The organism is Burkholderia sp. AU45388, from assembly GCF_030481585.1.
In the GTDB taxonomy this organism is placed as follows: Bacteria; Pseudomonadota; Gammaproteobacteria; order Burkholderiales; family Burkholderiaceae; genus Burkholderia; species Burkholderia sola.
This window is the reverse complement of the sequence record NZ_JAUJPV010000019.1, coordinates 57492-114105: the sequence shown is the minus strand read 5'-3', so window position 1 is coordinate 114105 and position 56614 is coordinate 57492. Positions and strand designations below refer to the sequence as shown.

Below are 56614 nucleotides of genomic sequence, written 5' to 3'. Positions count from 1 at the left end.
GCACCGCGCTCAGGTGCCGATGGCCGGCCGCGGTGAACGCGTCGCAGATCGCGCGAAACCACGCGCGATCGACGACAGCCAGCACGCGGCGCCCGTCGGGCAGCGGGGCCGGATCGAGCGCGATATGGCAGCCGAGCGGATCCTGGATCAGCTGATCCTCGACGATGTTGGGCAGCGCCTGGCGCAGCTTCGGCCCCTTCAGCGGCGGCACGGTCGCGGCCAGCAGCAGCACGTCGCGCGCGGCGACGATCAGCACCGTGGCGTTCGCGCGCGGCAGCAGCGCGAGCGCGGCGCGGCCCGCGCGCTGCACCTGGCCGGCCTTGTCGACGAGCGCGAACGGCAGCTCGGGCCACTGCCATTCCTGCAACGGCACGGCAGGCTCGCGCGGCGGCAAAGAAACAATCAACGTGCTCACAAGAGCTCCTCTCCCGATTGGCGTCGTTATAGCTGGTCGCGGATGCGCACGACCCGTGTCGAGTGCGTGGTCGGATCACGATACACGAGCGAGGTGCGATCGACCTCCGCGCGTTCGTGCTGGATCCGGCCGTGCACGATGAAATAGCTCGAATTGACGTCGACGAGGCTCGAGTCGATCGTCACGTTCGGCGGCGCGCCGGCGCCGCGCAGCGCGAGCTGCACGTCGCCGACGTTGCGGAAAAACACCGTCTCGCGGCGCGCCACGAGCGCCTGCGCGGACGACACGCTCATTCCCGGTATCAGCGCGGCGATCACTTCGGCCGGCGCGGTGTTCATGTTCACGGGCGTCGTGGTCGGCAGCACGGTGACGAACGGGCGCAGCCGCGCGACCATCTCGGGCGTCACGCCGTCGACGTCGAGCAGGCTGTCGACGCGCGTCATCATCAGCGGCGCGGGCCCGCGGTCGCCGCCGGCCATCCCCGGATCGTCGGTGAAGCCGCTGCCCTGCAGGTCGCCGCTCGTCACCGGCGCGGTCGCGGCATTCGCGGCGGTCCCGCCGCCGCCGGGCAGGTTCGGCATCTGGAACCGCGTGGCCGAATGCAGCAGCCCCGCGCGCACCTGCAGCGCGATACGCTTCGCGAACGCGCTGTCGTAGCCGAGCGTCGTCAGCAGGCGCTGGAACACCTGCATCTGCGTGACGTTCAGCTGCAGCACGCCGGGCGCCGGCGACGACACGAGGTTGCGCAGGTTGAACTTCGCCTGCGCATCCTCGATCGAGCCGGACAGATAGGTGTCTTCGGCGTCGGTGTCGTTCGGCGCGCCAATCCGGCCGAGGAAATCCGACAGCTTCGTCTTCGCGATCGGCACGCCCCAGATCCCGCCGAGATACGTGATGCCGGGCGCCGTGTCGCCTTCCGAGCGCAGGATCATCCGCGTCCAGTCGAGCGCGCCGCGCGCGACCCACTGCGCCTGCGCGATCACGCGCTGGTTCTCGATGCGGCGGATCTGCACTTGCTGGCGCCACAACATCCCCGAGACCAGGATCGCCGACAGCGCGACCACGAGCAACGCGGTGATGATCGCGGCGCCGCGCTGGCGGCGGGCACGCATTCGACGGACAGGGCGCGCACGCATCGTCATTCCCCGACGAGGAAGATGCGCGTGACCGGCACGCGCAGCGACGTGGCGCCGATGCTGACCTGCAGCCCGGTCACCGCGCGCGCCGGCGGCGCGTTGCCGATCTGCGGCACCTTGAGCGCGTCGTTGTTCTGCGCGAGCGCTTCGTCGGCCGTCTGCAGGTTGGTGGTCCAGCCCACGCGCGGCACGTACAGCTTCGCGTCGATCGCGCCGACGCCGCCCATCAGCGCGACCCAGCTCCAGCCTTCGACGCTGCTGTCCTTCAGCAGCGTGCGCAGCCGGTTCGTGTCGTCGATCGGCGGCGACGCATAGCGCACGACGCGCCCGCCGGCGATCCGGTAGCGGACCACCTGCAGCCGCGGCGCGACGCCCGGCACGTCGAGCTCGCGCACGATCTGCAGCGTGTTGCCGGCGACGCCGATCGCCGGCTGGCCGGCCTCGTCGTCGGTCGCGGCGAGCCGCGCGTCGATGCGCATCTGGTCGAACATCTGCGCGAACACCCGCTCGTCTTCCATCGCGGCCGCGACCTTGTCGCGACCGCGCATGATCTGGTCGAGCCCGCGCCACGCGAGGATCGCGACCACCGCGAGAATCGCGATCGCGATCATCAGCTCGATCAGCGTGAAGCCGCGGGCGGGGCGGGCCACGGGGGCGGACGGGCGGCGCATCGGCGCGTCAGAGCGGACGGTTGGTTTCATTCGCGACCACCGTCACCATCTGCGCGAGCACGCCGGCACGGCCGGGCATGCTCACCGAAACCCGCACGCGCCGGAACACCGGGTTCGGCGTGGTGCTCACGCGCTGCGTGCAGACGAGCTGCACGTTGCCTTGCGAGCAGTCGAAACTCTGTTCGCCGACTTCCGGCCACGCATGCGTGAGCCGCAACTGCGCGAGCGCGTTGTCGGCGCTCCAGCCGGCCAGCAGGCGGCGATGCAGGTCGGACGCATTGGTCGCCATCGTGCCGACCGCGCGAATCGACGCGGCGAGCGCGACCGCGATGATCGCGAGCGCGACCAGCACCTCGATCATCGTGAAGCCGCGGGAGGAGGAAACGGGGAAGGGCAGGCGACGACGCATCGTCATTGCACCTCGTAGCGGCCGTTGCCGGTGCCGACGATCGTCGCGCTGCCGGCGGCCGAATGCAGCGTCACGCGCACCGGCGTGTCGATGCTCTCGGTGCCGAACACGACGCGATTCGCGCGCGTGTCCGAGCCCGGGTAATCGATGTCCGCGCCGGTGACGCCGCCGTCCCAGTCGCGCGGGCGCAGCAGGTCGTCGCGCAGCGTGCGCCAGCCGTCGGGCGAGCTCACGTCGAACTGGAAACCGTGCGCGGTCGGCTGCCACGCGATCGGCCGCGCGCGCACCTGCGCTTCGTCGCCGGCCGTCTCGAACAGCAGCGCGAGGCGCTGCGCTTCCTCGCGCAGGTCGGTGCGCGGATTGCGCGTCAACGACAGCGATGCGAGCGACACGAGCAGCCCCGCGATCACGAGCACGACCAGCATTTCGAGCAGCGTGAAGCCGCGCGCGCGACGCCGCGCCGCGCGGGGCTTCACCAAGCCGCCATCGGCACGTGCCGGTACGGACGGCACCGCACCGCGACGCACACGGCAATCGCGGCCGCAGCGGGAGGTCGTGCGAATGGCGAGCATGAAGAACGGAAATGAAACGTCGGGTCGATCAGCGCCGGCCTATTGCCACGAGCCGATGTCGGAGTCGTTGCTTTCGCCGCCTTCCTTGCCGTCGGCGCCGTAACTGAACACGTCGATCTCGCCGTGCACGCCCGGGTTCAGGTACTTGTACCCGTTGCCCCACGGATCGTTCGGCAGGCGCTCGAGATAGCCGCCGTCCTTCCAGTTGTTCGGGATCGGATCGTTGGTCGGCTTCTGGATCAGCGCGTTCAGGCCCTGCTCCTGGGTCGGATAGCGGCCGTTGTCCAGGCGGTACAGCTTGAGCGCCTGCATGATCGTGCCGATGTCCTGCTTCGCGGCGATGCGGCGCGCCTCGTCGGGGCGGCTCATGATCTTCGGCACGATCAGCGCCGCCAGGATCCCGAGGATCGCGACCACCACCATGATCTCGATCAGCGTGAAACCGCGCTGACGACGCACGGCCGCGTTGCGGCGAGTGATCCACGTTTGCATGACTGACTACCTCTTTCCAAAAAATGTCGTCGATTGAGTGACGCACCCGGCGCACCGGACGATTGCCTGACAGCAACCTTCCGGACCGGCGGGCGCGGAGCACGCATTGTAAGGCGCGCATCGCCGAGGGCTTTCACCCAACGCAAATTTCATATACATCCGTACAATAGCGCGCATGAACGCGCTCTCGATCCGGATCCTTTCCCTCGCCCTCTTCGCGGGTTTGTGCGCGACGGCCACCTACTGGGTCGTCACGCTGTCGGCCCGCGAAGCGCCGCTGCCCGCCGCCGCCGCGCGGCCGCCGATCCGCACCGAGGACGCCGCCGCGCTCTTCGGCGGCCAGCTCGACAAGAATCCCGTGCAGGACATCCACCTGTTCGGCATTCTCGCGCTCGACCACGGCGGCGCCGCGATCGTCAGCGTCGGCGGCGAACCGCCGCGCGCCGTGTCGCTCGGCGCGGACGTCACGTCCGGCGCGAAGCTCGCCGAAGTCCGCCCGCGCTCGATCATCATCGACCGCAACGGCGCCCGCGCCGAAATCCAGCTCCCGGCGAACACGCCGTCCCCCGCGATCTACATGCGCTGAACGGTAGCGGCCCGGCAGTCGGAACCGGGCCGCATCGTCACTGCACCATGTTGTTCAGCTCGATGATCGGCAGCATCACGGCCAGCACGATCACGAGCACGATGCCGCCCATCGCGAGAATCAGCAGCGGCTCCAGCAGGCTCGTCAGGAACATCGTGCGGCGCTCGAGTTCGCGCGCTTCGCCTTCTGCCGCGCGATCCAGCATCGTCGTCACGTCGCCCGTCGCCTCGCCCGAGCGAATCAGGTGCACGAGCACCGGCGGAAACGTCTTCACGTTGTTCAGCGCGCGCGACAGCGCGGAGCCTTCGCGCACGCGCACGATCGCGTCGTCGATGTTCGCGCGCATCGCGCGGTTCGACAGCGTCTCGCCGGCCGCCTGCAACGCGCGCAGGATCGGCACGCCGGCCGCGGTGAGAATGCCGAGCGTGCTCGCGAAGCGCACCGTGTTGTAGCCACGCACGAGCTTGCCCGCGAGCGGCGCGGTCAGCACCCAGCGATCGAACGCGAGCCTCGGCCCGGCACGCGACAGCGTCGCCTTCACGAACCACACGACGAGCGCGACCGCGATCAGGATCGCCCACCACCAGTGCCGCACGAATTCCGACAGCGCCATCATCACGACCGTGAGGATCGGCAGCTGCTGCTTCGTGCTCGCGAACACGTTGACGACCTGCGGCACGACGTAGCTCAGCAGGAACGTGACGATGCCAAACGCGATCAGCGTGACGATGCCCGGATACGTGAACGCGAGCAGGATCTTCTGCTTGAGCGCATTGCTCTGCTCGATGTAGTCGGCCAGGCGCGACAGCACGATGCCGAGCTTGCCGGTGTGCTCGCCCGCGGCAACGAGCGCGCGGTAGATCTCCGGAAAATCGCGCGGATGCTGGCCGAGCGCATTCGCGAGCGAATGACCGCCGAGCACTTCCGCGCGGATCGCGGCCATCAGTTCGCGGATGTAGTCGCGCTCGGCTTGCTCGGTCAGCACGCCGAGCGCCTCGTCGAGCGGCAGCCCCGCGATCAGCAGGCTCGCGAGCTGGCGCGTGAGAATCGCCTGTTCGCGCTGCGACAGCTTGCGGCCGAACGCGAGCCGCTGCGAACGCGCGCCGCGCGTCGCGCTGGCGGCCGGCTCGACGACGAGCGGCGTGAGCCCCTGCGTGCGCAGCTGGCCGCGCGCGGCGCGCGCGCTGTCGGCATCGATCACGCCTTTCTGCGCGCGCCCCGCCGAATCGATTGCTTCGAAACGGAATGCCGGCATCGCGCTATGCGCCTCCCGTCACGCGCAGCACTTCCTCGAGCGACGTCGCGCCGGACGCGAGCCAGCGCTCGGCGTCGTCGCGCAGCGTGCGCATGCCTTCCGCGCGGCCGGCGGCGAGAATTTCAGCATCGGCCGCGTTGCGGTGAATCAGCGAGCGGATCGAATCGTCGATCACCAGCAGCTCGTACACACCGCGCCGGCCCGCATAACCGGAATGTCCGCACTTCGCGCAACCGACCGGATGCCATACGGTGCGGCCGTCCTCGTGCCGCTCTTCCTTGCAGACGGGGCAGAGCTGGCGCACGAGGCGCTGCGCGAGCACGCCGAGCAGCGACGACGCGAGCAGGTACGGCTCGACGCCCATGTCGGTCAGGCGCGTGACGGCGGACGCGGCATCGTTCGTGTGCAGCGTCGCGAGCACCAGGTGGCCCGTCAGCGACGCCTGCACCGCGATCTGCGCGGTTTCGAGATCGCGGATTTCGCCGATCATGATCACGTCCGGGTCCTGGCGCAGGATCGAGCGCAGCGCGCGGGCGAAGGTCATCCCGATCCGCTCGTTCACCTGCGTCTGGCCGATGCCGGACAGGTCGTACTCGATCGGGTCCTCGACGGTCATGATGTTGGTCGTCGCGGTTTCGAGTCGCGACATCGACGCGTACAGCGTGGTCGTCTTGCCCGAACCGGTCGGGCCGGTGACGAGCACGATGCCGTGCGGGCGGCCGATCAGCTTGTCGAACTGGACGAGCGTGTCGCGCCCCATGCCGAGCGCTTCGAGGTTCAGCCGCTGCGCGTCCTTTTCCAGCAGACGCAGCACCGCGCGCTCGCCATGCCCGGTCGGCAGCGTCGACACGCGCACGTCGACCGGCCGGCCGCCGACGCGCAGCGTGATGCGGCCGTCCTGCGGCAGGCGCTTCTCGGCAATGTCGAGCTGCGCCATGATCTTGATCCGCGAGATCAGCGCGCCGTGCAGCGCCTTCTTCGGGCGCACGACGTCGCGCAGCGTGCCGTCGACGCGAAAGCGCACCACCGACGCGTTCTCGAACGGCTCGATGTGGATGTCCGACGCCTGTTCGCGCGCCGCTTGCGTGAGCAGCGCGTTGATCATCCGGATGATCGGCGCGTCGTCTTCCGATTCGAGCAGATCCTCGACTTCGGGGATGTCCTGCATCAGCCGCGACAGGTCGACTTCGCCTTCGACCTCGCCGACCACCTGCGCGGCGCTGCCGTCCTGGCGCGCATAGGCCTGGTTGATCGCCTGCGCGAGCTCGTCGGCCGGCACGCGATGCACGGAAATCGAGCCGAAGTTGCGCGCGATCTCCGCGAGCGCGGCGTCGCTCGTGCGTTCGCTGATCCACACCTCGAGCGTGTCGTCGAGCTGGTGCGCGATCAGCACCTGGCCGCTCTTCGCGAAGCCGTACGGCAGCAGGCGCGCGGCGAGCGGCGACGGCGGCTGGCGCTCGCCCGGCGCGCCGTCGTGGGCGGAAGACGCGAGCACGTCGCTCACTGCGACGCTCCCGGTGCGGCGGTCAGCGGCTGTTGCGGCACCGCCTGCTGGGGCACGCCTTGCGGCTGCGCGGGCGTCGCCTCGGGCAGCGGCTGCGCCGGCACCGGCGCGACCTGGCGCTGCAACTGCTGGCGACGCATCTTGTCGAGATCGAACAGGTTGCCCGCGGCCGTGCCACCCTGGCTCGGACCGATCGGCATCGGCGGGACGACCGGATCGTCCTTGTCGCGCATCACGTTGTTGTCGGACTTGTACGCGCCCGTCACGCCCTGGATATAGTCGTAGCGGTTCGCCGTGACTTCCTGCGCGGTGCTGTGATCGGAAATGATCACCGGGCGCAGGAACACCATCAGGTTCGTCTTCTGCCGCTGCTTCGATTCCGAACGGAACAACTGCCCGATCCACGGGATGTCGCCCAGCAGCGGCACCTTGCTGTTCGAGACCTGGTAGTTGTCCTGCATCAGGCCGCCGAGCACGATGATCTCGCCGTTGTCGGCCAGGATCGTCGACTGGATCGAGCGTTTCGTGAAGGTCGGGCCGGTCTGCGCGTTGGTGGTGCCGCTGACGACCGCCGAGTCCTCGGTATAGAGCTGCAGCTTCAGAATCCCGCCGTCGGTGATCTGCGGCTTCACGTGCAGCGTCAGGCCGACGTCGCGACGGTCGTACGTGTTGAACGCATTGCTCGTCGTGCCGCTCGTCAGGTTCGAGTACGAACCGGTCGCGATCGGCACGTTCTGGCCGACGACGATCTTCGCTTCCTCGTTGTCGAGCGTGATCAGGTTCGGCGTCGACAGCACGTTCGCGTCGCTCACGCCCGAGAAATACTGCAGCAGTGCGCCGAGGCCCTGCACGCCGAACATGTTGTGCAGCCAGCCGATGTTGAGCCCCTGGTTCAACCCCGAAAGATTGGCGGCGAGGCCGGCGCCGGTACTGCCCGCGCTACCGGTCGTGAGGTTGATGATGCTGTTGCCCGCGACGTTGCCGGCCGCCGCGGCCAGGTTCGTGCCGCCGAGGAACTGGCCGCTCGCGACCTGCCACTGGATACCGAGTTGCCCCTGCGTCGTCGAGTTCAGTTCGACGATCAGCGCTTCGATATAGACCTGCGCGCGCCGTGCGTCGAGCTGGTCGATCACCGAGCGCAGGTTCCGGTAGACCGGATCGGACGCGGTGATGATCAGCGAGTTGGTGGCCGAGTCGGCCTGGATCATCCCGCCCGGCTGGTTGTCGTCGCCGCTCTTGTCCTTGTCGCCGCCGAGCAGGCCGCCGCTGCCGATTCCGCCGCTGGACGAAGAACCGCCGCCGTAGGACGAGGACGACGAACCGCCGAGGCCGCCCGACGGCAGCGGCGGGGTGCCCGACGTGCCGGTCGAGAAGTTGCCGCTCGCCGACGAGCCGCCGTTCTGGTTGAAGCTGTTCGCATCGTTGGACGACGCCGACGAGCCGCTGTCGTTGCCGCCCTTGCCGAGCATCCCGCGCAGCGTCTTCGCGAGCTTCACCGCATCGGCATTGCGCAGCGGCACGACGTGCATGTTGCCGGGCACCGCGCTCGGCGCATCGAGCTGCAGCGCGAGGCGTTTCGCGGCCGCGAGGCGCGAGCCGTTCGATGCGCGCAGCAGCAGCGAGTTGGTGCGCGGGTCGGCCGTGACCGATACCTTCAGCGTTGCGTCGCTGTTGCCGATCGCACCCGGGTCGAGCATCTTCTGCATCTGCGCGGCGAGGTCGATCGCGTTCGCATTGCGCAGCGGCACGACCTGCACCTGCGCACCCGCGGCGCTGTCGACGCCCGCGATGATCTGCGCGATGCGGCGCACGTTGTCCGCATAGTCGGTCACGACGATCGTGTTGTTCGCCGGGTAGGCCGTCACCGTGTTGTTCGGCGAGATCAGCGGCCGCAGCACGGGCAGCAGGTTGTTCGCCGATTCGTTGTGTAGCTCGAACACCTGCGTGATCACCTGGTCGCCGCGCGCCTGCGGCACATTGCCGACGTAGGTCGGCACGCCCTGCAGCTTCGCGTCGGCTTCCGGCACGACCTTCAGCACGCCGTGATCCTGCACGAGCGCGAAGCCCTGCATGCGCAGCGCCGACTGCAGCGTCTTCAACGCCTGGTCTTCCGGCACCGGCCGTTCGGCCACGAGATTGAGCTGCCCCTTCACGCGGGGGTCGACGATGATGGTCTTGCCGGTCGCGGCGCCGATCGCTTTCGCGACCTGGTCGATGTCCGCATTCACGAAATTGAGCGTGACCTGAGCGTAGGCAGCCTGCGAGACGATGATGCCGGCCACGAACAGGGTCGTGGCGATACGCCGCATAACGAAGCGATTTCTTGTCATGGATGAATGGGTCGATGCCGGCTCAGGCCACTTCCGGCGGTAGTGCTGGGATCCAGGTCCGAAAGAGGCGACATTAGCAGTTTTTCATGTCCGAAATATCACATTGATCCGAAGACTGTCTCACATACGACATGTATCCGGCGAATCGTATGCAATATGTAAGGATCGGCCCGCCTCTCCGCATGCCGGCCGTCGCCCCGATTTCGAGATGAATCGACACGGAAATGCGGTATAACCGGGCGGCCGTATTCCTGCTGTCGCAATCGGACGGTCTGCCGGTATGATACGGGCGGCGCGTTTCTCGTCGCATGAATCACAGGCACGGGTTTTCCCGAGCTTCGCGCAATTAATTCCTTTCCGTTTCCGCCCGATGAACAGACGATTCGCTTCGTTCGCGTTGATCGCCGCCGGCGCGTGGTTCGCCAGCGGCAACGCACGCGCGGATTGTTTCGACGAAGCGGCCAAATATCAGCAGGTCAATCCGCTGATCCTGCGCGCGATCGCGTGGCAGGAGTCGCGCAACCGGCCCGGTGCGCTGAACAAGAACACGAACGGCTCGGTCGACTACGGCCTGATGCAGATCAATTCGATCCACCTGCCGACGCTGTCGCGCTACGGGATCGGCCGCGACACGCTGATGGAGCCGTGCAAGAACGTGTACATCGCCGCGTGGCATCTCAAACAGAAGATGAACCGCTACGGCAACACGTGGCAGGCGGTCGGCGCCTATCATTCGGAAACGCCGTCGCTGCGCGACAAGTACGCGCGGCAGATCGCCGGCATCCTGACGCAATGGAAGCTGCTGCCGCCCGCGCAGCCTGGTCAGGCAACTCAGGCTGATCAGGCCACGCAAGCCGCCGCTCGGTGATTCGGCGCCGCGTCGCAGGCCGACGCCGGGCCGGCCTGCGCGCGTTTGATGCACAATGCGGGCTGACGCCGCCGTTTCACCCGCGCGCGGGCCGATCGCGCCCGGGCAGGGCGCCGCGGCCGCTTTTTCATCTTTTCCGTTGGTACATATCATCATGAATCCGGCAATGAAACAGCCGTTGCCCGTCACCGTGCTGTCCGGTTTCCTCGGCGCCGGCAAGACCACGCTGCTCAATCACGTGCTCGCGAATCGCGCGGGGCTGAAAGTCGCGGTGATCGTCAACGATCTCGCCGCGGTCAACATCGACGCGTCGCTCGTGCGCGATGCGCAGGCGCTGTCGCACGTCGAGGAGCGTCTCGTCGAGATGTCGAACGGCTGCATCTGCTGCACGCTGCGCGACGATCTGCTCGTCGAGATCCGCAACCTCGCCGCCGAAGGCCGCTTCGACGCGATCATGATCGAATCGACCGGCATCGCGGAGCCGATGCCGATCGCCGAAACGTTCACGTTCGTCGATGACGACGGCGCGTCGCTGTCGTCGATCGCGCGGCTCGACACGCTCGTCACCGTGGTCGATGCGTACAACTTCCTGCGCGACTACGGCTCCGACGACGCGCTCGCGACGCGCGGCATCGCCGCGTCGGAAGACGACGATCGCACGCTCGTCGAGCTGCTGATCGAGCAGATCGAATTCTGCGACGTGCTGGTGATCAACAAGGCCGACCTCGTCGGCGCGGACGATCTCGCGCGCCTGCAGCACATCCTCGGACGCCTCAATCCGCGCGCGCATCAGGTCGTATCGACGTTCGGCAACGTGCCGCTCGACGAAGTGCTGAACACCGGTCGCTTCGATTTCGACGAAGCCGCGAATGCGCCGGGCTGGCTCGCGTCGCTCGATCACGATCACACGCATTGCGACGACCCCGACTGTCATGACGCGCATCATGCGCACGTGCACGGCGAAGCCGACGAATTCGGGATCGGCAATTTTGTTTACCGCGCGCGCCGGCCGTTTCACCCGGCACGTCTCTGGGCGCTGCTGCATCAGGAGTGGCCGGGCGTGCTGCGCAGCAAGGGTTTCTTCTGGCTCGCGACGCGTAACGACATTGCGGGTTCGCTGTCCCAGGCGGGCGGCGTATGCCGGCATGGCCCGGCGGGTTTGTGGTGGGCGGCGCAGGATCGCGCGGAATGGCCGGACGACGACGAGCTGCTCGCTGAAATCCGCACCGAATGGCTCGGCGATCTCGACGATCGCACGGTCGGCGATCGCCGACAGGAACTCGTGCTGATCGGCATCGCGCTCGACGCCGATGCGTGGCGCGCGAAACTCGATGCATGCCTGTTGACCGATGCGGAGTTCGCGCTCGGCGCAGCGGGATGGGCCGCGTTCGACGATCCGTTCCCCGCGTGGGACGTCGATTCGCACGACGACGATCACGGCGACACGCAGATCGTGCACGCGTGATCGTGCACACATGCGCGCGTGGTAACGGCTTGTAAAAACAACCGTTAACTTTTGCAAGCGCCGCGCGAACTGTGGCGAAAATGCCGCGCGCGCCCAACAAAAAACCCGCCGAGAGGCGGGTTTTTCCTGGAACAGGCGCGGGTTTAACGCTTGTTGACGGCGTCCTTGAACGCCTTGCCAGCCGTGAACTTGACCGTCTTGGCTGCCGGGATCTTGATGGTTTCGCCCGTCTTCGGGTTGCGGCCCGTACGTGCTGCGCGCTTGCCCGAACCGAAGCTGCCGAAGCCGATCAGCTGAACCGCATCACCCTTCGACACGGCCTTCTTGATGACTTCGAGCAGCGTGTCCAGCGTTTCGCCGGTTTGAGCCTTGCTGGCGCCCGTTTGGGCGGCGACGGCGTCGATCAGTTCCTGTTTGTTCATTAAGGTTCCTTTATCAGGTTAGGTTGACACGAACAGCGCGAACGCGCCGATTATACGTGCGCGAACCGTGCCGTCGAGAGTCAGACTCCGACGACACAGCGCCGAATCCTGGCCCGCGCGACGCGCCCTCCGGTTTGCCGGCGGCCACCCCGCGGTACGGCGTTGCTATGATAGCGCAGCGCAAACCCAATAACGACAAGGGTTTCAAAGATTTTCATCGGTATTTCGCCGAATGAATCGTCGATTGCCGGTTTTTTGACCTGCGCCAACCGGACAGGATACGCAGCGTGGTCCGCCCGCCCGTCGCCCCGTTGCCCTTTTCCAACGGCCGATCGGACGGCCTGCCGCAATCCCTTGCCAGGCTTGGCTGCCACGTTTTTTGTTTCGCATGCCCGACCGACTTGTTTACGCCACGCTCGCGCTTCGCGACGACGGCACGCTCGTCTCGCCCGAGTTCGGCGAGCTTCATCGCGGTGCATCCGGCACGCTCGCGCACGCGCGTCGCGCGTTCGTCGCGGGCAACGGGCTGCCCGCACGCTGGCAGCGCCGCCGGACGTTCACGATCGTCGCGACCGAATTCGGCGCGGGCGCCGGCTTCCTCGCGGCGTGGGCCGCGTGGCGCGACGATCCCGCGCGCTGCGAACGGTTGCATGTCGTTGCAGTCGAGTCGCACCCGTTCTCGCGCGACGACCTGCGCCGCGCGGTTTCGCACATGGTTGCGAACACAACCATATCGGCAGACGTCGATGCGTTGGTCGATGCATGGCCGATGCAGGTGCCGGGCGTGCATCGGCTCGAATTCGACAAAGGGCGCGTGGTGCTCACGCTCGCGTTCGGCGATCCGATCGGCCTGTTGAAGAAGCTCGTCGCGCGTGCCGATGCGTTTTTTCTCGACGGCGCCGCGGCATCGAGCGACGGGATCCGCGCACTCGCGAAACTCGCCGGCGAACACGCGACGTTTGCGACACATGCAAAGTCCGACGACGTGAAGCACGCGCTCGGCGAAACAGGTTTCACGTTCCGCGAGGTCGACGATCGTCTCGTCGGCGACTATGCGCCGCGCTGGCGCGCGCGCCGGCACGAGCCGCCGCGTGCGCTGCCCGTTACCGCGCGCCGTGCGATCGTGGTCGGCGCGGGCCTCGCCGGCTGCGCGGTCGTCGAACGTCTGGCCGCGCGCGGCTGGGACGTCACGCTGATCGAGCGGCACGAACGGATCGCGAGCGAAGCGTCAGGCAATCCGGCCGGGGTGTTCCATCCGCTGATGACGCGCGACGACAACGTCGCGAGCCGGCTCACGCGCGGCGGCTTCCTGCACGCGATCGCACGCTGGCGCGCGCTCGAGCACGCAGGGCATGCATTCGCGCGCAGCACGCACGGGATGATCCATCTTGCCGAATCGGCCGACGATTTCGCGCGGATGCGCGATGCCTTCGATGCATTCGGCGCGCCGTCCGACTACGTGACGTTGCTCGATGCCGATGCCGCGCGCGCGCATCTGAATCTGCCGGTCGCGCACGGCGGCCTGCTGTTTCCGCACGGCGGCGCAGTGTGGCCTGCCGGGCTGTGCGCCGCGCAATACACGGCGGCCGGCGAGCGCGTGCGCCTGCTCGCGTCCACCCGCGTCGCGCGGCTCGAACGGCGGGGCGACATCTGGCATGCGCTCGACGATGCGGGCGCCACGCTCGCCGACGCACCCGTCGTCGTGCTCGCGAACGCGGGCGACGCCGCGCGTCTGGCCGGGCTGCGGCACGTCGCGCTGCAACCGGTACGCGGCCAGCTCACGCTGCTGCCGCCGGGCACGACGGCGCCGCTGCCATGCCCGGCGATCGGCGACGGTTACGCGGTCCCGCTCGACGACGGCACGCTGCTGATCGGCGCCACGTTCGAACCCGACGATACCGATCCCGCGATGCGCGCGGCCGGCCACATCGAAAACCTCGACCGCGTACGGCACCTGCTGCCGGGCCTGATCGGCGACCTGCCGGACCCCGCCGCGCTGCGCGGCCGCGTGGCGTTCCGCTGGGTCGTCGGCGACCGCCTCCCGCTCGTCGGCCCGCTCGCCGACGAAGCGCAGGCCACCGCGAACGCACGCGCGCTGGGCGGTGCGCAGGCGCGCGACCTGCCGCGCCTGCCGGGCCTCTACGGCGCATTCGGCTTCGGTTCGCGCGGCCTCGTATGGGCTGCGCTCGGCGCCGAGCTGATCGCGTCGCAACTCGAAGGCGAGCCGTGGCCGCTCGAGCGCGAACTCGCCGACGCGATCGATCCCGCCCGCTTCCTGATCCGCGCACTGCGTGCCCGCCGCGTCGGCTCGGACGGCTGAGCGGCCGCGCGCATCGATCACAGGTTCCCGATTTTTCCGCGCAAGGTTATCCACGCGACGCTGTGGATAACCGCGCGAAATCCCTGCGCACTCCGTGTGCAATCACAGTGGACGTAAACTGGGTAACCCGGCACAGCTGTGAAGCGGCCCGAAAGTTGCTCGACTCGAATCTCTGTGCACGAACAGCCTGTGCAACCGGTTATGGTTTCGCCAACACCTTGATCTGCCAGCGTAAACCGGAGTTATCCACAGAACTGTGCGTCCTTTGTTAACTTCTACTATGTATATATACAAGTAAACCTTTGAAACCAAAGACCTGCAGCGACGCACAGCCCCGCGGGTCGATTCAATCGGTTCCGGAGCGAAAAAGCTGTGGCACAATCGGTTTCCTTCGCGTTCGTTCGGCCCAGCGCCGGACATGCTTCAATGGAACGGTCGGCACGATTTCGAATCTGAATCTTCGAGACTGCGCAGTCCGTTCACACACCAGGCCGACAATCCAGATCGGCAACCTGAACGACGTTCCGCCTGGTGGCGGAACAGGCGGACCCCATGTATCGCCATCGTCGAGCACAACAATCACATTCGGGGCAATACCCAGCCGGCGCATCCATTCCTGTCGCTTGATCCCGCGTCGCTGGCGGTTGCTTCCAAAGGAGAAGTCACCACGATGAAGTCGGCGTTCTCATTCCTGCCCAACTGGCCGCTCACACCGGATGCCGTGTTCTGGGCCGGGCTCGCGTTGTTCGCAGCCGGCCTGTGCGGCGAGCTGTGCTATCGCGCGTGGCGCCTGCCGCGCATCACCGGCTATGCCGTGATCGGCCTGATCGCCGGTTCGTTCGGATTCGGCGTGATCGACACCAGCACCGACGAAACCTCGCGGCTGCTGATGGACGTCGCGCTCGGCCTGCTGCTGTTCGAACTCGGCAGCCGCCTCGACCTGCGCTGGATCCGGCGCAATCCGTGGCTCGTCGCGTCGAGCCTCGCGGAAGCCACGCTCACGTTCGTGCTCGTGCTGTTCGTGATGCTCGCGCTCGGCGTATCGGGGATGGTCGCGCTGGTGCTGTCGGCGATCGCGATCGCGACGTCGCCGTCGATGGTGATTCAGCTCAAGACCGAACTGCGCGCGGAAGGGCAGGTGTCGCAGCGCCTGATCACGCTCACCGCGCTCAACAGCGTGTACGCGATCGTGCTGACCAAGCTCGTGACGAGCTGGCTGCACCAGGAAGCGTACGGCAACGTTTTCGCGACGATCCTGCAACCGCTCTACCTGCTCGCCGGTTCGTTCATCGTTGCGTATCTCGTCGCGCGTTCGTGCAACTACCTGTTCCGTCACATGACCGCGACGATGCGCGACGAGCATTCGTTCGTCGCGCTGTTCGGGCTCGTGATGCTGGCGATCGCCGTCGCGCAGGCGCTGAAGCTGTCGACGCTGCTCACGCTGCTGCTTGCCGGCATCATCGTGAAGAACCTCGAGGCGCGGCCGCAGTTGTGGCCCGAGCACTTCGGCACGGCCGGCTGGCTGCTGACGGTGGTGCTGTTCGTGCTGACGCTCACGTCGTTCACGTGGGGCGACATCGCGCTCGGCGGGCTGCTCGCGATCGTGCTGATCATCACGCGGCTCGCCGCGAAGCTGGCCGGCGTCGTCGCGTTCGCGAAGCCGAGCGGCCTCGGGATGAAGCAGGGCATCGCGCTCGGCATCGCGCTCACGCCGATGTCCGCGCTGTCGTACCTGCTCGTCGACGATACCTACCAGCTCTATCCCAATTTCGACCCGCACCTGCGCGCGATCGTGATGTGCTCGATCGTGATCCTGCAGCTCGTCAGCCCGTTCGTCGTCTATCGCTGCCTGTCGGCGGTCGGCGAACGCAGCGACGGCAACTGATTCCGGAACCTGCCATGGCACTCGAAACCTTCGTCAATTCCGAACCGTTCACGTTCGGCGTCGAACTGGAGATCCAGGTCGTCAACACGCACAACTACGACCTGACCAAAGCGGCGTCCGACCTGATGCGCCTGATCCAGGGCGAGACTTTTCCCGGCAACATCACGCCGGAAATCACCGAAAGCATGATCGAGCTGTCGACCGGCATCTGCCATTCGCACGAGCAGGCCGTCAGCGAACTGCATGCGATCCGCGACGTGCTCGTGAAGGCGGCCGACCAGCTCAACGTCGGGCTGGCCGGCGGCGGCACGCATGCGTTCCAGCAATGGAGCGACCGGCAGATCTACGATGCGCCGCGCTTCCAGTACATCTCCGAGCTGTATGGCTATCTCGCCAAGCAGTTCACCGTGTTCGGCCAGCACGTGCACATCGGCTGCCCCGATCCCGACAGCGCGCTGTTCCTGCTGCACTCGATGTCGCGTTTCATTCCGCACTTCATCGCGCTGTCCGCGTCGTCGCCGTTCGTGCAGAACGTCGACACGGGCTTCCATTCGGCACGCCTGAATTCGGTGTTCGCGTTCCCGCTGTCGGGCCGCGCGCCGTTCGTGCTGACCTGGGACGCCTTCGAGGAGTACTTCACGAAGATGGTGAACACGGGCGTCGTGAACTCGATGAAGGACTTTTACTGGGATATCCGGCCGAAGCCCGGCTACGGCACGATCGAGGTGCGCGTGATGGACACGCCGCTGTCGGTCGACCGCGCGGCCGCGATCGCCTGCTACATCCAGACGCTCGCACGCTACCTGCTGACCGACCGGCCGCTGAAGCTGTCCGAGGACGATTACCTGGTCTACACGTTCAACCGTTTCGAAGCGTGCCGCTTCGGGCTCGAGGGCACCTGCGTGAATCCTCAGACGGGCGAGCGCCGCACGATCGCGGAAGACATCCTCGACACGCTCGACCGGATCGCGCCGCATGCGGCCGCGCTCGGTTCGCGCGCGGCGCTCGACGAGATCGGCGCGCTCGCGAAGGCGCGCGTAAACGACGCATCGTGGTTGAGAACCGTTTTCAAACAGGAAAAATCGCTGAACGAGACGGTCCGGCAGCAGTGCTTACGTTGGCGCGAGTGAAAATATGTTTTGCAGATTGCAGAATCGACCGCGCCGCGATTCGCTGAACGGTTATCGGCGCCCGGTCGCGACGAAATCGTTGCCGGGCGCCGTCGAAATCTGTGGATAACCGGATATTCCGCTGCAAAGTCAACGCTCTGCAGGCGGGATAACCCGGTGGATCGTCACCGCGCGGCCGATGGCCGATTTGAACAGGAAAATACCGGCGCGCCCCTTTCGCCGGCGCGCGACATTGCGCGCACAACGAAAAAATCCGGTTATTCAGCGATTTTCCACAGCATGCAGGGGATAACTTAGCTGTGCGATTTTCCGCTCTCGCTTAGAATGTCGGCTTTGCGGACACCGGAACGGTGCGTGTCTCTCCGGTCGCCGCGAACGCGACCGCCGCGTGTGCCTCGCGACGGCCGTGCTGACGCACTCGAGAGAGGCGTCTGTTTTGAGATAGATTCGATCTCCACACTACGGCCGCTCGGCCATCCGGGCGGCGGCAAAGCGAAAAGACTATGAGCGAAGGCGTTTACGGGAACCAGGCTGCGGGACGTGTGACCCACAGCCTGCTGCGGTTGAGCACGGCCATGCGGAGCGAGGCATGGGATTGGGCGGAAGGCGCTGGCCTCACGCCGACGCAAGGCGAAATCCTCGTGCTGCTGCTGCAGCGCAAGGGCCCGATGCGGCTCGGCGAGATCGCGCGCGAGACGCAGCTCACCGCGGCCACCACGAGCGATGCGGTCAGCACGCTCGAGACGAAGGGGCTCGTCGAGAAGCGCCGTGCGCTGGACGACGGCCGCGCCCTGGCCGTGCGCCTGTCGGCACGTGGCCGCACGGCCGCGAAGAAGGCGCTGCAATGGCCTGAATTCCTGACGAAAGCGGTCGGCAAGCTCGGCGCGGACGAGCAGGGCACGCTGTATCGCGCGCTGCTGAAGACGCTGCGCGAGCTGCAGGTGGCCGGCGCGACGCCGCCGCAGCGCATGTGCCTGACGTGCACCCACTTCCAGCCGGGCAAGCCGTCGAAGAAGACCGTGCATCACTGCGCGGTGCTCGACATCTCGATGTCCGACAGCGATCTGCGTCTCGACTGCTCGGTGCAGGAAGAAGCCGACGCGGCGACGCAGAAGAAGACCTGGAAGATTTTCGCCGGCTGACGTCCGTCGATCGACCGGGAGGCCGATGATGAACGCTGAAGTCGTGGCGATCCGCCACGTGCATTTCGAGGATCTCGGGAGCTTCGAGCAGGTGCTCGGCGAACGCGGTCGACGGGTGCGCTATGTCGATGTCGGATCGTCGCGGGTCGAGGTGCTCGACGTGCACGAGCCGTCGCTGCTCGTCGTGCTCGGCGGGCCGCTCAGCGTGTACGACGACGCGCAGTATCCGACGATCGCGCCGCTCCTGGCGCTCGTGCGCCAGCGCATCGACGCGGGGCTGCCGATCCTCGGCATCTGCCTCGGCGCGCAGTTCATCGCGCGGGCGCTCGGGGCGCGCGTCTATCCGGCCGCGCGGCACGAGCTCGGCTGGGCGCCGCTGACGCTCACCGACGCCGGCCGCGCGTCGCCGCTGCGCCATCTCGACGGCGCGACGACGTCGATGCTGCACTGGCATGGCGATACGTTCGACCTGCCGGGCGGTGCGATCCATCTCGCGTCGACGCCGGCTTGCCGCCACCAGGCATTCGCATGGGGGCAGCACGTGCTGGCGCTGCAATGCCATCCCGAGATCCGTACCGATCGCTTCGAACCGTGGTTGATCGCGAACGCCGGCGAAATCGCCGCGACGCCCGGCATCGACGCGCGCCAGTTGCGCGCCGAAACCATGCAGCACGGCCCCGCGCTCGAGACGGCCGCCCGGCACATGTTCGCGGAGTGGCTCGGCAGCGTCGGGCTCTGACGTCGCGGGCGGCGCATCGCCGTCCGTCGCGCACGCCGTTTGTTCCACGTCCCGCCGGCATCCGGCCGGCCGTACCTGACCATCCGCTTACTGCCGAGCGCGCCATCTGCACGCTTCAGGCGTGCGTGCTACGCTCGTCCGCTCTTTCCCTTTTCTGGCGAGCGGCTTCCATGACTGCGCTGTTTTCTCCGTTCACGCTGCGCGGCGTGACCCTTCCGAACCGGATCGTGATTTCCCCGATGTGCCAGTACTCGGCCGAACGCGGCGAAGCGACCGACTGGCACATGATTCACCTCGGCCATCTCGCGCTGTCGGGCGCCGGCCTGCTGTGCATCGAGGCGACCGCGGTGGAACCCGACGGACGCATCACGCATGGCGACCTCGGCCTGTGGGACGACGTGACCGAAGCCGCGCTGAAGCCGGTGCTGGCCGCGATCCGCAAGCATTCGCCGATCCGCATCGCGATGCAGTTGTCGCACGCGGGGCGCAAGGCGTCGAGCGCGGCGCCGTGGGAGGGCGGCCAGCTCGTGCCGGTCGCCGACGGCGGCTGGCTGCCGCACGGCCCGTCGGCCGTGCCGCACAAGGACGGCGAGACGCCGCCGCTCGCGCTCGATGCCGCGGGCCTGAATCGTATCCGCGAAGCCTTCGCGGCGTCGGCCAAACGTGCCGCACGACTCGGCATCGATGCGATCGAAGTGCACGCGGCGCACGGCTACCTGCTGCATCAGTTCCTGTCGCCGCTCGCGAACCGGCGCACCGACGAATACGGCGGATCGCGCGAAAACCGGATGCGGTTTCCGCTCGAGATCTTCGAGATCGTGCGCGCCGCGTTTCCGGAGGATCGGCCGGTCGGCGTGCGCGTGTCCGCGACCGACTGGGTCGAAGGCGGCTGGGAGCTCGACGATACGATCGCGTTCGCGCACGAACTGAAGCGCCGTGGCTGCGACTGGATCGACGTGTCGTCCGGCGGCGTGTCGCCACTGCAGAAGATTCCGCTGTCGCCCGGCTACCAGGTGCCGTTCGCGCAGGCCGTGAAGCGGGCGGTCGGCATGCCGACGATCGCGGTCGGCCTGATCAACGAACCCGAGCATGCGAACCGGCTGATCGAGGCCGGCGATGCCGATCTCGTCGCGATGGCGCGCGCGATGCTGTACGACCCGCGCTGGCCGTGGCACGCGGCGGCCGAGCTCGGCGCACAGGTGACGGCGCCGCCGCAGTACTGGCGCTCGCAGCCGCGCGAGCACAAGGCGCTGTTCGGCGACGTGTCGTTCGGCCAGCGCTGAGCGCATCGCGCAATATTGCGCGCGATGTTGAACGAAGCAATCGTGAACGTGTAGGATGCGGATGATTCGCCGCATGCCCCGACGCGGCACCGACCGGTGCCGCGTTTTCGTTTGGCGCGGCGCCCGGCCGCGATCGCGGTCGCTTCCGTTCAAGTCGTCTTCACAAGGATTGGTTCGATGAGTTCACGCAGGATCGCGGTGCGCCGCTCGGGAGTACACGGCAAGGGCGTGTTCGCCGTGGCGCCGATCAAGGCCGGCGAACGCGTAGTGGAATACAAGGGCGAGCGAATCTCGTGGAAGGAAGCGCTGCGCCGCCATCCGCACGACCCGAGCGAGCCGAATCATACGTTCTACTTCGCACTCGACGAAGGCGGCGTGATCGACGGCAAGGTCGACGGCAACAGCGCGCGCTGGATCAACCATTCGTGCGCGCCGAACTGCGAAGCCGAGGAAGTCAAAGGCCGCGTGTACATCCACGCGCTGCGCGACATCGGCCCGGAAGAGGAGCTGTTCTACGACTACGGCCTCGTGATCGACGCGAAGCTGACGAAGAAGCTCAAGCGCGAATACGCGTGCCACTGCGGTGCGGCGTCGTGCCGCGGCACGTTGCTCGCGACGTCCGACGAAGGCGGGAAGAAGAAAAAGAAGAAGGACAAGAAGGACGGCAAGCCCGCGTCCGGTTCGAAGGACAAGAAGAACAAGAAGTGAGGCAGGCGGCAGCGCATCGCGCGCTGCCGCTGTCGTTTCAGCCGGCGGCTGCCGCGTGGTGGCGGCCCGGCATTCGCTTTTGCGCCGGCGGGCGGCCCGGCCGACGGCGCCGGCGGTTGCCCGCCGCGGCTCGCTCGGCGATCGCTCAGTGCGTCGGCGCCGCAGCCGGCGTTTCGCTGGCCGGCTTTTCCGTTCGCGTCGTGAGCGGCACCCGCACCACGAACCGCGAGCCGCCTTCCGATGCATCCTCGTACGACACGGTGCCGCCGTGCATCGCGATGATGTCGTGCACGATCGCGAGCCCCAGCCCGGCGCCGGTTTCGACACCGTTGCCGCTTTGCGCGTCGCCGCGGAAGAAGCGCTTGAACAGGTCGGCCTGCTGGTTCGCGGGCACGCCGGGGCCGTTGTCCTCGACGACGATCTCGGCGGCCGGCTGGCCGTCCTCGAGCGCGGCGCGCGCGACGTTCACCGTGATCCGCGCGCCGTTCGGCCGCGCGAGCGGCACGTACTTCAGCGCATTGTCGAGCAGGTTCGCGATCACCTCGCGCAGCAGCACCGGGTTGCCGCGCACGATCAGCTTCTCGTCGTCGCCCGGCTCGTCGCTGCGCTGGAAGCCGAGGTCGACGTGCGACGCGAGCGCGCGCGGCACCCATTCGGCGCCCGTCTCGAACGCCATCGCCGCGAGATCGACGTCGACGAAGCGGGCGGCCTGTTCGCCCGGCTCGGCCCGCGCGAGCGACAGCAACTGGTTGGACAGCCGCACCGCGCGGTCGGCCGCTGCGCGCAACTCGCGCACCGCAGCGTAGGTCTGGTGCGGGTCGCGCGCGACGGCCGCCTGCTCGGCATGCAGCTTCACCGCGGTGAGCGGCGTGCGCAACTGGTGGGCGGCATCGGCGATGAACTTGCGCTGCGCGTCGAGCGCGGTCTTCAGACGGCCGAGCAGCGCGTTCATCGCGCTCGTCAGCGGCCGGATCTCCAGCGGCACGTCGGTTTCGTCGACCGGTTCCAGCGACGTGTGGGTCTGCCGGTTCAGCGAATCGGCGAGATGCGTGAGCGGGCCCAGCTGCTGGTTCACGACCCGCCATACGATGCCCCAGCCCGCGAGCAGCAGCAGCAGCAGCGGCATCATGATCGCGACGAGGAATTCGGCCGCGATCCGGTAGCGGTGCCGCACCGGCTGCGCGACTTCGACGACCATCGGCCGGCCGCCCTCGACGTTGTCGACGCGCACCTGCGCGACCCGCACCGCGCGGTTGTCGTATTCGGCCTCGAACACGTACGCATGATGCATGCGGCGCACGTTGATGCCCTGCAGCGGCAGCTTCGGATCGCCGGCGAGTTCCTCCTCGCCGTCGCTGATCCGGTAGATCAGCGCTTCGGCCGGATCGGAGAACATCGCCTGCGCGAGCGGCGGCACCGTGAACGGCGCGTCGGGGCCGGCGATCTGGATCTGCTTGGAGATGGCGGTCGCGAGATCGGCGAGCGAGCGGTCGATCACGTGCTGCGTGTATTGCCACGCGAGCCAGTAGGCGATCAGGCCGCTCATCAGCGCGAGCATCGACAGCGGGGCGGCGAGGCGCCGAAGCAGCGAGCGGCGCAGGCTGGTGGTCACAGCCGGATCAGGAGACATTTCGACGGGCAAAGGGATAAGCGCCGCTCACGGGGAGCGGCGCGGTCGTGCGCCGGGAGCGGCGACGTGGAGCGACACGCATGCACCGGCGGCACGCGGCCGGCCGGCGCGCGGCGTCGCTCAGACGCTCGCCGTCTGGCGGATTTCCTGCAGCAGGTAGCCGAAGCCGCGCACCGTGACGATTTCGACCCGGCACTGCTCGAGTTTCTTGCGGACGCGGTGCACGTAGACTTCGATCGCGGTGTCGCCGAGATCGCCGCCGAAGTGCGTGAGGTGATCCTGCAACTGCGCCTTGCTGACGACGCGGCCGTGACGCAGCAGCAGCATTTCCAGCACCGCGAATTCGCGCGGCGACAGTTCGAGCGGCTTGTCGTCGTTGAAGATGCGGCGGTCGACGCCCGACAGGCGCACGCCGCCGAGCGACACTTCCGGACGCGGCATATCGCTGTGCGGGCCGCTGCGGCGCATCACCGCGCGGATGCGCGCTTCGAGCTCGGCCGGCTCGAACGGCTTGAGCATGTAGTCGTCGGCGCCGGAGTTCAGGCCCTGAATCCGGTCGTTCAGCTCGTCGCGGGCGGTCAGCACGATCACGGGCGTGTGGCGGTTGGTCTGGCGAAAGCGCGTGAGCAGCGTCATGCCGTCGATGCCCGGCAGGCCGAGGTCGAGGATCACGAGTTCGTGGCGGTTCTGTGCCAGCGCCTGTTCGGCAAAGATGCCGTCATGCACCATGTCGACGGTGAAGCCAGCCTGCTCGAGGCTGCTCTGGATACCGCGTGCGATGGGGCGGTCGTCTTCGATCAGAAGGAGTCGCATGAAGTTCGCTCAAGTACAATGGGTTGGCGGTTCAGGCACGCGGACAGCACGACGCCGTTTCCACAGGAACGCCGCATCGCCTGACATCAAGCATGGCGGCCAGCGAACGATTAAATCCAAACATGTCCGATATTTCGATCCACGACCTAGAAGCCGCGATCAATTTCTGGCGCGCCCGCTCGCCGTCGAGCGGCGACGAACTCAAACTCTGCGAAGAGGCCAGCGCGCTCTCCAAGCCGTATGCGCTGCTGATTGTACAGCGCGAAAGCGCGCTGCAACTGGAAGGATTGGACCCCAAGGCGCGGAAAGCGTACGAGACTTACGTGCGCCTTAAGGATGGCTTGGAAAGCTGAAGGCTTTCGCTGAGTACATCCTAGAAAACGTTCAGCGAAATGAAAAGTTGACGCGCCGCGCACGGAAAGATGCGCGGCGGTGGAGGCGGGACTCGGAATTCAGGCGCCCGGTTGCGCATGCGTGGCGGCGCCGTCGATGAACCGCGCGAGTTCGATGTCGCGTTCGGTCAGGCCGTCGGCGTCGTGGGTCGACAGCGTGACGTCGACGCGGTTGTACACGTTGAACCATTCCGGATGATGGTTCATCTCCTGCGCCTTGATCGCGACACGCGTCATGAAGCCGAATGCCTCGTTGAAATCGGCGAAGCGCAGGCGGCGCTGGATCGCGTCGCGGCCCGGCACGGCCGTCCAGTGCGGCAGGTTTTCGAGCCGGGTCTTGCGTTCTTCGGATGTGAGCTTGTGGATCATCTTGCACCTCTCGTTCGGTAACGGCGCCCGCGCGCGGCCGTGCCGCGCGGCGAAGCCGGCGTCGTTCATTGTTTCATAGTTGCGGAAAGGGCGACGGGCGACGGGCGACGGGCAGCCGGCAGCCGGCAGCCGGCAGCCGGCGGGGGGCGCCGGACGTGTCACGCGTCGGCGTCGTCGGGCCAGCCTTCGCCCGTGCCGCGATGCAGCACGCGGTCGGTGTCGAGCACCGCGCCGGCCGCGAATTCGGGCAACGCCGCGAGCCGGTCGGCCAGCGCGCGGCCATCGACGTCGGCGAGCGCGAACAGTTGCGCGAAATCGTCGATCACGAAGTAGGTCTTCTGGAACGTGTCGATCCGGTACTTCGTGCGCATCACGCGCTCGAGGTCGAACCCGAGCCGGTTCGGCGCCGCGCTTTCGAGGCTGTACAGGCTTTCGCCCTTGCTCGACACGATCCCGGCGCCGTAGATCGACAGCCCGTTCGTGCCGCGCGGGTCGCGGATCAGCCCGAATTCCACCGTATACCAATAGAGGCGCGCGAGCCGCGCCAGCGCCGCTTCGTCGTCGGCGACCGCGAGCGCGGTGCGGCCGTACGCCTGCATGTAGTCGGCGAACACCGGGTCGATCAGCAGCGGCACGTGGCCGAACAGGTCGTGGAAGCAGTCGGGTTCCTGCAGGTAGTCGAGCTGGTCGGGGCGGCGCATCCACCAGGTGACCGGGAAACGCCGGTTCGCGAGGTGCGCGAAGAACACGCGGTCGGGCACGAGGCCGGGCACCGCGACGATTTCCCAGCCGGTCGCGGGCTTCAACTGGCGGTTCACGTCGGCGAACGACGGCATGCGATCGGCCGGCAGCGCGATCTTGCCGAGGCCGGCGACGAACGCGTCGCACGCGCGGCCGCGCAGCAGCGCCGACTGGCGCGCATAGAGTTGCTTCCACACCGCGTGGTCGACCTGGCCGTAGCGCTGCAGCGGCTGGTCGATGGTGAAATCGGCGCGGGTTTCGAGGCCCGCGTCGAACTGTTCCTGCAGTTTCGCGGTGACGACGGTGGACATGATCAGGCTCTGCACGCTGTAGTGGGGACCATGCAAGTGTAGAGCTGGCTGTGCGCGGATTGGGCGCATAGTTGGCGTTGATTCGTCGGAAGATGCGATAATCGCGCATCAAATTGCGAATCAATGCGGAGGATGCTCATGCTGGAACTCGACCACTTCGATCTCGCGCTGCTGGACGTGCTGCAGCGCTTCGGTCGCGCGACGCATCAGCAGCTAGGCGAGGAAGTGCCGCTGTCGCCGTCGCAGATCGGCCGGCGGCTGCAGCGGCTGGAGGCGGCCGGCGTGATCGAAGGCTATCGCGTGATGCTGCGGCCCGAGAAACTCGGGCTCGGCGTGACCGCGTTCACGAGCCTGAAGCTCAAGCATCACGGCGATTCGATCATCGAGCAGTTCCAGCAGCAGATCGACGTGCTGCCCGAGGTGCTCGAATGCCATGCGGTGGTGGGCGATGCCGACTACCTGCTGCGAATCGTCGCGCCGGATCTCAACGCGCTGTCGCAGTTCGTGATGAAGAAGCTGATGCGGGTGCCGGGCGTCGACAGCGTGCGCTCGAACATCGTACTGACGACCTTCAAGCGAAACGGTGCGCTGCCGCTCGCGCATCTGGCGCCGGGTGCCGCGTGACGGGGCGGCAACCGCGGCATCGGCGCTGAAGGCGGCACGACGTACCGCCTTCGATGGGGCCCGATCAGACCGTTTCGGGCTGCGCGTCGGCGTTCAACAGATCGACGTACGCGACCGCGACGAGATCGTCCTGCGCCACGCCGAGTTTCCCGAACACCTCGTGCGCTTCGGCTTCGCCGCCCGCTTCGTCGTCGTCGGGGCCGAGCACGACTTCGAGCTCGATGAAATCGCCGAGACCGTCGACGCGGTCGAGGTGGATGCGCGTGCGGCCGGCGAGGTACACGTGCCGCTCCTTCGTCACGATTCCGCGCGTGGTCAGCGCGGTCGCGAGCAGCGAATGCATCGCGTCGGGGTTCGTCACCGGGCTGCGCGTGTAGTACGACGCCTTCGGGCCGTCGCGATCGTCGCGCTGGTAGAAGATCAGCTCGGCCGGCGTGCCGTCCTCGAAGCGGCGCAGCTTGAGCCGGCCGCGCGGCACGTCATAGAAGAAATCCTGCTGGCGGTAGAAGAGCGGCGCTTCGGTCGCGAGCTGCGCCGCCCGTTCGCGCAGCCGGTCGAATTCGCGGGCGCGGGCTTTGATCTCGATGTTGCGGGCCATGCGGGTCTCCTTCAATCGGGGTCTCGCGGTGTGCGAACGCACAATCTAGCAAAAAGCCTGCGATGGCGGCGTGACGAGCGGACGGGGCGCGGCGACACGACGCGGGGCGCGCGATTCGGCTCGCGACGGCGATCCGCGGCATGCGTCGGGCGCCGAAACCCGCTGCGTCACCGGCCGCATCGTCATCAGCAACCCTCATATCGCCCACTGCGCCTCGATCAGCCGGAGCGCGGCCGCGATCGCCGGCTCGTCGCGTCGCTCGGCGAGCGTCACGAACGTCAGCTCGGTCGGCACCGTCACGCGTTCGACGATCGTCAGCGCATGCGCGTGCGCCTCGGCCAGCGCGGTCGAATCGCGCGCGAGCGTCAACCCGATCCCCGATTTGACGAGATCGAGCATCGACTGCTCCTGGTCGACCTCGGCGACCTTCGCCGGCTGCGCGCCGGCCGCGGCGAACAGGCGCGACAGCAGCCGGTGGTGGGCGGACGCCGGCGGCGTCCAGATCCACGGCAGCGCGGCGAGCGCGCGCCAGTCGTGCGCGCGCTGCACGCGCTCCTTCCAGCCGGCCGGCGCGAGCACGCGGTATTCGAAACGCGTGAGCGTGACGGTGTGGAACAGCGCGCCGTCGCGCGGCGAATCGTCCTCGGGCCGGCCGATGTAGTAGCCGACGTCGAGCGCCTGCGCGCGCACCTGTTCGAGCACCCAGCCCGACATCCCGTGGCGCAGCGCCGTTTCGATCTGCGGATGGGTCTCGACCAGCGCGCGCAGGAAGCCGCCGAGCCGCAGGAAACCGGGATCGAGGATCGTGCCGATCCGCAGCCGGCCGCGCACCTCGTGACGCAGCGCGGCAGCGGCGCGCTGTACGTCGGCGGCCGCGGCGAGCGCGCGCTCCGCGTGCGGCAGCAGCGTCTGCCCGTCGCGCGTGAGCGCGAGCCCGCGCGACGTGCGCGTGAACAGCACGACGCCGAGCGTTTCCTGCAGATGCTTGATCTGCAGGCTGACGGCCGGCTGCGTCAGATGCAGCTGCACGGCGGCGCGCGTGAGGTTGCCTTCGCGGGCGACCGTCGCGAACGCGCGAAGCAGGGTGAGATCCATCGTCGTGATATGAGCGCGGCTTATAACGCAGTTCAGCATAACTCATTGGATCGGCGGCCGCGCGCGGGAGTACGCTTCATCGGGTCGGGCGCGCGGGGCCGCAGGCGCGACGCGACGCACTATGCTGGAAATGACGCGCGGCATCGCGCCGCGCGGTACACAACAACGAGCTTCGCACGGGGGGCCGGAGTCAGCGCTGAGGCGCTCATTCGGGCCGACTGCGAAGCATGCGGCTCAGGTAAGCGCGAAGCGTTGACCCGAGCCGACAGGAGACACGCCGTGAGTACTCAACGCACGCTCGAGGGTGAATTCGACTATGTGATCGTCGGCGCGGGCACCGCGGGCTGCGTGCTCGCGAACCGCCTGACCGAGGATCCCGACATCAGCGTGCTGCTGCTCGAAGCGGGCGGCAAGGACGACTATCACTGGATTCATATTCCGGTCGGCTATCTGTATTGCATCGGCAACCCGCGCACCGACTGGCTGTACAAGACGCAGCCGGAGGCGGCGCTCAACGGCCGCGCGCTGTCGTATCCGCGCGGCCGCGTGCTCGGCGGCTGCTCGTCGATCAACGGGATGATCTACATGCGCGGCCAGCGCGAGGACTACGACAACTGGGCGCAGGAAACCGGCGACGCCGGCTGGTCGTGGGACAGCGTGCTGCCGATCTTCAAGCGCAGCGAGGATCACCATGCGGGCGCGAGCGACGCGCACGGCGCGGGCGGCTACTGGCGCGTCGAGAAGCAGCGGCTGCGCTGGGAGATCCTCGAATCGTTCGCGCAGGCCGCGCAGCAGACCGGCATTCCCGCCACCGACGATTTCAACCGCGGCGACAATGCCGGGGTCGGCTACTTCGAAGTGAACCAGAAGCGCGGCGTGCGCTGGAATACGTCGAAGGCGTTCCTGCGGCCCGCGATGGCGCGCCCGAACCTGACCGTGATCACCGGCGCGCATGCGCAGCGCGTGATCTTCGACGGACGGCGTGCGGTCGGCGTCGAGTACCACGGCGGCGGCACCGACTACGTCGCGCGGGCGCGCTCGGAAGTGCTGCTGACGTCCGGCGCGGTGAATTCGCCGCAACTGCTCGAACTGTCGGGTGTCGGCGATGGCCGGCGGCTGCAGGCGCTCGGCATCGACGTCGTGCAGGATCTGCCGGGCGTCGGCGAAAACCTGCAGGATCACCTGCAATTGCGGATGGCGTTTCGCGTCGATGGCGTGCGCACGCTCAACACGCTGTCCGCACGCTGGTGGGGCAAGCTGATGATCGGCGCCGAATATGCGCTGCTGCAGCGTGGGCCGATGTCGATGGCGCCGTCGCAACTGGGCGCGTTCGCGAAATCGGATCCGGACGATCCCGCGCTCACGCGCCCCGATCTCCAGTATCACGTGCAGCCGCTGTCGCTCGAACGCTTCGGCGAGCCGCTGCACGGCTTCAACGCGTTTACGGCGTCGGTCTGCCATTTGCGTCCGACCTCGCGCGGCAGCGTGCACGTCACGAGCGCCGATCCGGGCAGCGCACCGGCGATCGCGCCGAACTATCTGTCGACCGATCACGATCGTCACGTCGCCGCGAACGCGCTGCGCCTCACGCGCCGGATCGCATCCGCGCCGGCGCTCGCGCGCTATCGCCCCGAGGAAATCCTGCCGGGCACACGGTACCGGACCGAGGCCGAACTGATCGACGCGGCCGGCGTCGTCGGCACGACGATCTTCCATCCGGTGGGCACCTGCCGGATGGGGCGCGCCGACGACGCGCGCGCGGTGGTCGACAGCCGGCTGCGCGTGCGCGGCATCGCGGGGTTGCGGATCGTCGACGCATCGGTGATGCCGTTCATCACGTCGGGCAACACCAATTCGCCGACGCTGATGATTGCCGAGCGCGCGAGCGACATGATTCGTGCCGACCGCCGTGCGGCGCGCGAAACGACGTCGGTGCGAACCGAGGCCGCGGCGACGGCGGCATGACGGCTCGCTGACCCGCGCGCCAGCGGGCCGTCATGCGCGCCCGCTGATTCGCTATGCGAAACAAGCCGCCGGCGCCTGCGCGCGAACGGCAAGTTCCGTGCAAGCCGCGCCGTCGCGCGGTTTTTTTCGTCGCGTGCGTGCCGGGTCCTGCCGCAGTTCAACGCGTGATGATGCACGTATCAAAAAAGCACGGTGAATAACCGCGCGCCGTCGCGCCCGATATGGCGGCGACCCCTATAAGTGCAAATCCCGATGATTGCACTGCACCAACGGCGCGACAATGTCCCGCAATGTGCATACGCGTCGGCGCGGGAGACCACCCTCGAGGCGTACCACGGCGCCCGGGGCAGCCGGCTGATCCGCTGACCTGTTCGCGGCCGCTTGCGCCAGGCTTCCCGGTGCTTCGCCTGACTTCGTACGGAAGGGAACATGATTCTCGGCGACACGATTCTGGAAACACGCGGACTGACGAAGGAATTCAGGGGCTTCACCGCCGTGAACGGCGTCAACCTGCGTGTGCGGCGCGGTGCGATCCATGCATTGATCGGGCCGAACGGCGCGGGCAAGACCACCTGTTTCAATCTCCTCACCAAATTTCTGACGCCGACGGCCGGCCAGATCGTCTTCAACGGCATCGACATCACCGACGAGCGCCCCGCGCAGGTCGCGCGGCGCGGCATCATCCGCTCGTTCCAGATCTCGGCCGTGTTTCCGCACCTGACCGCGCTGCAGAACGTGCGCATCGGCCTGCAACGCGCGCTCGGCACCGAATTCCATTTCTGGCGCAGCGAACGCACGCTGAAGCGGCTCGACGATCGCGCGATGGACCTGCTCACGCAGGTCGGCCTCACCGATTTCGCGCACGTGCCGACCGTCGAGCTGGCCTACGGCCGCAAGCGCGCGCTCGAGATCGCGACGACGCTCGCGATGGAGCCCGAACTGATGCTGCTCGACGAGCCCACGCAGGGGATGGGCCACGAGGACGTCGACCGCGTGACCGCGCTGATCAAGAAGGTCGCGAACGGCCGCACGATCCTGATGGTCGAGCACAACATGAACGTGATCGCGGGAATCTCCGACACGATCACCGTCCTGCAACGCGGCGAGGTGCTGGCCGAAGGCTCGTATGCGGAAGTGTCGAAGAATCCGCTCGTCATCGAAGCCTACATGGGCAGCGCCGACGCGGCGCTCGCGGGGGCGCACGCATGAAGCACAGCGAACGGGAGGAACGCGAATTGAGCGGCGTCGAGAGCGGTACGCCTGCGCTGGAAATCACGGGCCTGGAGGCCTGGTACGGGGAATCCCACATATTGCACGGCGTCGACCTGACCGTGCATCGCGGCGAGGTCGTCACGCTGCTCGGCCGCAACGGCGCGGGCCGCACGACGACGCTGCGCGCGATCATGGGCCTCACGGGCCGCCGCAGCGGGTCGATCAAGGTTGCCGGCCACGAGACGATCGGCCTCGCGACGCATCGCATCCCGCATTACGGCATCGGCTATTGCCCGGAGGAGCGCGGGATCTTCTCGAGCCTGTCGTGCGAGGAGAACCTGATGCTGCCGCCGCTGATCGGGCCGCGCGAGCACGCGATGTCGCTCGACGAGATCTACGCGATGTTTCCGAACCTCGCGTCGCGCCGGCAGAGCCAGGGCACGCGGCTGTCCGGCGGCGAGCAGCAGATGCTCGCGGTCGCGCGGATTTTGCGCACCGGCGCGAACCTGCTGCTGCTCGACGAGATCTCCGAGGGCCTCGCGCCGGTGATCGTGCAGGCGCTCGCACGGATGATCGTCGCGCTGAAGGCGCGCGGCTACACGATCGTGATGGTCGAACAGAATTTCCGCTTCGCCGCGCCGCTCGCCGACCGCTTCTACGTGATGGAGCACGGCAGCATCGTCGAGCATTTCCGCGCATCCGAACTGGAAGGCAAGATGCCGACCCTGCACGACCTGCTCGGCGTGTGATGCCGCCTCGTTCCCCTTGCCGCTAGCCGTGGCGGCCCTCGAACAACCACAACGCATCAGAACAACAGGAGACGTCAATGAAAATGAAGACCCTCGCACAGGCCTGTCTCGCGCTCGCGGCCGCCGCGTTCACAGCCGGCGCCGCCCACGCGGCGGATACCGTGAAGATCGGCTTCATCACCGACATGTCGGGGCTTTACGCGGATATCGACGGGCAGGGCGGTCTCGAGGCGATCCGCATGGCGGTCGCGGACTTCGGCGGCAAGGTGCTCGGCAAGCCGATCGAGGTCGTCTATGCCGATCACCAGAACAAGGCCGACATCGCCGCATCGAAGGCGCGCGAATGGATGGACCGCGGCGGCCTCGACCTGCTGGTCGGCGGCACGAACTCGGCCACCGCGCTGTCGATGAACCAGGTCGCGGCCGAGAAGAAGAAGGTCTACATCAACATCGGCGCGGGCGCCGACACGCTGACCAACGAGCAGTGCACGCCGTACACGGTCCACTACGCATACGACACGATGGCGCTCGCGAAGGGCACCGGTTCGGCGGTGGTGAAGCAGGGCGGCAAGACGTGGTTCTTCCTGACGGCCGACTACGCGTTCGGCAAGGCGCTCGAGAAGAACACGTCGGACGTCGTGAAGGCGAACGGCGGGCAGGTGCTCGGCACGGTGCGCCACCCGCTGTCCGCGTCGGATTTCTCGTCGTTCCTGCTGCAGGCGCAAGCGTCGAAGGCGCAGATCCTCGGCCTCGCGAACGCGGGCGGCGACACGATCAACTCGATCAAGGCCGCGAAGGAATTCGGCATCACGAAGACGATGAAGCTCGCCGCGCTGCTGATGTTCATCGACGACGTGCACAGCCTCGGCCTCGAAACGACGCAGGGCCTCGTGCTGACCGACAGCTGGTACTGGAATCGCGATGCGGCGTCGCGCCAGTGGGCGCAGCGCTACTTCGGCAAGATGAAGAAGATGCCGTCGAGCCTGCAGGCGGCCGACTACTCGTCGGTGACGACGTACCTGAAGGCCGTGCAGGCCGCCGGCACGACCGACTCCGACAAGGTGATGGCCGAGCTGAAGAAGATGAAGATCAACGACTTCTACGCGAAGGGCTACATCCGTCAGGACGGCAGCATGATCCACGACATGTACCTGATGGAAGTGAAGAAGCCGTCCGAATCGAAGGAGCCGTGGGACTACTACAAGGTGCTCGCGACGATTCCGGGCGAACAGGCGTTCGGCACCAAGCAGGAGACGCGCTGCGCGTTGTGGAAGTAGGCATCGCATGGCGGCGCGCACGGGCGCGCCGCACGGTGGCGGCCGCAGCGACGTGCCCGCTGCGCCGTCCGCATGCGCGTCGCAAGGAAGTTGCGCGCGCAACGAAACTCATTCTGACGGCTAAGTCGATGGAAATCTTTGGCATTCCGTTGCCGGCGATGCTGAGCCAGTTGCTGCTCGGGCTCGTCAACGGCTCGTTCTACGCGATCCTGAGCCTTGGGCTCGCGGTGATCTTCGGGCTGCTCAACGTGATCAACTTCGCGCACGGCGCGCTGTTCATGCTGGGCGCGATGCTCGCGTGGATGGGGCTGTCGTATTTCGGGCTGCCGTACTGGGCGATGCTCGTGCTGGCGCCGCTGGTGGTCGGCGCATTCGGGATCGCGATCGAGCGCTCGATGCTGCGCTGGCTGTACAAGCTCGATCACTTGTACGGGCTGCTGCTCACGTTCGGCCTCACGCTGGTCGTCGAAGGCGTGTTCCGCTCGATCTACGGATCGTCGGGGCAGCCGTACGACGTGCCGTCGCAGCTGTCCGGCGCGACCAACCTCGGCTTCATGTTCCTGCCGAACTATCGCGCGTGGGTGGTCGTCGCGTCGCTCGCGGTGTGCCTCGCGACGTGGTTCGTGATCGAGAAGACGCGCCTCGGCGCGTACCTGCGCGCGGGCACCGAAAACCCGAAGCTCGTCGAGGCGTTCGGCGTGAACGTGCCGATGATGATCACGCTCACCTACGGCTTCGGCGTCGCGCTCGCCGCGTTCGCGGGCGTGCTGGCCGCGCCGGTGATCCAGGTGTCGCCGCTGATGGGCCAGCCGATGATCATCACCGTGTTCGCGGTGGTCGTGATCGGCGGGATGGGCTCGATCCTCGGCTCGATCGTCACGGGCCTGCTGCTCGGCGTGATCGAAGGCTTCACGCGCGTGTTCTATCCCGAAGCGTCGGCCACCGTCGTGTTCGTGATCATGGCGATCGTGCTGCTGTTCCGCCCGGCGGGCCTCTTCGGCAAGGAAAAATGATGCAGAGAAAAGTGCTCTACGGCGTCCTGCTCGCCGCACTGCTCGCCGCGCCGTTCATCGGCGCGTATCCGGTGTTCGTGATGAAGGTGCTCGCGTTCGCGCTGTTCGCGGCCGCGTTCAACCTGCTGATCGGCTATACGGGGCTGCTGTCGTTCGGCCATGCGATGTTCCTCGCGACGGCAGGCTATGCGACCGGCTACTCGATGCAGACGCTCGGCTTCACGCCGGAGCTCGGCGTGCTGGCCGGCACCGTCGCCGCGACGCTGCTCGGGCTCGTCGTCGGGCTGTTCGCGATCCGCCGGCAGGGCATCTACTTCGCGATGATCACGCTCGCGTTCGCGCAGATGGTCTACTTCATCTATCTGCAGGCGCCGTTCACGCACGGCGAGGACGGCCTGCAGGGCGTGCCGCGCGGCCGGCTGTTCGGGCTGCTCGACCTGTCGAACGACGTCACGCTGTACTACGTCGTGCTGGCGGTGGTCGTGGCCGCGTGCGCGTTCATCGTGCGGGTCGTCCATTCGCCGTTCGGCCAGGTGCTCGTCGCGATCAAGGAGAACGAAGCGCGCGCGATCTCGCTCGGCTACGACACCGACCGCTTCAAGCTGCTCGCGTTCATCCTGTCGGCCGCGCTCGCGGGCCTGGCCGGCTCGCTGAAGGTGCTCGTGCTCGGCTTCGAGACGCTGTCGGACGCGTACTGGACGATGTCGGGCCTCGTCGTGCTGATGACGCTCGTCGGCGGAATGGGCACGCTGTTCGGGCCGCTGCTCGGCGCCGCGCTGATCGTCGCGCTGGAAGACCGGCTCGGCGACATCGGCGAATGGCTCGCGTCGACGACGGGCATCGGCTGGTTCCATTCGCTCGGTGAATCGGCGACGATCGTCACCGGACTGATCTTCATCGCATGCGTGCTGGCGTTCCGGCGCGGGATCGTCGGCGAGATGGTCGCGCGGATCAAGCCGCTCAGGGCATCGTCGTGAGCATGCCGTGCGCGTCGCCCGCGTTGATGCGAAGCACCATCCCGCTCGTTCGGGGAAGGGCGCCGCCGCGGGCGCGGGCCGTCGCCGCGCGGCAGATTGGTGCCCCATTTTCGTGCGGCGATGCACCATAGGGGTAAATGCTAAGTTGTCGTGGTGCTTAAGCCTCTTTAAGATTCACCTCAGTTCTGATGCACCGCGAAACGAATTTGCAGGTGGAGAACGAGGAGACAATCGAGGCACAAAGTGCCCGGACCCCAAAGCGCTGTTGGACGGAATCCAACAGCGCTTTTTCATTTGCGTGCACGGATTTCATCGGTGGTGCATCGGACCGCCTTCCGCGTTTGCGTTCGCACCGCGTCTTTTTCCCGTTTCCCTTTCTTGCGATCCGTTCGCCGACGATGTGCAATCCTGCACAGGCGCTTCGGGCTTACCCGGTTGGCGTGCGCGAAAGGCGTCCGTTACACTCGGCTTTCGCCGACCGTGCGGTCGGGAAAATCGGTCGGCAGTTCTCCTACAAGCACAATGCAGAAGAGGGAGTACGGTTGGATGAGCAGCGCAGCACGGTGGATCGGGGCAGGAGACGCGGCGGGCGCCGTTCGTTCGTCATGGGGTGCGCGGTGAGTCGTCGCGGTATTTCCGAGCCGTTCCAGGGCCGGTATGCGCGTCCCGGCGCCAGCGCGGGTCGTTGCGCTCGCATCCGTCTTCTTATCCGTTTGCGCAATCGCATGAGCGGCCGGCTTTCCGATGTGTCGTCGCTTGCCGTGCGTGCCGACCCTCGATGCGCGCGCAACGCGCTTCCCCGCGCTTCCTCATTTCTTCGCTTGCTTCATCCTGACGACACCGCTGCTGCGCATCGTGACGGTCGAACGGCCGTTTCAATCGGTGCGCGGCGCGTTGCGGCGTGTCGCGGGAAAACGAGCGTAGGCGCGGTCAGGCGAGATAGTTAAATTATTAACTTGTTTGGGGAACCGGGAGCCGCCCGAGCGACCCGTGGCTTTTTCGAGCAGCGTTTGGAGACAACGTAAATGAAGATGAATCGATGGATGGAGGCCGTGCTTGCCGCGGGCCTCGTGTGTGCGGCGGCCACGGCGTCGGCGCAGGTGAAGATCGGCGTGACGCTGTCGGCCACCGGGCCGGCCGCGTCGCTCGGCATTCCGGAAAAGAACACGATCGCGCTGCTGCCGAAGGAAATCGCGGGCAAGAGCGTGCAGTACATCGTGCTGGACGACGCGTCCGACACGAGCCGTGCGGTGCAGAACGTGCGCAAGCTGATCGACGAGGACCACGTCGACGCGATCATCGGTTCGTCCGTCACGCCGAACTCGCTCGCGATGCTCGATCCCGTGTCGCAGGGCAAGACGCCGACGATCTCGCTCGCGGCGAGCGCGCAGATCATCGCGCCGATGGACGCGAAGCGCGCATGGATGTTCAAGGTGCCGCAGAACGACCAGCTGATGGCGGACGCGATCGCCGGCTACATGGCGAAGCACGGCGTGAAGACGGTCGGTTTCATCGGCTTCGCCGATGCGTACGGCGACAGCTGGTACAAGACGTTCGACGCGGCGGCCGCGAAGAACGGGCTGAAGCTCGTGTCGAACGAGCGCTACAACCGGACCGACGCGTCGGTGATGGGGCAGGTGCTGAAGCTGCTGGGCTCGAACCCGGATGCGGTGCTGATCGCCGGCTCCGGCACGCCGGCGGCACTGCCGGCCAAGACGCTGAAGGAGCGCGGCTACAAGGGCAAGGTCTACCAGACGCACGGCGTCGCGAACAACGATTTCCTGCGCGTGTGCGGCAAGGATTGCGAAGGCGAGATCCTGCCGGCCGGCCCCGTCCTCGTGACCGACCAGCTGCCCGATTCGAATCCGGTGAAGAAGGCGGCGCTCGGCTACAAGGCCGCGTACGAGAAGGCCTACGGCGCCGGTTCGCTGTCGACGTTCGGCGGCCATGCGTGGGATGCGGGCCTGCTGCTGCAGCGGGCGATCCCGGATGCGCTGAAGAAGGGCCAGCCGGGCACCGAGGCATTCCGCGAAGCGCTGCGCGCGTCGCTCGAAAGCGTGAAGGACCTGCCCGTCTCGCACGGCGTGATCAACATGACGGCGACCGATCACAACGGCTTCGACACGCGTGCGCGCGTGATGGTGCAGATCGTCGACGGCAAGTGGAAGTTGCAGGCCGAGTAAGCGTCACGTGAAACCGGCGTGCGCGGCGCGAACGGCGCCGCGCACGCCGTCGGCGGGGTGGCGCGCGTCACGGCCCGTCCTTGCCGCCTGGAACGGCCGGAGCCCGCCGCGCGCCCCGGCCGTTTCCGCCTTTCGTTTCTCCGCAGCATTCTCTCGATACACGAAACGTATGGATCTCTCGATTGCGGCGATCCTCGCGCAAGACGGCATCACGACCGGCGCCATTTATGCATTGTTGTCGCTGGCGCTCGTGCTGGTATTTTCCGTCACGCGGGTGATCTTCATTCCCCAGGGCGAATTCGTCGCCTATGGTGCGCTGACGCTGGCCGCGTTGCAGGCGCAGAAATTTCCCGCCACCTGCTGGCTGCTGTTCGTGATGGGCATCGCGTGCTTCCTGCTCGAAGCCGGTGGCCTGATCCGGCATCGCGAACGCCGCCATCAGCTCGGCCGCACACTCGCGACGCTCGGCAGCCGCTACATCCTGCTGCCGCTCGCGGTGTTCGCGATCACGCGCAGCTTTGCCGCGCAGCCGATGCCGATGCTCGCGCAGATCGCGCTGACGCTCGCGATCGTCGTGCCGATGGGGCCGTTCGTCTACCGGCTCGTGTATCAGCCGATCGCCGAAGGCACGACGCTGCTGCTGCTCATCGTGTCGGTCGCCGTCCATTTCGCGATGGTCGGCCTCGGCCTCGTGATGTTCGGTGCCGAAGGCTCGCGCACCAACGGGTTCTCGGACGCGTCGCTCGCGATCGGCAGCATGACGGTATCGGTGCAGAGCATCCTCGTCGTCGTCACGGCGCTCGTGCTGATCGGTGCGCTCTACGTGTACTTCGGCCGCACGATCGCCGGCAAGGCGCTGCGCGCGACGTCGGTGAACCGGCTCGGTGCGCGGCTCGTCGGCATCGGCACGACCGAAGCCGGGCGGCTCGCGTTCACGTTCGCGGCGGGGCTCGGCGTGCTGTCCGGGATCCTCGTCGGTCCGCTGACGACGATCTACTACGACTCGGGCTTCCTGATCGGGCTGAAGGGTTTCGTCGGCGCGATCATCGGCGGGCTCGTCAGCTATCCGCTCGCGGCCGCCGGCTCGTTGCTCGTCGGCGTGCTCGAATCGTATTCGTCGTTCTGGGCGAGCGCCTACAAGGAGGTGATCGTGTTCACGCTGATCATTCCGGTGCTGCTGTGGCGGAGCTTCGCGACGCCGCATGCGGAAGAGGAAGAGGAGTGACGCGATGAAGACGATGGTACGCAACAAGACCTTCTGGCTGTTTCTCGTGGTGCTGTTCGCGTTGCCGGTGCTGCCCGGCGCGCTGCAGGTGCCCGAGTACTGGATCACGCTGCTCAACTACATCGGCCTGTATGCGATCGTCGCGATCGGGCTCGTGCTGCTGACGGGCGTCGGCGGGATGACGAGCTTCGGGCAGGCCGCGTTCGTCGGCATCGGCGCGTATGCGACCGCGTTCCTGACGACGCGCTACGGCGTGTCGCCGTGGCTCGCGCTGATCGTCGGCGTCGTGCTGACGGCGCTCGTCGCGTTCGTGCTCGGCGCGGTGACGATGCGGCTGTCCGGGCACTTCCTGCCGCTCGGCACGATCGCGTGGGGTCTCGCGCTGTTCTACCTGTTCGGCAACCTCGAACTGCTCGGCAAGTACGACGGAATCAACGGGATTCCGGCGCTGAACCTGTTCGGCATCGTGCTTGAAAGCGGCCGCAGCCTGTACTTCCTGATCTGGGCCGTGGTGCTGGCCGCGATCGTGTCGGTGCAGAACCTGCTCAACAGCCGGCCCGGCCGCGCGATCCGCGCGCTGCGCGGCGGCGGCGTGATGGCCGAGGCGATGGGCGTGAACACCGCGTGGATGCGCGTCGTGATCTTCGTCTACGCGGCCGTGCTCGCGGCGGTATCGGGCTTCCTGTACGCGCATCTGCAGCGCGCGGTGAACCCGACGCCGTTCGGCCTCAACCACGGGATCGAATTCCTGTTCATGGCCGTGGTGGGCGGCGTGTCGCACGTATGGGGCGCGGTGCTCGGCGCGGCGATCCTGACCGTGCTGCAGGATTACCTGCAGACGCTGCTGCCGAAGCTGCTCGGCTCGGAAGGCAACTTCGAGATCATCGTGTTCGGCGTGCTGATGGTGCTGCTGCTGCAGTACGCGCGCCAGGGCGTATGGCCGTTCGTCGCGAGGCTGTTCCCGCGCGGGCCGCGCGCGCATGTGCCCGAGCAGGCCGACCCGCTGCCGCAGCGCGCGAAGCCGGTGGCCGGCGAGCCGCTGCTCGTCGTCGACCACGCACGCAAGCAGTTCGGCGGGCTCGTGGCCGTGAACGATGTCAGCTTCGACGTGAAAGCGGGGCAGATCATCGGGCTGATCGGCCCGAACGGCGCGGGCAAGTCGACCACGTTCAACCTCGTGACCGGCGTGCTGAAGCCGACCGGTGGCGCGATCACGTTCCGCGGCGAGCGCATCGACGGGCTGACGTCGCGCCAGATCGTCCGACGCGGCATCGGCCGTACGTTCCAGCACGTGAAGCTGTTGCCGACGATGACGGTGCTCGAGAACGTCGCGATCGGCGCCCATCTGCGCGGTCATACGGGTGTGTGGCGCAGCATTGCGCGGCTCAATGCGCACGAGGAAGCGCAGTTGCTGGCCGAGGCCGCGCGCCAGATCCGCCGCGTCGGGCTCGAGACGCATATGTACGACGAAGCGGGCAGTCTCGCGCTGGGTCAGCAGCGGATTCTCGAAATCGCGCGGGCGCTGTGCTGCGATCCGACGCTGCTGCTGCTCGACGAGCCGGCCGCGGGGCTGCGTTACCAGGAGAAGCAGCAACTCGCCGACCTGCTGCGGCGGTTGAAAGCCGAAGGGATGAGCGTATTGCTCGTGGAACATGATATGGATTTCGTGATGAATCTCACCGACCGGCTGGTGGTGATGGAGTTCGGCACGCGGATCGCGGAAGGGTTGCCGCAAGAGGTGCAGCAGGACCCGGCCGTACTCGAGGCGTATCTGGGCGGGGTGGAGTGATGACGGACACGACGATGCCGATTCTCGAAGTGCGCGGGTTGGCGGTGCGGTACGGGAAGGTGGAGGCGCTGCACGGTGCCGCAATCAAGGTCGGGGCGGGGCAGATCGTCAGCGTGATCGGCCCGAACGGCGCCGGTAAATCGACGCTGCTGAACGCGATCATGGGGGCGCTGCCGGTAACGGGGCATGCGTCGGGCGCCGTCGTGTATCGCGGCAACGACATCGGCGCGTTGCCGGTCGAGCAGCGCGTCGCGCGCGGGATGTGCCTCGTACCGGAAAAGCGCGAGCTGTTCAGCACGATGACGGTCGAGGACAACCTCGTGCTGGGCGCGTATCGACGCAAGCAGGCAGGAGAATCGAACTTCCTCGATCAGCTCGATCACGTGTTCGCGCTGTTTCCGCGGCTGAGGGAGCGCCGCAAACAGGCGGCCGGCACGCTGTCCGGCGGCGAGCGGCAGATGCTGGCGGTCGGCCGTGCGCTAATGGGGAAGCCCGACCTGCTGATGCTCGACGAGCCGAGCCTCGGCCTGGCGCCGCTGATCGTGAAGGAGATCTTTCATATCATCAGCGCGTTGCGCGGCACGGGCGTGGCGACGCTGCTGATCGAGCAGAATGCGCGAGCGGCGCTTCAGATATCCGACTACGGCTATGTGCTGGAGACGGGCGAGTTTGCGCTGGAAGGGCCGGCGGCCGAGCTTGCGCAGAATCCGCGTGTGATCGAGACGTATCTTGGGCTGGCGAAGAAGACGGCTTGATTGTGTGGGGTGGGTGGGAAACGGGCGGCGTGTTTCACGTGAAACACGCCGTTTTTGTTTGTGTGGTTGGGGCGGCGGACGATGCATCGCCGGTTCGGAACTGGGGATAAGCCGTGCCGGAATAGTTGGAAGTGCTGTGCGGTACTGCGCTCGGCTGGTTCCACAGGTCGGCGGACAAGCGGCCGGGACAACCGGCTGAAATGCTGTGTGGAGGGCACAGCGTGTCCGGGCCGGCGTGCGGGGGGCGACCCCCAGACGTCGGGCAGTTCGAGGTGCCGCCCATGCTTTGCACAGGCCCGAAGATGTGCGTGGAATCACGCATCGTCCATGCTGGAGCAGCCCCGGGCGCGGCAAATTTGCGCGTTTCCGACTAAAAATCGCCGGACTGCACAGACCCTACCATTCGGACGGCCTTCGGGCGAAAAGCGAACCCGCTATAATTCGGCCCATACATTTCTCAGATAGGTTCGTGCGCTGCTCTGCGTACGGAATCCACCATGCTTTTTCCCACAGAATTTGACGTCATCGTCGTCGGTGGCGGCCATGCCGGCACGGAAGCCGCGCTGGCATCCGCCCGTATGGGCGCAAAGACACTGCTGCTGACCCACAACATCGAAACGCTTGGGCAGATGAGCTGCAATCCGTCGATCGGCGGCATTGGCAAAGGCCATCTGGTCAAGGAAGTCGATGCGCTGGGCGGCGCAATGGCCGCCGCAACGGATGAAAGCGGTATTCAGTTCCGGATCCTCAATTCGTCGAAGGGCCCGGCCGTGCGCGCGACGCGTGCGCAGGCCGATCGCATCCTGTACAAGGCCGCGATCCGCCACCGGCTCGAAAATCAGCCGAACCTGTGGCTGTTCCAGCAGGCCGTCGACGATCTGATGGTCGAAGGCGACCGCGTGGTCGGCGCTGTCACGCAGATCGGCATCCGCTTCCGCGCTCGTGCAGTCGTGCTGACGGCCGGTACGTTCCTCGACGGCAAGATCCACGTCGGCCTGAACAACTACACGGGCGGCCGCGCGGGCGATCCGGCGGCCGTGTCGCTGTCGTCGCGCCTGAAGGAGCTGAAGCTGCCGCAGGGCCGGCTGAAGACCGGTACGCCGCCGCGTATCGACGGCCGGACGATCGACTTTTCGAAGCTCGACGAGCAGCCGGGCGACCTCGATCCGATTCCCGTGTTCTCGTTCCTGGGCCGCGCGGAGCAGCATCCACAGCAGCTGCCGTGCTGGGTCACGCATACGAACGAGCGCACGCACGACATCATTCGCGGCGGTCTCGACCGTTCGCCTATGTATACAGGGGTGATCGAAGGCGTCGGGCCGCGCTATTGTCCATCGATCGAGGACAAGATCCACCGGTTCGCATCGAAGGAATCGCACCAGATCTTCCTCGAGCCGGAAGGCCTGACGACCAACGAGTTCTACCCGAACGGGATCTCGACGAGTTTGCCGTTCGACGTGCAGCTCGAACTCGTGCATTCGATGCGCGGCCTCGAGAATGCGCACATCCTGCGCCCCGGTTACGCGATCGAGTACGATTACTTCGACCCGCGTGCGCTGAAGGCGTCGTTGGAGACGAAGGCGATCAACGGGTTGTTCTTTGCGGGCCAGATCAACGGCACGACTGGCTATGAGGAAGCGGCTGCGCAGGGTCTGCTGGCCGGCGTCAATGCGGGCCGCTACGTGCAGGAAAAGGATGCGTGGTGCCCGCGTCGCGACCAGGCGTATCTGGGCGTGCTGGTCGACGATCTCGTCACGCGCGGCGTGGCGGAGCCGTACCGGATGTTCACAAGCCGCGCCGAGTATCGCCTGAGCTTGCGCGAAGACAACGCCGACATGCGCCTGACCGAGGTCGGTCGCGAGCTTGGGCTGGTCGACGATGCGCGTTGGGACGCCTTCAGCCGGAAGCGCGACGCTGTTTCACGTGAAACCGAACGCCTGAAGTCGACGTGGGTTACGCCGAAGACGCTTGCTGCGGAAGAGGCGACCGCGTTGCTCGGCAAGGCGATCGACCACGAATACAGCCTCGCCGAGCTGCTGCGCCGCCCCGGTGTAAGCTACGACGGCGTGTGCGGGCTGAAGGGTGGCGAGTGCGGCCCGGCGGAGCCGCTGACCGACGATCCGGTGCTGCTCGAGCAGATCAAGGAGCAGGTCGAGATCGGCGTCAAGTACCAGGGCTATATCGAGCGCCAGGCATCCGAGATCGAGCGCAACGATGCGAACGAGAACACGCGCCTGCCGGACGGTATCGATTACCGCGAAGTCCGCGGCCTGTCGTTCGAGGTGAGCCAGAAGCTCAACGAGTTCCGGCCGGAAACGATCGGGCAGGCGTCGCGCATTTCGGGCGTCACGCCGGCGGCAATCTCGCTGCTGATGGTGCACCTGAAGCGTCGCGGCCTGGGCCGCCGCAACGGCACGGACGCAGCCGCCGCGGAGCAGGGGGACGGCACCGTCCCGACGCAACAATGACGGCGCGTCGCGCACCGGCGGTTAATCGGGACGTACTGGAGGGGATGCTCGTCGAAGGCACGGCGGCGCTCGACCTCACGCTGACGGATACACAACGCAACCAGTTGCTCGACTACGTCGCGCTGCTCGGCAAGTGGAACGCGGTCTACAACCTGACCGCGATCCGCGATCCGAAGCAGATGCTGATCCAGCACATCCTCGATTCACTTTCCATTGTCCCGCATCTGCGCGGCCGTGCGTCGGCGCGCGTACTCGACGTCGGCTCGGGCGGTGGGCTGCCCGGTATCGTGCTGGCGATCGTCGAGCCGAGCTGGCAGGTCACGCTGAACGACATCGTGCAGAAGAAGTCTGCGTTCCAGACGCAGATGCGCACGGAGCTGAAGCTCGCGAACCTGTGGGTCGTCACCGGGCGGGTCGAATCGCTGCAGCCGGGTGTCGAAGTCCCGGAAAAATTCGACATGATCGTATCCCGCGCTTTCGCGGACCTGTCCGACTTCGTTAAACTTGCTCGACATCTGGTCGCGCCGGGCGGATCGATCTGGGCGATGAAGGGCGTTCATCCGGACGACGAGATTGCGCGGTTGCCGGAAGGCAGCCGCGTGAAGCAGACGATCCGGCTGGCTGTGCCGATGCTCGATGCGGAGCGGCATCTGTTCGAAGTAGCCGTCGACGACGCGAATTGAAGGCGCGCGGTAGCGCGCCGTTTGTTTGAAGGTAAAGGGAACACACCAACGATGGCAAAGATCTTCTGCGTTGCGAACCAGAAGGGGGGCGTCGGCAAGACGACGACATCGGTCAATCTCGCCGCAAGCCTTGCAGCGCAGGAGCAACGAGTCCTGTTGATCGATCTCGACCCGCAGGGCAACGCGACGATGGGCAGCGGGATCGACAAGGCCGCCTGCGAAGCGACCGTGTACGAAGTGCTGGTCGACGGCGTGTCGGTCAGCGACGCGCGCGTGCGTCCGGAAGGCGTCACTTACGACGTGCTTCCCGCGAACCGCGAGCTGTCCGGCGCCGAGATCGAACTGATCAGCATCGACAACCGCGAGCGCCGCCTGAAGGCCGCGCTCGAGCGCGTGGCCGACGACTACGATTTCGTGCTGATCGATTGCCCGCCGACGCTGTCGCTGCTGACGCTGAATGGCCTGTGCGCGGCGCACGGCGTCGTGATCCCGATGCAGTGCGAGTACTTCGCACTGGAAGGGTTGTCGGACCTCGTCAACACGATCAAGCAGGTTCACGCGAACATGAACCGCGACCTGAAGATCATCGGCCTGCTGCGCGTGATGTTCGATCCGCGCATCACGCTGCAGCAGCAAGTCTCCGATCAGCTGAAAGCGCACTTCGGCGACAAGGTGTTCGACGCGGTGATTCCGCGCAACGTGCGCCTGGCGGAAGCGCCGAGTTACGGGTTGCCGGGCGTCGTGTTCGACCGCAGTTCGCGCGGCGCGCAAGCGTATATCCAGTTCGGCGCCGAGATGATCGAGCGCGTGCGCGCGTTCGAGGTGTCGTGATCCGGACATGAGCGAAGCGAGGAAGAAAGACATGAACGCGGTACCAAAGAAGAAGGGCTTGGGACGTGGCCTCGAAGCGCTGCTCGGCGGCAGTGCCGACATCACCGAAGCGGTGAAGATCGAAGGCGCACCGAACACGCTCGCGCTCGGCAAGCTGCAAGCCGGCAAGTACCAGCCGCGTACGCGGATGGACGAAGGCAGCCTGCAGGAACTCGCGGCAAGCATTCGCGCGCAGGGCGTGATGCAGCCGATCCTGGTGCGGCCCATTTCATCAGACAAATACGAGATCATCGCGGGCGAGCGGCGTTTCCGCGCGGCGCGTCTGGCCGGCCTCGATGAAGTACCGGTGCTCGTGAAAGACGTATCCGATCAGGCTGCCGCCGCGATGGCGCTGATCGAGAACATCCAGCGCGAGGACCTGAATCCGCTCGAAGAGGCGCACGGTATCCAGCGCCTGCTCGACGAGTTCGGTTTCACGCACGAACAGGCGGCCGAATCGGTCGGCCGTTCGCGCAGCGCGGTGTCGAACCTGCTGCGCCTGCTGAACCTCGCGTCGCCGGTGCAGACGATGCTGCTGGCCGGCGATCTCGACATGGGGCACGCACGCGCGCTGCTCGCGGTCGACGCGGCCACGCAGATCACGCTCGCGCATCAGGTGGTCAACAAGCGCATGTCGGTGCGCGAGACCGAGAAGCTCGTCTCGCACACGACGAAGGAAGCGCCGGCCGTGAAGGCGCGTGCGAAGGACGACGGCGGCCGTGATACGCGTCGCCTCGAAGAGGAGTTGTCCGATCTGCTCGCGTCGACGGTGAAGATCAAGCTCGGCCGCCGCGGGCGAGGGCAGGTGCTGATCGACTTCGGCAACCTCGATGCGCTCGAGGGCATTCTCGCGCGACTGCGCGGCAACGTCGCAACAGAAGAATAACGGGGCAGGTATGGAGGAAACGGGCGTACCGGCGCCGCGCCGGTGGCTCGGCTGGCTTGCGCAGGAACCGGTTCTGTCGGTCCTGGCGCTGGGCCTGATCGTGCTGCAATGGGTGCGTCCGCAACCATTTTCGGTACTCGCCGATCGCGTCGACTGGCAGACGGTCGCGACGCTCGCGGGCCTGTTGATGCTGACGAAGGCGCTCGAGTTGTCCGGCTGCCTGATGTGGCTCGCGCATCGCATCGTGCATCACGTGCATTCCGAACGCGGGCTTGCGATGCTGCTCGTCGGCTTCGCCGCGGTGTTGTCGATGTGGCTCACCAACGACGTCGCGCTGTTCGTCGTCGTGCCGTTGATGGTGTCGCTGCGCGCACTGACTCCGCTACCTTTCCGGCGGCTCGTGATCGTCGTCGCGCTGGCCGTCAATGCGGGCTCCGTCGCGACACCGCTCGGCAATCCGCAGAATCTTTTCCTGTGGCAATTGAGCGGCGTGTCGTTCGGCCGCTTCGTGGTCACGCTCGGGCCGCTCGCCGTCGCGCTGATGGCGCTGCTGCTCGTGCTGACCGCGGTGATGTTCCGCGCGAAGCCGCTCGACCTGTCCGGCGACGTCGCGGCCGTTCCCGTCCAACGCATGCACGCGCTGATCGCGGCGGGGCTGTTCGCCGCGTTCGTGCTGCTCGCCGATGCGCATCATCCGCTGCCGGGCCTCGTCGGGGTCGCGATCGTGCTGCTCGCCGTCAAACGCGACGCAGTCCTGAAGATCGACTGGCTGCTGCTGCTGATCTTCGTGCTGATGTTCGTCGTGTTGCGCAGCGCGGCCGCGCTGCCTGTCGTGCACGATGCGATCGCGCACGCACAACTCGATTCGCCGCTACGCGTCTATGCCGCCGGCGCCGTCCTGTCGCAGGTGATCAGCAACGTGCCGGCCGCGATCCTGCTGTCGGAGTTCACGCACGACTGGCGCGCGCTTGCATTCGGCGTATCGATCGGCGGCTTCGGTTTCGCGATCGGTTCGCTCGCGAACCTGATCGCGGTGCGTCTCGCGAAGGAGCCGCGCATGTGGCTACCGTTTCACCTCGTTTCGATTCCGTTCGCACTGTTGAGCACGGCGCTCGGCGCGTGGCTGCTCATGCACGGTTGAGCGAGGCCAGTGCGGGCGGCACAGGTGAGCCGTTCGAGTGGTGGCAGGGCGCACGGCGTTCGTAGTGATCGAGCATTGTGGATAAGCGTTGCATTCCACAGTCGAACGTCTGTGGCGCCGCGACAACTGATTGGATGAATCGATGCCTGAACATCCGGTCGAATTTCGCGCGTCGCGCGCGGTGGTTCGGTCATCGCGCGTTGCGGGTTCCACGGCGTCGCGCCGAGTCGTTTCCGATGGCTGCATGGCGGCGCATTCCCGGCGGCGATCGCACCGCTTCCGCGTGGCCCGCCTCGGGCATCGTTTCCCCGCCCTTTACCCCGTCACCGGACTTTTTCGCGCAAGAAGTACCGGTGCAAAAAATCGACCTTACAACTGTCATCGTACGTCGTCGAATCGGGCGTTTTTCCACATCATGAGGCGTCGTTTTACACAGGTTTTTGTCGCGTCTAAAGCCTTGAATCACTTGCAACTATCGCTTACAATCGCCCGGATTTGTTAGCTAGGCACCCCTGAAAGCTTTCGGAAAGCTTGGGGCCGGGTTCAAGGATTTCAGCGGAAGATTGCGATGGCGGGTCAGGCGCCGGACGACAGGCACGATGATCAGCGCACGCAACGCACCGCTTCGGCGGCCGGCGAGCGGCGTGAATCCGACGATGACTGGGATGTCGAGCAGCAAGATAACAACATCGTTCCGCTGACGCGGGCCGAGGCCGAAAGGCTGTTTGGCCCGAACGTGAGCAAGCCCTCGCGCGTGACCCCCTACAAGGTGGTGTTCGCGCAAGTGGTCCTGTCCCTGGTTGCAACGCTGGCGTGGTGGCTGTTTTCGAAGTCGCCGGGCGCCGCTGCGCAATCCGCGTTTCTGGGCGGAGCGATCGGCTGGGTGCCCAGTGCGGTATTCGTGGCGCGACTGAAGGCAGGTGGCTCGGCCACCGTGATGAGCTGGGTGATGGGCGAAGCCCTGAAGCTCGTTCTGACGATCGGGATGTTCACCGCGGTGGCGTTCGGCTGGGCCGGCGTGCACTGGGTGCCGTTCCTCGTCACGTACCTCGTCGTGCTGAAGACGTACTGGATCGCGCTGGCCTGGCGGTAAGGAACAAGCAGCGTGCGGTTTCGACAACGAACCGCACCGGCCCGTTCCCGCAATAGCGTGTTGCGGAACGGGGCAAAACGATTTTCGACAATTTGGGTGGCATTAACGATATGGCAGCTAGCGAAGGCACGCGCGGTCCGGATCCGTCCGAGTACATTGCGCACCACTTGCAGAATTTCTCCACCTCGCATCAGACGTCGATTTTCGACATTCACGTCTGGAATATCGACACGCTGTTCTGGTCGATCGTTTGCGGCATCGTGACGATCGTCCTGCTGCGTCTGGCCGCCCGCAAGGCGACGTCGGGCGTGCCGGGCCGTTTCCAGTGCGCGATCGAGATGCTCGTCGAAATGGTCGAAGACCAGTCGAAGGCCATCGTCCACGGCAATCGCACCTTCATCGCGCCGCTCGCCCTCACGGTATTCGTGTGGGTCGCGCTGATGAACTCCCTCGACTTTCTCCCGGTCGACCTGCCGGGCCGCGTGATCGGCCTGCTCGGTCTGTCGGACGTGATTTCCCACCATCGCATCGTCCCGACGGCCGACCTGAACGGCACGCTCGGCATCGCGCTCGGCGTGTTCGTCCTGATGATCTACTACAGCATCAAGATCAAGGGCGCGGGCGGCTTTGCGCATGAGCTGCTGTCGGCCCCGTTCGGCGGCCACCCGCTGCTGTGGATCCCGAACCTCGCGCTCAACATCGTCGAATACGTTGCAAAGACCGTTTCGCTCGGCATGCGGCTGTTCGGCAACATGTACGCGGGTGAGCTGTTGTTCCTGTTGATCGCCCTGCTCGGCAGCATGTGGAGCTTCGGTGGCGACGCAACGTTCCTCGGCTTCGTTGGTCATGTGATCGCGGGTAGCGTCTGGGCAATCTTCCACATCCTGATTGTTCTGTTGCAGGCATTCATTTTCATGATGCTGACGCTGGTGTATCTCGGCCAGGCGCACGACACGCACTAAGCGCGGCGTGCAACAAAGAGTCTTCGTTTTAGTTTTTTAAATCTCAGTTCCAAGTCTTTTCACAAAGGAGTGATCATGCAAGCTTACATCGCCAACATCCAGGGTCTGACCGCCATCGGTATCGGCATCATCATCGGCCTGGGTGCAATCGGCGCCTGTATCGGTATCGCGCTGATGGGTGGCAAGTACATCGAAGCCTGCGCACGTCAGCCGGAACTCATCAACCCGCTGCAAACGAAGATGTTCCTGCTGGCTGGTCTGATCGACGCTGCATTCCTGATCGGCGTTGGTGTCGCAATGCTGTTCGCGTTCGCGAACCCGCTCCTGTCGAAGCTCGCAGGCTAAGGTTCCTCGGAAATATGCGTCCGGCGTGAGCCGGCGCAGGGCGGAACGGAGACTTGGGGCGCTGATCGAATGCAACTCGATGAGCGCCTTACCGTTTCATTTTTCCGGAATAGCAGATAAGGAAACACCGTGAATCTCAACGCAACTCTGTTTGCGCAAATGGTCGTGTTCCTGGTCCTCGCGTGGTTCACGATGAAATTCGTGTGGCCGCCGTTGATCAACGCCCTCGACGAACGTTCGAAGAAGATCGCCGACGGCCTCGCCGCCGCGGAGAAGGGCAAGGCGGAACTCGACGCAGCGCACAAGCGCGTGGACCAGGAACTCGCGCAGGCCCGCAACGACGGCCAGCAGCGCATCGCCGACGCTGAAAAGCGTGCGCAGGCGGTCGCCGAGGAAATCAAGGCCAACGCCCAGGCTGAAGCCGCCCGCATCGTCGCCCAGGCGAAGGCGGAAGCAGAACAGCAAATCGTGAAGGCGCGCGAAGCGCTGCGTGGCGAAGTCGCCGCGCTGGCCGTGAAGGGCGCCGAGCAGATCCTGAAGCGCGAAGTCGATCAAACGGCCCACGCCCAACTGCTGAATCAACTGAAAGCCGAGCTCTGATCATGGCCGAACTTGCAACCATCGCCCGCCCTTACGCAGAAGCGCTGTTCCGCGTGGCCGAGGGCGGTGACATCGCCGCCTGGTCCACGCTCGTGCAAGAGCTGGCCCAGGTTGCGCGTCTGCCGGAAGTACTGTCGGTCGCGTCGAGCCCGAAGGTGACGCGCACGCAAGTAGCCGAGTTGCTGCTTGCTGCGGTGAAGTCGCCCGTCGCGGCCGGCGCCGAAGCGAAGAACTTCGTGCAGATGCTGGTCGACAATCATCGCATCGCGCTGCTGCCGGAAATTGCCGAGCAGTTCGAGGCGCTCAAGAACGAACGTGAAGGCGCAGCCGACGCCGAGATCGTGAGCGCGTTCCCGCTGAACGGCGCGGATCTCGACAGTCTCGTCTCGGGCCTCGAACGCAAGTTCAAGCGCAAGCTGAAACCGACGGTCGAAGTCGATTCGTCGCTGATCGGCGGCGTGCGCGTGACGGTCGGCGACGAAGTGCTCGACACCTCGGTTCGCGCGCGCCTCGCATCGATGCAGGCTGCCTTGACCGCCTGAGCGCCACGCCGGCACGCAACAGAATTGACTATCAGGAGCGAATAATGCAACTCAATCCCTCTGAGATCAGCGAGCTGATCAAGAGCCGGATCCAGGGCCTTGAAGCGAGCGCAGACGTTCGCAACCAGGGCACCGTGATCTCCGTGACCGACGGTATCGTGCGCATCCACGGCCTGTCGGACGTGATGCAGGGCGAAATGCTCGAGTTTCCGGGCAATACGTTCGGTCTCGCGCTGAACCTCGAGCGCGACTCGGTCGGCGCGGTGATTCTCGGCGAATACGAACACATCTCGGAAGGCGACATCGTCAAGACGACGGGCCGCATTCTCGAAGTCCCGGTTGGCCCGGAACTCGTCGGCCGCGTCGTCGACGCGCTCGGCAACCCGATCGACGGCAAGGGCCCGGTCAACGCGAAGCTGACCGACGCGATCGAAAAGATCGCCCCGGGCGTGATCTGGCGCAAGTCGGTGTCGCAGCCGGTGCAGACGGGCATCAAGTCGATCGACGCGATGGTGCCGATCGGCCGCGGCCAGCGTGAGCTGATCATCGGCGACCGTCAGTGCGGCAAGACTGCGGTGGCGCTCGACGCGATCATCAACCAGAAGGGCAAGGACCTGATCTGTATCTACGTCGCGATCGGCCAGAAGGCTTCGTCGATCATGAACGTGGTGCGCAAGCTCGAAGAAACGGGCGCGATGGAATACACGATCGTCGTCGCCGCTTCGGCATCGGATTCGGCTGCCATGCAGTACCTGGCGCCGTACGCCGGCTGCACGATGGGCGAATACTTCCGCGACCGCGGCCAAGATGCGCTGATCATCTATGACGACTTGACCAAGCAGGCTTGGGCATACCGTCAGATCTCGCTGCTGCTGCGCCGCCCGCCGGGCCGTGAAGCGTACCCGGGCGACGTGTTCTATCTGCACTCGCGTCTGCTCGAGCGTGCGGCGCGCGTGTCGGAAGAGTACGTCGAGAAGTTCACGAACGGCGAAGTGAAGGGCAAGAGCGGCTCGCTGACGGCACTGCCGGTCATCGAAACGCAGGCTGGCGACGTGACCGCGTTCGTTCCGACGAACGTGATCTCGATTACCGACGGCCAGATCTTCCTCGAAACCGACCTGTTCAACGCAGGCATCCGCCCGGCAATCAACGCCGGCGTGTCGGTGTCGCGCGTCGGTGGCGCCGCGCAGACGAAGGTCGTGAAGAAGCTGTCGGGCGGTATCCGTACCGACCTCGCGCAGTACCGTGAACTGGCCGCATTCGCGCAGTTCGCATCGGACCTCGACGAAGCGACCCGCAAGCAGCTCGAGCGCGGCCGCCGCGTGACGGAACTGCTGAAGCAGCCGCAGTACCAGCCGCTGCAGGTCTGGGAACTGGCCGTGTCGCTGTACGCCGCGAACAACGGCTACCTCGACGATCTCGACGTCAAGCAAGTGCTGTCGTTCGAGAAGGGCCTGCGCGACAACCTGAAGACCAGCCACGCTGACCTCATCAAGCGCATCGAAGACACCAAGGATCTCTCGAAGGACGACGAAGGCGCGCTGCGCTCGGCGATCGAATCCTTCAAGAAGTCCGGTGCCTATTGATCCGCGAGTGACACACCGAGGCCGCGCGGGGGCTGACGCACCCGCGCCGCTTCGGTGAGCGATGCATGAGTCCCGAGTAAAGCGCCAAAGCGCTAACTCGGGGCGCAAAGGAGCAAGCTATGGCTGGAATGAAGGAAATTCGCGGCAAGATCAAGAGCGTGCAAAACACGCGCAAGATCACGAAGGCGATGGAGATGGTGGCTGCATCGAAGATGCGTCGCGCGCAGGAACGCATGCGCGCCGCTCGTCCGTATGCAGACAAGGTCCGTGCCATCGCCGCGCACATGAGCCGTGCGAACCCCGAGTACCGCCACCCGTTCATGGTGGCGAACGACGGCGCGCAGACGGCCGGCATCATCCTCGTCACGACGGACAAGGGTCTGTGCGGTGGTCTGAACACCAACGTGCTGCGTGCGACGGTGCAGAAGTTCAAGGAGCTGGAAGAGAAGGGCCAGAAGGTCGAAGCCACCGCGATCGGCGGCAAGGGCCTCGGGTTCCTGAACCGCTTCGGCGCGAAGGTGATGTCGCAGGTCGTGCACCTGGGCGACACCCCGCACCTGGACAAGCTGATCGGCGCCGTGAAGACGCAGCTCGATCTGTACTCGGAAGGCAAGCTGTCGGCGGTTTATATCGCTTACACGCGCTTCGTCAACACGATGAAGCAGGAAGCCGTGATCGAGCAGCTGCTGCCGCTGTCGTCGGAACACTTCGAAGCCGATGACGGTACGCCGGCGACGTCGTGGGACTACATCTACGAGCCGGACGCGCAGGCCGTCGTCGACGAACTGCTCGTGCGTTACGTCGAGGCGCTGGTGTACCAGGCCGTCGCGGAAAACATGGCGTCCGAGCAATCGGCGCGCATGGTCGCGATGAAGGCCGCGTCCGACAACGCGAAGACGGTGATCAGCGAACTGCAGCTCGTATACAACAAGAGCCGTCAGGCCGCGATCACGAAAGAACTGTCGGAGATCGTCGGCGGCGCAGCCGCTGTTTAAGCGCGCGCCCGGGACGACAACTGCGCCTTTGCGCGAGTAAAGAATCAGGTATTTAAAGGAAAAGCGATGAGTACTGCTGCTTTGGTAGAAGGCAAGATCGTACAGTGCATCGGCGCCGTTATCGACGTGGAATTCCCGCGCGACAGCATGCCGAAGATCTACGACGCGCTCATTCTCGATGGCTCGGAACTGACGCTCGAAGTCCAGCAACAGCTGGGCGACGGCGTGGTCCGTACCATTTGTCTGGGTGCATCCGACGGCCTGCGCCGCGGCCTGACCGTGAAGAACACGGCAAAGCCGATCTCGGTGCCGGTCGGCAAGCCGACCCTCGGCCGTATCATGGACGTGCTCGGCCGTCCGATCGACGAAGCCGGCCCGATCGAAAGCGAAACGACGCGTTCGATCCACCAGAAGGCTCCGGCGTTCGACGAACTGTCGCCGTCGACCGAACTGCTCGAAACGGGTATCAAGGTCATCGACCTGATCTGCCCGTTCGCGAAGGGCGGCAAGGTCGGCCTGTTCGGCGGTGCCGGCGTGGGCAAGACCGTCAACATGATGGAGCTCATCAACAACATCGCGAAGGAACACGGCGGTTACTCCGTGTTCGCGGGCGTGGGCGAGCGTACCCGTGAAGGGAACGACTTCTACCACGAAATGAAGGACTCGAACGTTCTCGACAAGGTCGCGCTGGTGTACGGCCAGATGAACGAGCCGCCGGGCAACCGTCTGCGCGTCGCGCTGACCGGCTTGACGATGGCCGAGCACTTCCGTGACGAAGGCCTCGACGTGCTGTTCTTCGTCGACAACATCTACCGTTTCACGCTGGCCGGTACCGAAGTGTCGGCACTGCTCGGCCGTATGCCGTCGGCAGTGGGCTATCAGCCGACGCTGGCTGAAGAAATGGGCAAGCTGCAAGAGCGCATCACGTCGACCAAGAAGGGCTCGATTACGTCGGTCCAGGCCGTGTACGTCCCTGCGGACGACTTGACCGACCCGTCGCCGGCGACCACCTTCGGCCACCTGGACGCAACCGTCGTTCTGTCGCGTGACATCGCTTCGCTGGGTATCTACCCGGCGGTCGACCCGCTCGACTCGACGTCGCGCCAGATCGACCCGAACGTGATCGGTGAAGAGCACTACTCGATCACCCGTCGCGTTCAGCAGACGCTGCAGCGCTACAAGGAACTGCGCGACATCATCGCGATTCTGGGCATGGACGAACTGTCGCCGGAAGACAAGCTGTCGGTCGCACGTGCGCGTAAGATCCAGCGTTTCCTGTCGCAGCCGTTCCACGTCGCTGAAGTGTTCACGGGCTCGCCGGGCAAGTACGTGCCGCTGAAGGAAACGATCCGTGGCTTCAAGATGATCGTCGACGGCGAGTGCGACCACCTGCCGGAACAGGCGTTCTACATGGTCGGCACGATCGACGAAGCCTTCGAAAAGGCCAAGAAGATCCAGTAAGGGCTGAGTGAGTCGCAAGCCGGCGAGCGCCGGCCGGAGCAACGAGTCAGCAATGACTTGTATGCCGGCCGCCTGCGCCGGCCGCAATACGCTCAACCCGTGGATGAGATTGGAGTCGATATGGCAACCATCAAAGTAGACGTCGTCAGCGCGGAAGAGCAGATCTTCTCGGGCGAGGCGAAATTCGTCGCGCTGCCGGGCGAAACGGGTGAGCTGGGCATTCTGCCGGGTCACACGCCGCTCATTACCCGGATTCGTCCGGGTGCGGTGCGCATCGAAGTCGAGGGCGGCAACGACGAATTCGTGTTCGTCGCGGGCGGCATTCTCGAAGTGCAGCCGGGCGCCGTGACGGTGCTCGCCGATACCGCGATCCGCGGCAAGGACCTCGACGCGGCGAAAGCCGAGGAAGCGCGCAAGCGTGCCGAGGAAACGCTGCAGAACGCGAAGTCGGACCTCGACCTCGCAAAGGCGCAATCCGAGCTCGCGACCGCGATGGCGCAGCTCGAAGCGATCCAGCGTCTGGCGAAGATCCGCAGCCGGCACTGAGCCGCGCCGCGTATCCCGCGAAAGAAAGCAGCCTTCGGGCTGCTTTTTTTTCGGCCGTCGTTTTCGTCTGTTTTTTGCGGGCCGGATCGTGTCGCCCGATCGTGCTATTTCAGCCGCCCGTCGCGATTTGATGTCAGAGTGTCGTCAGCAGAGCGCGGCATCATGCGCTCGGAGGTTCGCCGCCGCGAGCACGGCGGCGCAGGCACGCACGTCAGCCGCGTGTCGCAGCCGATCAGACAAAAACGGACGGAGACATCGATGGCAGCAGACCTTGGCAAGGGGGCGCTGATCGCGCCCGAAAACGGACTGTCCTACGTGCGCGGCGCCACCGATGTGCCGCTATCCGAAGCGACGATCAGCCGGTTCCTGCTCGACACGGCCGGCCGCTTTCCCGACCGTCCGGCCGTCGTGTTCCGCGAGCAGCAGGTGCGCTGGACGTGGCGCGCGTTCGCGAACGAGGTCGACGTGCTGGCCGCGGGGCTCGCCGCGCTCGGGATCGTGAAGGGCGATTGCGTCGGCATCTGGTCGCCGAACCGCAGCGAATGGCTGCTCACGCAGTTCGCGACCGCGCGGATCGGCGCGGTGCTCGTCAACATCAATCCGGCCTACCGGCTGTCGGAACTCGAATACGCGCTGAACAAGGTCGGCTGCAAGGCCGTGATCGCGGCCGAGCGCTTCAAAAGCTCCGCGTACGTCGAGATGCTGCAGACCATCGCGCCGGAGCTCGCGACCGCGACGCCGGGCGAGCTGCACGCGGCGCGCGTGCCGAACCTGCGCACGATCGTGTCGATGGGCGAGACGGCGCCCGCCGGCATGTTCCGCTTCGCGGACGTGATGGCGCGCGGCCGCCGGGCCGTCGATCCGGCGCTGCTCGATGCGATCGGCGCGACGCTCGACGCCAACGATCCGATCAACATCCAGTTCACGAGCGGCACGACCGGCAGCCCGAAGGGCGCGACGCTCACGCACCGCAACGTCGTCAACAACGCGCGCTCGATCGCGATGGCGATGCGTTTCACCGAACAGGATTCGCTCTGTATCCCGGTGCCGCTCTATCACTGCTTCGGGATGGTGCTGGCCGTGCTCGCCTGCGTGTCGACGGGCGCCGCGATGGTGTTTCCCGGCGAAGCGTTCGACCCGGTCGCGACGCTCGCGGCGGTGGCCGAAGAACGCTGCACCGCGCTGCACGGCGTGCCGACGATGTTCATCGCGGAGCTCGATCATCCGGCATTCGCGACATTCGACCTGTCGACGCTGCGCACCGGGATCATGGCCGGCTCGCCGTGTCCGATCGAGACGATGAAGCGCGTGGTGGCGCAGATGCATCTGTCTGAAATCACGATCGCGTACGGGATGACGGAGACGAGCCCCGTGTCGTTCCAGAGC

General features: G+C 66.2%; 53 protein-coding genes (2 of these 53 only partly in view). 37 read left to right on the top strand and 16 right to left on the bottom strand.

From position 1 onward, the window contains the following. The 6 genes in view from gspL to gspG are tightly spaced (at most 39 nt apart) and all read right to left on the bottom strand, a layout consistent with a single transcriptional unit that may run on beyond the window. On the bottom strand, nt 1–415 hold the 5' portion of the coding sequence (gspL, locus tag QZM72_RS26025) for a type II secretion system protein GspL (protein ID WP_301739579.1). Its footprint begins 953 nt before the window's first position; 415 of the gene's 1368 nt are visible here — the first part of the coding sequence; it begins with the start codon at nt 413–415; its stop codon lies beyond the left edge, outside the window. Between the two features lie 26 nt (nt 416–441). Beyond that, complete coding sequence (gene gspK, locus QZM72_RS26020; RefSeq protein ID WP_089466439.1) at nt 442–1551, bottom strand: type II secretion system minor pseudopilin GspK; 1110 nt, start codon at nt 1549–1551, stop codon at nt 442–444. A 2-nt stretch (nt 1552–1553) separates the two neighbouring features. Beyond that, complete coding sequence (locus tag QZM72_RS26015) at nt 1554–2252, bottom strand: type II secretion system protein J (protein WP_301739578.1); 699 nt, start codon at nt 2250–2252, stop codon at nt 1554–1556. Next, nucleotides 2230–2631: a type II secretion system minor pseudopilin GspI gene (gene gspI, locus QZM72_RS26010; protein WP_301739596.1), complete on the bottom strand. Its 402-nt coding sequence runs from the start codon at nt 2629–2631 to the stop codon at nt 2230–2232. Before gspI ends, QZM72_RS26015 begins: the two co-directional genes overlap by 23 nt. A gap of 2 nt (nt 2632–2633) precedes the next feature. Continuing rightward, nucleotides 2634–3203: a GspH/FimT family pseudopilin gene (locus QZM72_RS26005; protein WP_301739577.1), complete on the bottom strand. Its 570-nt coding sequence runs from the start codon at nt 3201–3203 to the stop codon at nt 2634–2636. A gap of 39 nt (nt 3204–3242) precedes the next feature. Then, nucleotides 3243–3695: a type II secretion system major pseudopilin GspG gene (gene gspG / locus QZM72_RS26000; RefSeq protein ID WP_012492990.1), complete on the bottom strand. Its 453-nt coding sequence runs from the start codon at nt 3693–3695 to the stop codon at nt 3243–3245. A gap of 175 nt (nt 3696–3870) precedes the next feature. Here gspG and QZM72_RS25995 point away from each other — a divergent pair, with 175 nt between their 5' ends. After that, a complete protein-coding gene (locus QZM72_RS25995; RefSeq protein ID WP_301739576.1) occupies nt 3871–4281 on the top strand; it encodes a type II secretion system protein N in 411 nt (136 codons plus the stop codon). Nucleotides 4282–4318: 37 nt separating this feature from the next. Here the strand turns inward: QZM72_RS25995 and gspF are convergent, their stop codons facing one another. Genes gspF through gspD form a run of 3 tightly spaced genes read right to left on the bottom strand, consistent with a single transcriptional unit; the run spans nt 4319 to nt 9370 of the window. Continuing rightward, the gene (gene gspF / locus QZM72_RS25990; RefSeq protein WP_050015775.1) at nt 4319–5536 is read right to left on the bottom strand and encodes a type II secretion system inner membrane protein GspF; all 1218 of its coding nucleotides are present in this window, start codon (nt 5534–5536) and stop codon (nt 4319–4321) included. Nucleotides 5537–5540: 4 nt separating this feature from the next. Continuing rightward, complete coding sequence (gene gspE / locus QZM72_RS25985) at nt 5541–7040, bottom strand: type II secretion system ATPase GspE (protein WP_069231980.1); 1500 nt, start codon at nt 7038–7040, stop codon at nt 5541–5543. Further along, nucleotides 7037–9370, bottom strand: coding sequence for a type II secretion system secretin GspD (gspD, locus tag QZM72_RS25980; RefSeq protein ID WP_301739575.1), 2334 nt, complete (start codon nt 9368–9370; stop codon nt 7037–7039). The genes gspE and gspD overlap by 4 nt, the downstream gene beginning before the upstream one ends. Before the next feature lie 370 nt (nt 9371–9740). On the opposite strand from gspD, the gene QZM72_RS25975 reads away from it, so the two are divergent. Both QZM72_RS25975 and QZM72_RS25970 read left to right on the top strand, forming a co-directional pair. Beyond that, nucleotides 9741–10238, top strand: coding sequence for a lytic transglycosylase domain-containing protein (locus QZM72_RS25975; protein ID WP_301739574.1), 498 nt, complete (start codon nt 9741–9743; stop codon nt 10236–10238). Nucleotides 10239–10392: 154 nt separating this feature from the next. Then, nucleotides 10393–11703 (top strand): GTP-binding protein, encoded by a 1311-nt coding sequence (locus QZM72_RS25970; RefSeq protein ID WP_301739573.1) that lies wholly within the window; start codon nt 10393–10395, stop codon nt 11701–11703. Nucleotides 11704–11846: 143 nt separating this feature from the next. On the opposite strand, the gene QZM72_RS25965 is transcribed toward QZM72_RS25970, so the two are convergent. Further along, nucleotides 11847–12125: an HU family DNA-binding protein gene (locus QZM72_RS25965; RefSeq protein ID WP_006401505.1), complete on the bottom strand. Its 279-nt coding sequence runs from the start codon at nt 12123–12125 to the stop codon at nt 11847–11849. A gap of 388 nt (nt 12126–12513) precedes the next feature. Here QZM72_RS25965 and mnmC point away from each other — a divergent pair, with 388 nt between their 5' ends. The 7 genes from mnmC to QZM72_RS25930 all read left to right on the top strand — a co-directional run bounded on the left by mnmC (nt 12514) and on the right by QZM72_RS25930 (nt 21332). Further along, a complete protein-coding gene (gene mnmC, locus QZM72_RS25960; RefSeq protein ID WP_301739572.1) occupies nt 12514–14445 on the top strand; it encodes a bifunctional tRNA (5-methylaminomethyl-2-thiouridine)(34)-methyltransferase MnmD/FAD-dependent 5-carboxymethylaminomethyl-2-thiouridine(34) oxidoreductase MnmC in 1932 nt (643 codons plus the stop codon). Between the two features lie 670 nt (nt 14446–15115). Further along, on the top strand, nt 15116–16330 hold the full coding sequence (locus tag QZM72_RS25955; protein ID WP_301739571.1) for a cation:proton antiporter: 1215 nt from the start codon (nt 15116–15118) through the stop codon (nt 16328–16330). 14 nt (nt 16331–16344) lie between these two features. Further along, nucleotides 16345–17460, top strand: coding sequence for a YbdK family carboxylate-amine ligase (locus QZM72_RS25950; protein WP_089466294.1), 1116 nt, complete (start codon nt 16345–16347; stop codon nt 17458–17460). A gap of 503 nt (nt 17461–17963) precedes the next feature. Further along, complete coding sequence (locus QZM72_RS25945; protein ID WP_301739570.1) at nt 17964–18602, top strand: MarR family winged helix-turn-helix transcriptional regulator; 639 nt, start codon at nt 17964–17966, stop codon at nt 18600–18602. Nucleotides 18603–18630: 28 nt separating this feature from the next. Beyond that, nucleotides 18631–19341, top strand: a complete 711-nt coding sequence (locus tag QZM72_RS25940) for a glutamine amidotransferase (RefSeq protein WP_301739569.1) — start codon at nt 18631–18633, stop codon at nt 19339–19341. Between the two features lie 170 nt (nt 19342–19511). Continuing rightward, a complete protein-coding gene (locus QZM72_RS25935; protein WP_089466297.1) occupies nt 19512–20624 on the top strand; it encodes an NADH:flavin oxidoreductase/NADH oxidase in 1113 nt (370 codons plus the stop codon). Between the two features lie 177 nt (nt 20625–20801). Then, nucleotides 20802–21332 (top strand): SET domain-containing protein, encoded by a 531-nt coding sequence (locus tag QZM72_RS25930; protein ID WP_089466298.1) that lies wholly within the window; start codon nt 20802–20804, stop codon nt 21330–21332. A gap of 145 nt (nt 21333–21477) precedes the next feature. Here QZM72_RS25930 and QZM72_RS25925 read toward each other — a convergent pair whose 3' ends face one another. Next, on the bottom strand, nt 21478–22962 hold the full coding sequence (locus QZM72_RS25925) for a sensor histidine kinase (protein ID WP_089466299.1): 1485 nt from the start codon (nt 22960–22962) through the stop codon (nt 21478–21480). Nucleotides 22963–23082: 120 nt separating this feature from the next. After that, nucleotides 23083–23775, bottom strand: coding sequence for a response regulator transcription factor (locus tag QZM72_RS25920; protein ID WP_006401494.1), 693 nt, complete (start codon nt 23773–23775; stop codon nt 23083–23085). A 122-nt stretch (nt 23776–23897) separates the two neighbouring features. Here QZM72_RS25920 and QZM72_RS25915 point away from each other — a divergent pair, with 122 nt between their 5' ends. Beyond that, nucleotides 23898–24128 carry a DUF3717 domain-containing protein gene (locus tag QZM72_RS25915; protein WP_006401493.1) on the top strand — a complete coding sequence of 77 codons (231 nt, stop codon included), beginning with the start codon at nt 23898–23900 and terminating at the stop codon, nt 24126–24128. A gap of 99 nt (nt 24129–24227) precedes the next feature. Here QZM72_RS25915 and QZM72_RS25910 read toward each other — a convergent pair whose 3' ends face one another. Together QZM72_RS25910 and phhA are read right to left on the bottom strand one after the other, a co-directional pair. Then, nucleotides 24228–24605 carry a 4a-hydroxytetrahydrobiopterin dehydratase gene (locus QZM72_RS25910; RefSeq protein ID WP_301739568.1) on the bottom strand — a complete coding sequence of 126 codons (378 nt, stop codon included), beginning with the start codon at nt 24603–24605 and terminating at the stop codon, nt 24228–24230. Between the two features lie 89 nt (nt 24606–24694). Beyond that, complete coding sequence (gene phhA, locus QZM72_RS25905; RefSeq protein WP_301739567.1) at nt 24695–25588, bottom strand: phenylalanine 4-monooxygenase; 894 nt, start codon at nt 25586–25588, stop codon at nt 24695–24697. 138 nt (nt 25589–25726) lie between these two features. On the opposite strand from phhA, the gene QZM72_RS25900 reads away from it, so the two are divergent. Then, on the top strand, nt 25727–26212 hold the full coding sequence (locus QZM72_RS25900; protein ID WP_006408082.1) for an Lrp/AsnC family transcriptional regulator: 486 nt from the start codon (nt 25727–25729) through the stop codon (nt 26210–26212). 64 nt (nt 26213–26276) lie between these two features. On the opposite strand, the gene QZM72_RS25895 is transcribed toward QZM72_RS25900, so the two are convergent. Together QZM72_RS25895 and QZM72_RS25890 are read right to left on the bottom strand one after the other, a co-directional pair. Then, on the bottom strand, nt 26277–26810 hold the full coding sequence (locus QZM72_RS25895; protein WP_089466301.1) for a class IV adenylate cyclase: 534 nt from the start codon (nt 26808–26810) through the stop codon (nt 26277–26279). Nucleotides 26811–27005: 195 nt separating this feature from the next. After that, a complete protein-coding gene (locus tag QZM72_RS25890; RefSeq protein ID WP_089466302.1) occupies nt 27006–27905 on the bottom strand; it encodes a LysR family transcriptional regulator in 900 nt (299 codons plus the stop codon). A gap of 279 nt (nt 27906–28184) precedes the next feature. Here QZM72_RS25890 and QZM72_RS25885 point away from each other — a divergent pair, with 279 nt between their 5' ends. From QZM72_RS25885 to QZM72_RS25765, 25 genes are all read left to right on the top strand, one after another. Further along, on the top strand, nt 28185–29870 hold the full coding sequence (locus QZM72_RS25885) for a GMC family oxidoreductase (protein ID WP_301739566.1): 1686 nt from the start codon (nt 28185–28187) through the stop codon (nt 29868–29870). A gap of 429 nt (nt 29871–30299) precedes the next feature. Further along, nucleotides 30300–31079, top strand: a complete 780-nt coding sequence (locus tag QZM72_RS25880) for an ABC transporter ATP-binding protein (protein WP_089466304.1) — start codon at nt 30300–30302, stop codon at nt 31077–31079. Beyond that, nucleotides 31076–31831, top strand: a complete 756-nt coding sequence (locus tag QZM72_RS25875; RefSeq protein ID WP_089466305.1) for an ABC transporter ATP-binding protein — start codon at nt 31076–31078, stop codon at nt 31829–31831. Before QZM72_RS25880 ends, QZM72_RS25875 begins: the two co-directional genes overlap by 4 nt. 77 nt (nt 31832–31908) lie before the next feature. Next, entirely contained in the window at nt 31909–33108 is a 1200-nt protein-coding gene (locus QZM72_RS25870) for an ABC transporter substrate-binding protein (RefSeq protein WP_301739565.1), read from the top strand. A gap of 128 nt (nt 33109–33236) precedes the next feature. Continuing rightward, a complete protein-coding gene (locus QZM72_RS25865; RefSeq protein WP_034188182.1) occupies nt 33237–34121 on the top strand; it encodes a branched-chain amino acid ABC transporter permease in 885 nt (294 codons plus the stop codon). Continuing rightward, entirely contained in the window at nt 34121–35098 is a 978-nt protein-coding gene (locus QZM72_RS25860; RefSeq protein ID WP_179233354.1) for a branched-chain amino acid ABC transporter permease, read from the top strand. Before QZM72_RS25865 ends, QZM72_RS25860 begins: the two co-directional genes overlap by 1 nt. 1025 nt (nt 35099–36123) lie before the next feature. Further along, complete coding sequence (locus QZM72_RS25855; protein WP_301739564.1) at nt 36124–37281, top strand: ABC transporter substrate-binding protein; 1158 nt, start codon at nt 36124–36126, stop codon at nt 37279–37281. A gap of 169 nt (nt 37282–37450) precedes the next feature. Next, nucleotides 37451–38506: a branched-chain amino acid ABC transporter permease gene (locus QZM72_RS25850; RefSeq protein WP_089466309.1), complete on the top strand. Its 1056-nt coding sequence runs from the start codon at nt 37451–37453 to the stop codon at nt 38504–38506. Nucleotides 38507–38510: 4 nt separating this feature from the next. Then, a complete protein-coding gene (locus tag QZM72_RS25845) occupies nt 38511–40295 on the top strand; it encodes an ATP-binding cassette domain-containing protein (RefSeq protein ID WP_089466310.1) in 1785 nt (594 codons plus the stop codon). Continuing rightward, a complete protein-coding gene (locus tag QZM72_RS25840; protein WP_089466311.1) occupies nt 40295–41050 on the top strand; it encodes an ABC transporter ATP-binding protein in 756 nt (251 codons plus the stop codon). The genes QZM72_RS25845 and QZM72_RS25840 overlap by 1 nt, the downstream gene beginning before the upstream one ends. 497 nt (nt 41051–41547) lie before the next feature. Further along, nucleotides 41548–43518 (top strand): tRNA uridine-5-carboxymethylaminomethyl(34) synthesis enzyme MnmG, encoded by a 1971-nt coding sequence (gene mnmG / locus QZM72_RS25835; protein ID WP_089466312.1) that lies wholly within the window; start codon nt 41548–41550, stop codon nt 43516–43518. After that, nucleotides 43515–44201 carry a 16S rRNA (guanine(527)-N(7))-methyltransferase RsmG gene (gene rsmG, locus QZM72_RS25830; RefSeq protein ID WP_089466313.1) on the top strand — a complete coding sequence of 229 codons (687 nt, stop codon included), beginning with the start codon at nt 43515–43517 and terminating at the stop codon, nt 44199–44201. Before mnmG ends, rsmG begins: the two co-directional genes overlap by 4 nt. A 51-nt stretch (nt 44202–44252) precedes the next feature. Beyond that, complete coding sequence (locus tag QZM72_RS25825; protein ID WP_089466314.1) at nt 44253–45032, top strand: ParA family protein; 780 nt, start codon at nt 44253–44255, stop codon at nt 45030–45032. Between the two features lie 31 nt (nt 45033–45063). Further along, the gene (locus QZM72_RS25820) at nt 45064–45957 is read left to right on the top strand and encodes a ParB/RepB/Spo0J family partition protein (protein ID WP_011546803.1); all 894 of its coding nucleotides are present in this window, start codon (nt 45064–45066) and stop codon (nt 45955–45957) included. A gap of 10 nt (nt 45958–45967) precedes the next feature. Further along, complete coding sequence (locus tag QZM72_RS25815) at nt 45968–47098, top strand: SLC13 family permease (protein WP_089466315.1); 1131 nt, start codon at nt 45968–45970, stop codon at nt 47096–47098. A gap of 568 nt (nt 47099–47666) precedes the next feature. After that, nucleotides 47667–48191: an ATP synthase subunit I gene (locus tag QZM72_RS25810; protein ID WP_089466316.1), complete on the top strand. Its 525-nt coding sequence runs from the start codon at nt 47667–47669 to the stop codon at nt 48189–48191. Between the two features lie 110 nt (nt 48192–48301). Next, entirely contained in the window at nt 48302–49153 is an 852-nt protein-coding gene (atpB, locus tag QZM72_RS25805) for a F0F1 ATP synthase subunit A (protein ID WP_089466317.1), read from the top strand. Between the two features lie 75 nt (nt 49154–49228). Further along, nucleotides 49229–49498 carry a F0F1 ATP synthase subunit C gene (atpE, locus tag QZM72_RS25800; protein WP_006482730.1) on the top strand — a complete coding sequence of 90 codons (270 nt, stop codon included), beginning with the start codon at nt 49229–49231 and terminating at the stop codon, nt 49496–49498. Nucleotides 49499–49627: 129 nt separating this feature from the next. Further along, nucleotides 49628–50098, top strand: a complete 471-nt coding sequence (locus tag QZM72_RS25795; RefSeq protein ID WP_006477283.1) for a F0F1 ATP synthase subunit B — start codon at nt 49628–49630, stop codon at nt 50096–50098. A gap of 2 nt (nt 50099–50100) precedes the next feature. Continuing rightward, nucleotides 50101–50640: a F0F1 ATP synthase subunit delta gene (locus QZM72_RS25790; RefSeq protein ID WP_006477284.1), complete on the top strand. Its 540-nt coding sequence runs from the start codon at nt 50101–50103 to the stop codon at nt 50638–50640. A 44-nt stretch (nt 50641–50684) separates the two neighbouring features. Further along, entirely contained in the window at nt 50685–52226 is a 1542-nt protein-coding gene (gene atpA, locus QZM72_RS25785) for a F0F1 ATP synthase subunit alpha (protein WP_014895499.1), read from the top strand. A 119-nt stretch (nt 52227–52345) separates the two neighbouring features. Further along, nucleotides 52346–53221, top strand: coding sequence for a F0F1 ATP synthase subunit gamma (gene atpG / locus QZM72_RS25780; protein WP_034209645.1), 876 nt, complete (start codon nt 52346–52348; stop codon nt 53219–53221). A gap of 66 nt (nt 53222–53287) precedes the next feature. Then, nucleotides 53288–54682 carry a F0F1 ATP synthase subunit beta gene (gene atpD / locus QZM72_RS25775; protein WP_031397079.1) on the top strand — a complete coding sequence of 465 codons (1395 nt, stop codon included), beginning with the start codon at nt 53288–53290 and terminating at the stop codon, nt 54680–54682. A 120-nt stretch (nt 54683–54802) separates the two neighbouring features. Next, on the top strand, nt 54803–55228 hold the full coding sequence (locus QZM72_RS25770) for a F0F1 ATP synthase subunit epsilon (protein ID WP_006477288.1): 426 nt from the start codon (nt 54803–54805) through the stop codon (nt 55226–55228). A gap of 258 nt (nt 55229–55486) precedes the next feature. Beyond that, nucleotides 55487–56614: the 5' portion of an AMP-binding protein gene (locus QZM72_RS25765; RefSeq protein ID WP_301739563.1), read on the top strand. 600 nt of this gene lie beyond the right edge of the window; only the first 1128 of its 1728 coding nucleotides appear in the window; it begins with the start codon at nt 55487–55489; its stop codon lies off the right edge, out of view.

Excerpts from the sequence above, each read along its gene's own strand:
- gspG (WP_012492990.1), bottom strand. The coding sequence starts at position 3,695 with ATGCAAACGTGGATCACTCGCCGCAACGCGGCCGTGCGTCGTCAGCGC.
- QZM72_RS25825 (WP_089466314.1), top strand. The coding sequence starts at position 44,253 with ATGGCAAAGATCTTCTGCGTTGCGAACCAGAAGGGGGGCGTCGGCAAG.
- QZM72_RS25950 (WP_089466294.1), top strand. The coding sequence starts at position 16,345 with ATGGCACTCGAAACCTTCGTCAATTCCGAACCGTTCACGTTCGGCGTC.
- QZM72_RS25930 (WP_089466298.1), top strand. The coding sequence starts at position 20,802 with ATGAGTTCACGCAGGATCGCGGTGCGCCGCTCGGGAGTACACGGCAAG.
- gspK (WP_089466439.1), bottom strand. The coding sequence starts at position 1,551 with ATGCGTGCGCGCCCTGTCCGTCGAATGCGTGCCCGCCGCCAGCGCGGC.
- gspF (WP_050015775.1), bottom strand. The coding sequence starts at position 5,536 with ATGCCGGCATTCCGTTTCGAAGCAATCGATTCGGCGGGGCGCGCGCAG.
- rsmG (WP_089466313.1), top strand. The coding sequence starts at position 43,515 with ATGACGGCGCGTCGCGCACCGGCGGTTAATCGGGACGTACTGGAGGGG.
- QZM72_RS25875 (WP_089466305.1), top strand. The coding sequence starts at position 31,076 with ATGAAGCACAGCGAACGGGAGGAACGCGAATTGAGCGGCGTCGAGAGC.
- QZM72_RS25850 (WP_089466309.1), top strand. The coding sequence starts at position 37,451 with ATGGATCTCTCGATTGCGGCGATCCTCGCGCAAGACGGCATCACGACC.
- QZM72_RS25890 (WP_089466302.1), bottom strand. The coding sequence starts at position 27,905 with ATGGATCTCACCCTGCTTCGCGCGTTCGCGACGGTCGCCCGCGAAGGC.
- QZM72_RS25840 (WP_089466311.1), top strand. The coding sequence starts at position 40,295 with ATGACGGACACGACGATGCCGATTCTCGAAGTGCGCGGGTTGGCGGTG.
- QZM72_RS25790 (WP_006477284.1), top strand. The coding sequence starts at position 50,101 with ATGGCCGAACTTGCAACCATCGCCCGCCCTTACGCAGAAGCGCTGTTC.
- QZM72_RS25925 (WP_089466299.1), bottom strand. The coding sequence starts at position 22,962 with ATGTCTCCTGATCCGGCTGTGACCACCAGCCTGCGCCGCTCGCTGCTT.
- QZM72_RS25920 (WP_006401494.1), bottom strand. The coding sequence starts at position 23,775 with ATGCGACTCCTTCTGATCGAAGACGACCGCCCCATCGCACGCGGTATC.
- QZM72_RS25895 (WP_089466301.1), bottom strand. The coding sequence starts at position 26,810 with ATGGCCCGCAACATCGAGATCAAAGCCCGCGCCCGCGAATTCGACCGG.
- QZM72_RS25935 (WP_089466297.1), top strand. The coding sequence starts at position 19,512 with ATGACTGCGCTGTTTTCTCCGTTCACGCTGCGCGGCGTGACCCTTCCG.
- mnmG (WP_089466312.1), top strand. The coding sequence starts at position 41,548 with ATGCTTTTTCCCACAGAATTTGACGTCATCGTCGTCGGTGGCGGCCAT.
- atpB (WP_089466317.1), top strand. The coding sequence starts at position 48,302 with ATGGCAGCTAGCGAAGGCACGCGCGGTCCGGATCCGTCCGAGTACATT.
- QZM72_RS25910 (WP_301739568.1), bottom strand. The coding sequence starts at position 24,605 with ATGAACGACGCCGGCTTCGCCGCGCGGCACGGCCGCGCGCGGGCGCCG.
- QZM72_RS25770 (WP_006477288.1), top strand. The coding sequence starts at position 54,803 with ATGGCAACCATCAAAGTAGACGTCGTCAGCGCGGAAGAGCAGATCTTC.
- QZM72_RS26005 (WP_301739577.1), bottom strand. The coding sequence starts at position 3,203 with ATGCTCGCCATTCGCACGACCTCCCGCTGCGGCCGCGATTGCCGTGTG.
- QZM72_RS25955 (WP_301739571.1), top strand. The coding sequence starts at position 15,116 with ATGAAGTCGGCGTTCTCATTCCTGCCCAACTGGCCGCTCACACCGGAT.
- QZM72_RS25995 (WP_301739576.1), top strand. The coding sequence starts at position 3,871 with ATGAACGCGCTCTCGATCCGGATCCTTTCCCTCGCCCTCTTCGCGGGT.
- QZM72_RS25815 (WP_089466315.1), top strand. The coding sequence starts at position 45,968 with ATGGAGGAAACGGGCGTACCGGCGCCGCGCCGGTGGCTCGGCTGGCTT.
- phhA (WP_301739567.1), bottom strand. The coding sequence starts at position 25,588 with ATGTCCACCGTCGTCACCGCGAAACTGCAGGAACAGTTCGACGCGGGC.
- QZM72_RS25965 (WP_006401505.1), bottom strand. The coding sequence starts at position 12,125 with ATGAACAAACAGGAACTGATCGACGCCGTCGCCGCCCAAACGGGCGCC.
- atpE (WP_006482730.1), top strand. The coding sequence starts at position 49,229 with ATGCAAGCTTACATCGCCAACATCCAGGGTCTGACCGCCATCGGTATC.
- QZM72_RS25855 (WP_301739564.1), top strand. The coding sequence starts at position 36,124 with ATGAAGATGAATCGATGGATGGAGGCCGTGCTTGCCGCGGGCCTCGTG.
- QZM72_RS25865 (WP_034188182.1), top strand. The coding sequence starts at position 33,237 with ATGGAAATCTTTGGCATTCCGTTGCCGGCGATGCTGAGCCAGTTGCTG.
- QZM72_RS25915 (WP_006401493.1), top strand. The coding sequence starts at position 23,898 with ATGTCCGATATTTCGATCCACGACCTAGAAGCCGCGATCAATTTCTGG.
- gspD (WP_301739575.1), bottom strand. The coding sequence starts at position 9,370 with ATGACAAGAAATCGCTTCGTTATGCGGCGTATCGCCACGACCCTGTTC.
- atpG (WP_034209645.1), top strand. The coding sequence starts at position 52,346 with ATGGCTGGAATGAAGGAAATTCGCGGCAAGATCAAGAGCGTGCAAAAC.
- QZM72_RS25810 (WP_089466316.1), top strand. The coding sequence starts at position 47,667 with ATGGCGGGTCAGGCGCCGGACGACAGGCACGATGATCAGCGCACGCAA.
- QZM72_RS26015 (WP_301739578.1), bottom strand. The coding sequence starts at position 2,252 with ATGAAACCAACCGTCCGCTCTGACGCGCCGATGCGCCGCCCGTCCGCC.
- QZM72_RS25880 (WP_089466304.1), top strand. The coding sequence starts at position 30,300 with ATGATTCTCGGCGACACGATTCTGGAAACACGCGGACTGACGAAGGAA.
- atpD (WP_031397079.1), top strand. The coding sequence starts at position 53,288 with ATGAGTACTGCTGCTTTGGTAGAAGGCAAGATCGTACAGTGCATCGGC.
- QZM72_RS25975 (WP_301739574.1), top strand. The coding sequence starts at position 9,741 with ATGAACAGACGATTCGCTTCGTTCGCGTTGATCGCCGCCGGCGCGTGG.
- QZM72_RS25845 (WP_089466310.1), top strand. The coding sequence starts at position 38,511 with ATGAAGACGATGGTACGCAACAAGACCTTCTGGCTGTTTCTCGTGGTG.
- QZM72_RS25900 (WP_006408082.1), top strand. The coding sequence starts at position 25,727 with ATGCTGGAACTCGACCACTTCGATCTCGCGCTGCTGGACGTGCTGCAG.
- gspI (WP_301739596.1), bottom strand. The coding sequence starts at position 2,631 with ATGCGTCGTCGCCTGCCCTTCCCCGTTTCCTCCTCCCGCGGCTTCACG.
- QZM72_RS25860 (WP_179233354.1), top strand. The coding sequence starts at position 34,121 with ATGCAGAGAAAAGTGCTCTACGGCGTCCTGCTCGCCGCACTGCTCGCC.
- QZM72_RS25940 (WP_301739569.1), top strand. The coding sequence starts at position 18,631 with ATGAACGCTGAAGTCGTGGCGATCCGCCACGTGCATTTCGAGGATCTC.
- QZM72_RS25970 (WP_301739573.1), top strand. The coding sequence starts at position 10,393 with ATGAATCCGGCAATGAAACAGCCGTTGCCCGTCACCGTGCTGTCCGGT.
- QZM72_RS25820 (WP_011546803.1), top strand. The coding sequence starts at position 45,064 with ATGAACGCGGTACCAAAGAAGAAGGGCTTGGGACGTGGCCTCGAAGCG.
- QZM72_RS25870 (WP_301739565.1), top strand. The coding sequence starts at position 31,909 with ATGAAAATGAAGACCCTCGCACAGGCCTGTCTCGCGCTCGCGGCCGCC.
- QZM72_RS25945 (WP_301739570.1), top strand. The coding sequence starts at position 17,964 with ATGAGCGAAGGCGTTTACGGGAACCAGGCTGCGGGACGTGTGACCCAC.
- atpA (WP_014895499.1), top strand. The coding sequence starts at position 50,685 with ATGCAACTCAATCCCTCTGAGATCAGCGAGCTGATCAAGAGCCGGATC.
- mnmC (WP_301739572.1), top strand. The coding sequence starts at position 12,514 with ATGCCCGACCGACTTGTTTACGCCACGCTCGCGCTTCGCGACGACGGC.